The following is a 57,671-nucleotide window of genomic DNA, read 5'->3' on the forward strand; positions in this document are numbered from 1 at the left end:
AACCAAGTACACCATGGCAGACAATAACCATCCAAATAAAACGGTAAAAATCGTATCCCTTTGCAATTTGCCTTCCCCCTTCAACATCTTTTTCATGTTTAGGTTAGGCGGAACAAGGAGATAAGTCTCAGAGATGTTGATCCCTTTGGATATCATCCCTCAGCATTTCAATAAGTAACAGCAAAAATCCCTCTCGCATGCGCTGCGGAAGGGATTTTAACCGAATCCTTTTAGCTGTACGTAGAAGGATTAGGTGTGACTGGAATGCCGGACTCTGCCGGTTGGGCTGTATTACGATTGCGGAACATATCCTGGATTCTGTCCATCACATACGGTGTGGAATCGATCAATTTCTCGAACAGATGCGTGGAGTTGTCAAGCGGCACGATATGAACGCCCTGTTTGCCAACTACCAGGAACGCGATCGGACGAATGGATACGCCGCCCCCGCTTCCTCCGCCAAATGGTGAAGCAACCGATGCGGAGCTGGAATGTTCAGTAGTACTGTTTCCGTTGCTACCGCCGCTTCCACCTTTGCTGCTTCCATCATTTACATGAAAATCGCTGCCACCCGCAGCGAATCCGAATCCCACTTTACTGATCGGCAAAATCACGGTACCATCTGGTGTTTCAACCGCATCGCCCACGATTGTATTGACATCCACCATGGCCTTGATATTTTCCATTGCGGTTTCCATTAAGCCTTGAATTGGATGATCTGACATTTAAATTCCCTCCAGTTTCAATTTAAGCTAGGTTTGATCTAACCATATCATCCCCAAACATGAAGGGACTTATGTAAGCCAGCCATTTAACTAAACCTCAATACTTCAAACCACTGACTTGGCAAAATATAACCCGGCAGTTGCAATTAAACTGTTAGGAATTTTAGCATAATCGATTACTTCATAACTAACGAAATGATCTAGCCAAGGAGAATAGTTCCGTTCCACCCGCCACCCGCAGTCATCTTCATGAAGTCTATATACATATACTTATATTTGCGATTTACTGTGTTGTTTCTTGAGCTTCAGCTTGCGTCTTCGACGTTGTTCTTTTAAGAGTCTGAACCACATCCGCCATCCTCCCTCTACTTGAAGCACTCGGGTTAACAATGTAAGTCCTGCGATCATGACTGCTGTAATCCGGATCTTAAGCTTCCAATCCAGCTCGGTTTGAAACTCCATTTCGTCTTCCCACACAGGCACAACTTGTAACTTTGGCGTTTGTTCAAAACGGATTTGATAAGAGAGGTATCCAATGATGATCGACTTGATACTCCACACCCAACCTATGAGAACAGCCGTATATGCTGCATCGCCGACGCCAATACGAGTGGACCAGGACCAATGAGTCATATGTACACGGTTGAGCGTTTGCTTGATCCAGAGCTTTAATGCTTCCGTTGCCCTGAGCATGATCTTTACATCCTTAGCCCATTTTTTTACTTTACGTTTGTTAACACGCTCGCTGCTCTGGGCTTCTCCCCTTGAATGACTCATTCGCTGCTCCGTCTTCACTAGAAAACCTTCCTTCATATTCCGAAAGACAATACTAGGAATTTCATAGTTAATACGAACAATGCCATATAGCAGACGAACCGTAATCTTGGCATAATCATCGTGATTGTGTTTCTTGAATGTAAAATGCACATGAACATACGAGATGAGGACTGCGACAAGAAGCAGTGCGATCAACAAGCCGATTCCTCCAAGCCAAATCCACACAGGCCTTACCTCCAAGCCCTCAATTCTTTTCTCGTCTAGTATGACACTCTGAATAGGAAAAAATTCACGTCTGACCTGAAAATTCCATTTAATCTTCGAACGCTACCTGCAATCCTTTTCACATACCACGCCAAAAAACCGGCACCCCGAAAGGGCACCGGTTTTGGATAGATCCAGACTGCAAAGTTATGAATTCAAAGGATCATCTTCGTTATTAATTTCGTTTGCATTTGCATCATTTTCGAGAGTACTATCCAAGTCGAGATCCACATGCTGCACATCCAATTTTTCAAAAAGCAGCTGTGTCTCTTCCTCCAGGTTCTCGGAATCTTCAAACAACCCTGGCTCAGGCAGATCTTTGAGTGAAGCCAAACCAAAGTAATCCAGAAAAGATTTGGTAGTGCCATATAGAATTGGGCGTCCGATGGCCTCAGCCCGTCCCACTTCCTGAATGAGATCCTTGTTCACCAGTGTATGGATGGCACGTTCGGATTTCACGCCACGGATCTCCTCAATCTCCACCCGCGTGATAGGCTGACGATACGCCACAATAGCAAGCGTCTCCAACGCAGCCTGGGATAAAGAGGTACGTGCAGGTGAATAAGCCAATTTCTCAAAATAGGCCGCATGTTCCGGCAAAGTACCGAGTTGGACTACCCCTGCAATTTTAAGAATTTGTACGCCTCGTCCCTGCTTGGCAAATTCAGCGACCATTTCCTCAATCGCATCCGATACCAGTTCGGTTCGCTGATCCACGATCTCGGCGATTTGTTTGATGCTCAGACCTTCTTCTCCGGACAAAAACAGCAGGCCTTCAATAATCGATTTCAATTTCGGAAAATCCATGATTCTTTGTTTCCCCTCTCCACTCCATAACGATATCCTCAAACATCCGCTCCTGATAACAGACAATCTGCTTCATCTTCATCAGCTCCAGCACCGCCAGAAAAGTTACGACAATCTCGTGCCGATAAATTTGGTTATCCAGCAACTTGGAGAATAACAGCCTGCCTCCCGGTCCCATACTTTCCAACGCGCCGATAACATCGCGAATACGATCCTTAACCGAGATTTCATCCCGCTGGATCCGAGTTACGGTTGTCCGCTTCTCTGCCTTGCGCAGCGCCTTCTGGAAGGCCGCAATCAGATCCGAGGTATGCAAACCCTCGACCGGATTCGATTGTGCTTCTACAGGCATATACGGCCGCAAATCTTCGGGCTCTTTGGAGAAAATAAGGCTGCGTTCCCACTCCCGTTCGTGCAAGTGACGCGCAATTCCCTTGTATTTGCGATATTCAATCAGACGCGCAATCAGTTCTGCACGTGGATCATAATCTTCATCTTCCATATATGCATAATCCTCAAAGTCCTCGATTACCGGTGGTTTGGGCAGTAATAGTTTGCTCTTAATCGACAGAAGTGTAGCCGCCATTACCAGAAATTCACTCGTAATATCCAGCTCCAGCTCCTGCATCGAATGCAGATACGCCATATATTGATCGGTAATATCGCTGATGGGAATATCCTGGATATGAATCTCTGCCTTATCGATCAGATGAAGCAGCAGATCCAAAGGCCCTTCAAAAGTCTCCAGTTTGTATGTAACTACCGTCACTAGACGAATCCTCCCGCCAGAAAAATAAAAACCCCCGCTAAGCCGCCGAATCCGGTCTCCCGTTTTCGTCTGCGCAGAGCAGGGCACTATATTAAATAAGCACTATTTTAGCTGTTTCGTCAAGTTTGCCATTTCAATTGCGGCAGTAGCTGAATCCCAGCCTTTGTTTCCTGCCTTAGTTCCAGCACGCTCAATGGCCTGTTCAATATTCTCTGTTGTAACCAAGCCGAAGATTGTAGGTACACCTGTTTTCAGGTTAATTGCGGCTACACCCTTAGCCATCTCATTGCACACATAATCATAATGTGTTGTTGAACCGCGGATAACCGTCCCCAACGTAATGACTGCATCGTATTTTCCACTTTCAGCCATTTTTTGTGCAATCAACGGGATTTCAAAGGCTCCTGGAACCCACGCTACATCCACTTCATCATCTTGTACACCGTGGCGTTTGAACGCATCCAGTGCTCCGCTGAGCAATTTGCTTGTAATGAACTCGTTAAAACGTCCTACGACCACTCCATATTTTAATCCTTCTGATACCAAATGTCCTTCGAAAAAGTGTGGCATTCAAGTCATCTCCCTAATTGTATTATATGATGTACGCAGCTGATCTTTGGAAACTAGTTCACCCTTTTTAACCTCAGAAAAGCTACTCAGTTTTTTTCTTCATTCTGTTCGATATCATCGAAATTCAGCATATGACCGAGCTTCGCCTGCTTCGTGTGCAAGTAGACCGTATTATCCTCGTTCTCTTCCATCTGAATGGCAACTCGTTCCACCACTTCAAGTCCATACCCTTCAAGCCCTTTAATTTTGCGTGGATTGTTGGTTAACAACCGAATTTGGCGAACGCCTAGATCCTTGAGGATTTGGGCACCAATGCCGTAATCACGAAGATCGGCTGCAAATCCAAGCTTCAGATTGGCATCCACGGTGTCCAGACCTTCCTCTTGCAGTTTGTAGGCTTTGAGCTTGTTGATCAGTCCAATGCCTCGTCCTTCTTGTCTCATATAGAGCAGGACGCCATTGCCTTCGTCATGGATCTGTTTCAGGGCCGCATCGAATTGTGGACCACAGTCGCATCGATGAGAATGGAATACATCCCCCGTGAGACATTCGGAGTGTACGCGCACCAATACAGGTTTCGATCCATCAATTTCACCTTTAACCAAAGCGACATGCTCCTTGTTGTCCACCGCATTGGTGTATGCCACCGCCTGGAATTCACCAAAGTCCGTTGGCATGCGTACAGCTACTTCGCGTTGAACCAACTGCTCCTTCTCATTCCGGTACCGAATCATATCCTGAATGCTGATCAACTTCAGATCATGTTTGCGAGCGATCTCCTGCAGATCCGGAAGTCTGGCCATCGTGCCATCTTCCTTGATCACTTCACAGATTACACCTGCGGGATAGGAACCGCACATAATGGCGAGATCCACAGCCGCTTCCGTGTGGCCCGCGCGTCGTAGTACACCGCCATCTTTGGCGATAAGTGGGAACATGTGGCCCGGCTTGCGGAAATCTCCGCTTTTCGCTTCGGGGTCGATTAGACCCTTAACTGTAATGGAGCGTTCATGAGCCGAGATGCCCGTTGTGGTATCTTTATGATCTACAGAGACGGTAAAGGCCGTCCCATGAAAGTCCGTATTTTGCTGAACCATAGGTTTCAGGTTGAGTTCATCGGCACGTTGCTGCGTAATGGGAACACACACCAGACCTCTGCCTTCGGTAATCATGAAATTGATCACTTCAGGTGTAGCCTTTTCCGCCAAAGCGATAAAATCGCCTTCATTCTCCCGATCCTCATCATCCACCACAATGACCGGTTTACCCTGCATGAGATCGTAGATGGCTTCCTCAATAGAATTCAGAATGGATTTCTCTGACATAGGTCACCCTCCAGTTTCCATTTCAATTTATATTTGTAGTTAATTAATTATGATTTGTTAAGCAAATCCGTGATTAGCGAGGAAATCCTCACTGATACTTCGCGGCTTGCCCGCACCTGTCTCCTGATGTCCCTTACCATAGTGCAACAGATGATCCACGTATTTGCCCAAAATATCACACTCAATATTGATGGTATCACCCGTCTTTTTCACATTTAATACGGTCTCACCAATAGTGTGGGGAATAATGGATACAGTGAATGCGGTCTGTGAAGTATGCACAACAGTCAGACTAATTCCATCCAGGGTTACTGATCCTTTGGGTATCAGATATTTGAACAGCTGCGAATCATCAGGTTTGATCTCGAAAACAATTGCATTCTGGTCACGTGTAATGCTGCCAATCACCCCAGTACCATCGACATGGCCTTGAACGATATGCCCGCCAAAACGACCACCTGACAGCATGGCTCGCTCCAGATTAACTTTGCTGCCGGATTGCAACTGACTAAGATTGGTATGTCGATATGTCTCTGGCATTACATCGGCAGTAAACCCGCCACCCTCCAGAGTTGTCGCAGTTAAGCATACCCCGTTTACAGCTACACTATCGCCAATCTTCAGGTCGTTCATAATGGCGGAAGCTCCGATATTCAGGACCATCGCTTCGCCTTTCCGACCTATGCGCCGGATCTGACCAACTTCTTCCACCAAACCGGTAAACATGCTACCGCCTCCTTTATTTATTTCTTTATCGTTAATTCATTTATTCTGGCCAAACCGGAATTCCGCCAATACTAATATTATCTCCAACTTGCTCAATTTCCAGCTGATGCAATTGAATCGCTTGACTCATGCGCTCTACACCCTCGAAGCGGAAACTGCCTGGTGTTTCATATCCTCCGACGATTTTCGGAGCAATGAACATGAGCAGTCGATCTACCAACCGTGCTTCCAGCATGGCACCATTCAGTGTGCCCCCGCCTTCCAGCAGAATTGAACCAATCTCACGCTCACCGAGCTTGCTGAGTGCACTCAACAGATCAACTCGTGGTCCTGGACCACAACGTATAATCTCCACCCCATAGGCTTCCAGCCGCTCGGCCGCCTCAGAGCTCGCCTCATCCGTTGTAAGCACCCAAGTTGGTGCAAGGCCATCCTTGACCATTTTGGCTCCTACAGGTAGACGTAGCTTGGAATCGACCACAATTCGTACCGGGCTGATCCCTTCCACTTGCAAACGAGTCGTGAGTTCGGGGTTGTCTGCAATGACCGTTTCCACACCAACCATAATGCCTTGATGGCGATGACGAAGCGCGTGTACAATCTCGCGAGCTGACTCGTTAGAGATCCATTTGCTGTCACCGCTACGCGTAGCGATTTTGCCATCCAGAGTAGAGGCCGTCTTCAAAGTTACAAAGGGGAGACCTGTTGTAATGTATTTGATGAATTTCTCGTTCATCCGTCTTCCGCGCTCACGAAGCACGCCAACTTCAACTTCGATCCCTTGTTGACGCAGCATGCTGATCCCTCTGCCGGAGACTTGTGGATTCGGATCTTCGCAGCATACAACGACACGTTTCACTTTCTCGTGAATGAGACGTTCACTGCATGGTGGAGTCTTGCCATAATGGCTACAGGGTTCAAGCGTAACGTATACTGTACTGCCTTCAGCATCACTGCCCGCCATGTTCAGCGCATGAACCTCTGCATGACCCGTTCCCCGTTTGAGATGACTTCCGAGGCCCACGATACGTCCTTCTTTTACAACGACACAACCTACTACCGGATTGATTCCGGTCTGTCCTTGTGCCCGCTCTGCCATATCCAGTGCCAGCGCCATATAAAATTCATCATTAATCATTTCCAAGTCCGTTCACCCCACGGTTAAAATCTTAAGTTATAGACCTCCCTTCCAACAGAGAGGCATGTTCCATATCCAATAAAAAATCCCCGTCGAACAAACCGTTCGATGGGGATGATGAGAGACATGTGTCACCAGCAGTACTATTGATACATTGCCAACAACACATCGCCCAAAACTTCATTTCAGGCAAGTGAAAGCAGACACATACCTTAATGAACTTCAATTACAGGTAAAGAGCTTCTATGATGTGGCATATGTATGAAGATTGCCGGAAGTAACCGGATTTCTCCCTGCACAGGAAATGAATTCGTCAAAAACTGTACAGCAACACTCCTGCGGAATGCGGCCCCTAAGGACTGCACCCTCTCCTTCTCCCATCCAGACTATACTGTCGGTTCTGGAATTACACCAGATCAGCCATCTGCCACAGGCAGACGGGTCACGGACTTTGCATCAATGCTGGATAGATATCCTCACATACTGCATCACCGCCGGTAGGGAATTACACCCTGCCCTGAAGGATTCGTTGCGTTATTAATTGGATGTTAGCACTTTAACGTCAAAAAATCAATTGTTTTTTGTTCCTTTTTGTCACATACTAACTTTTAATAAGCTTAAGTGTAAACAAAAACCGCTTCGCTAATTGCGAAACGGTTTACATACGGTTATTGATTAAGCTTCTACTACTTCAACAGTCTCCATTTTGTCGCGACCTTCGAAAGCGTCTACGAACTCCATACCTTTGGTTACTTTACCAAATACAGTATGTTGTCCATCCAAATGTGGTTGCGGTTGGTAACAGATATAGAACTGGCTTCCGCCTGTGTTACGGCCTGCATGTGCCATAGCCAATGTTCCGCGCTCATGTTTGTTCGGGTTGATTTCACAGTTGATTGTGTAACCTGGGCCGCCTGCGCCGGAACCGTTAGGGCATCCGCCTTGAGCTACAAAGCCCGGAATAACACGGTGAAATACAAGACCGTTGTAGAAACCGGAGTTAGCCAGTTTCTCAAAGTTTGCTACTGTGTTTGGAGCTTCTTGATCGAACAAATCGATTACAACTTCTCCGCCGTTTGCCATTTTAATTTTCGCTTGTTTCGCCATATGTAAATGACTCCTTTCGTATTGACCATCGTTAATGGTGCCAGAACGCATGACCCTGGGCCAAGCTTTATAGCACTTTTCTTAGTGTACACCGAAAATGGATTGATCGCAAAATAATCAGCAAGTTTTTTTCAAATCCGGCCCTAAAGATGCAAAAGAAGACAAAAAAGGAGTGTCCTTTTTTGTCTTCTTGATATAGAGCTCCGCTATTTGAACTTAAATTAACGGGTAACTGGCTGTTTAGCAATACGCTCAGGTACCAGATCATTTTGGATGATGTCCTGATACGTCTCACGGCGTACGACAACATCCCCTTGACCGTCTTTGACAAACACAACTGCCGGACGACGAATCCGGTTATAGTTGCTTGCCATGGAGTAGTTGTATGCGCCTGTGCAAGCAACTGCGAGCAGATCGCCGCTTTGCACTTTAGGCAGGTCCAAATCCCAGATCAGCATATCGCCACTCTCACAGCATTTACCAGCAACAGATACTGTTTCCTGAGCTGCTTCATTTGCACGGTTTGCCAATACAGCTTCATATTTGGACTCATACAGCGCTGGACGTGGATTGTCTGTCATTCCACCATCCACAGCTACGTATTTACGAACCCCTGGAATATCTTTGCTTGTTCCAACGGTGTAGAGTGTTGTTCCCGCTTCACCTACGATGCTGCGGCCTGGTTCAACCCAGATCTCAGGCACGGCATAGCCGATTTGAGCAAAATGATTTTTTACCGCATCCGTGATGGCTTTCACGTATTGTGAAACTTCAAGCGGTGTATCCCCATCAATATAGCGAATACCGAAGCCACCACCCAGATTAACCACTTTGAATGCCACGTTAAGACGCTCATACACAGCTGCTGCAAACTCAGCAACGCGTTGAACTGCCATTTGGAAACCTTCAACTTCGAAAATTTGTGATCCGATGTGTGAATGCACACCGAGTAAAACTAAATTCGACTGTTTGGAAGCCAATTCAATGGCTTCAAATGCCGTTCCGTTTCCGATATCGAATCCAAATTTGGAATCCGTTTGTCCTGTCGAGATATATTCATGCGTATGCGCTTCAACACCAGGCGTCACACGCAGCAAAATGTTAACTTTGCGATTTTTGTCTGCGGCTACAGCTTGCAGCAAGTGCAGTTCATTGAAGTTATCCACAACGAAGCAGCCTATCTCTGCATCAAGCGCCATTTCGATCTCTTCCAATGTTTTGTTGTTGCCGTGGAAGTGAATACGTTCTGCCGGGAAACCGGCTTGCAGTGCCGTGAACAATTCACCATCGGATACTACATCCAGGGAAAGTCCTTCTTCCGCAGCAAGGGCACACATGGCCATTACACAGAATGCTTTACTTGCATAAGCAACCTGGAAACCCAGGCCTGAAGCACGGAACGCTTCCATGTACTCTCTGCAACGCTCACGAACTAATTGCTCGTCCACAACATACAGGGGAGTTCCAAATTGTTCTTTCAGGACGGTAGTATCGACTCCGCCAATTTCCAGATGTCCCTGTGCATTTATTTTACTTGTACCATGTAAATACATATCTGCATTCCTCACTTTTTATATACTGGAACAGCTGTTATTCCAATGATTTTACACCAGTATATCAAATTAGTGAATGAGAAGAATGGATTTTTCGGCAGATCATTTGTGTTTTTTACTTTTTTGCAGTTCCCCGTCCGGATCACTGTCCATTTTGGTATTGTCACGCGTTTTGTTGATCGAAGGACGTTTTTTATTCTCCAACAGTGGCAAACGGAATAAAAAGTTACCCAAAGCCTTTGCATTAAACGGTATGAATGGCCAGAGATAAGAAGAGTTGTAGGAGCGATGTAAGGTGAGCGCCACAATAATGAACGTCGTCCCGACAACGAATCCAGGAACCTTGAATATCGCTACTGCAACGAGCAAAAACAGCCTGACCAATCGATTCGCCAAACCAAGCTCATAACTAGGTGTTGCAAACATTCCTATGGCCGCAATCGCCATGTAAAGTACAACTTCATTCACAAAATAACCTGTTTTCACGGCGATATCACCGACCAAAATGGCCGCAATCAAACCCATGGCTGAAGCGAGTGGCGTCGGGGTATGGACGGCTGCCATCCGCAATAAATCCACCCCGAATTCAATAAGCAGGAACTGCAGAATCAGCGGAAGCTGTGCATTCTCGTGAGGGCCAATGAACTCCATTCCTGCTGGCTTAATGGCAGGGTCAATAACCATCAGCAACCACAGCGGCAACAGGAAAAGTGAAATCAGAATACCCCCAAACCGTACCCAGCGCAGATAAGTTCCCATAAAGGCGGTCTGTCTGTTCTCTTCCGCATGCTCACATAGGTCAAAAAAAGTGGTGGGCAGAATCATCACACTGGGTGAAGTATCTACAAAAACAACAACCCGTCCGTCCATCAGATGGGATGCTGTCACATCGGGTCGTTCCGAATACCGAACCAACGGATACGGGTGCCAGCCCTTGTTAATAATCGCTTCTTCAAGCTGCTTATCGGCAGCAGGGATACCGTCGATATTCACCCGTTTTATTTTTTCACGAACGGAATCTACCTGAACCTTGTCCACGATATCATCAATATACACAACACAGACATCCGTTTGCGACCTGCGTCCGACCTGCATAATTTCAAACTTTAAGCCAGGGTCCCGTATTCTTCGGCGTACTAACGCCACGTTGGTCAGAAGTGTCTCTGTAAATCCGTCTCTTGAACCACGGACCACTCTCTCCAGCGAAGGTTCCTCTGGTGAGCGTACCGGATAGCTGCGGGTATCCATAACAATAACGGAACGGTCCCCTTCGACGAACATGGCACTCATGCCTGTGAGGACCTTGTTAATGACGGCGCTCATCTTCTCCACTCGCTCAACTTGAATATGAGGAATGTAACATTCGAAATACGACTTCAGCGCATGTCCAGACACTTGCTCCGGTGTAAGATAGGTTAACCTTTTTAACACTTCAAGCAGAATCTCATCTTTCGCAAATCCAGTCAGCAGCAGCAATCCAACATGTTTGCCGCCCAAAACCATTTCCCTCATATTCACATCAAAGGACTCCCCAAGTCCCAACACTTGCTGAAGCGTATATCTGTTATCACTCATGCGAGGGGAAATATCGTCGTTTTCCTGCCAATATTTTACCGATTCCTCGATACTGTCAGACATTTCATTTTGTTTCTTTTTTTCGAAAGTCTTCTTTTCTTCTTCCTCCTGAATCTCATAAGGAGATTTATGCATCATCTCTTCGGATGTTGCTTCACTGGAGTTATGCCCGTCGTTGTCCGATCTTACGTCCATTTCCCATCCTCCTTAGGCCTAACGTTTCAACGCTGGTATACAAAAAAATCAAACAGGGAGCCTGTCATCTTCCCCAAAATCATGGCTAGCAGTAATCCAAATAAATACGATTTCATACCTAGTCTTTTCGCCAGCACTGGCAGTACATTCAATACTTCTGTGAGTGCCGCCGCAAGCAGACCGATGAACACACCGCAAAACAGTCCGATGATCGGGCTAAGCAAGAGCGCTCCATGCACCTTCCAATGCCAAAAATCCGCAACGGTACCGAGCAGCGAACCTCCGATCAAGGCCCCTTCATACCAATGGGTTTTGTCATAGGTTCGCGTAAGCTGAGCTAGTCTTGGAATCATATCAAGCACGAGAATAAGCGCAATCACACCACTTCCGACCGCGATTCCCCCCGCAATACCCAGCACAATGCTGATTGCTCCGTTAAGAACGCTCATCCGCATTCATCTCCCTGCGTTCCTCTTCATGCATACGTTCGGTTTCTTCAATCACCACATACTTGTCTACATTTTGCTGATATAGGAACATTTCCACTTCCAAAGGGGTAGGTTCTTCATTCCACTTTTTCTTGAATAAATGATTAAAGAACACGGCCATGCCAAACCCGATCCCGATGGAATATGCCACCTGAAACAGATATGGATGTTCATCCCGGCGACCTGTAATCATCTCTACAATTCGAATCTGAACTTCCTGCATGTTTACGTCCGCATGAAAATTCATAATGGTCAATGCTGATCCAAAGAAAAGCAGTAGCCACACAAGGATAAACAGAGATTTGGAAGGTTTGCCACTTCCCGCAACCACCTCAACAAGGGTATGACCCGATCCGATCAATTCAACGGTGACATCTGGTAAGGCCCGACGGATCTGGGGGATGATCTGCAATATATCAATGAGGATCAGATTGCCGTCCTCCGGTCCGGGGCGCAGCAATTCAAGCTCAAGCAGCCTTCTTTCCTGTTCTTCGGGAGAGGTGAGCAAGTGAGCTACATCTCCAAGCTTGACACTTCGGCCCCTTTGGATACGAATACGGCTGCGCAAACGAACATAGACCGTTGGAGTGGGTGTCAGGGACATCCGGAACACTCCTTTACTGCGTAATTTAGGTTAGTATTTGAAGAATGTGCAAATTTATTACATCTTGGTTGGAAAAAGGTTTTGTAGACTCTGAGGGCGCTTCGGGATGGATCGGCCATCGGTCGCTGTTATCCCCGGATTTCTTGAATCTCCTTTTTCAAGGAGGAAATCCGGTGCTAAAGGCGAACGCTTCGCTCCTTAGTACGATTCCATCCCTCCGCTGCACGTGTCTCCCTTTTTTCCCAAAGGACTGAAATAAATATGATGGGAGGCTGTAGTAAGAGAAATAATAGCTGGTGAATTTGGACTTTATTTTGTCATAATCCCTTTGTTACACAAACAAAAAAAGCCGCTCATATAGCGACTTAATGGGAGGAGAAAATCTTATGGAATGACTGGTAAGAAACTTGGGGATCAGGTATCTTTGGGGCATTTTTTTATTCACTGCTCAATACCCTCCTTATTCCTCAACTCCATTTCTCTTCTGAACTTTAACGGGGTGATTTGCATCGTTTTGCGAAATTGATTAATAAAATAGCTCGTGCTATTAAAGCCCACTTCATAAGCAATCTCGGTAATGCTGCGTTCTTGGAGTTGCAACAGCTCCACACTCTTTTGGATGCGATAATCGATTACATACTGCATGGGCGTTGTCTTCAACATTTGCTTGAAATAACGGCAGGTTTCCGAGCGGCTTAACTGACCGGCTCTTGCAATGTCCTCCAATTTGATTGGTTCAGCGGAGTGCAGGTGAATCCATTCAACCATACCCTTCATTCGTCTGTTTCTGATGATTTCGGATGGATCATATTCCAGTGCGTATCCGCTTGTAATTAGATGTTTCCATATCGTTAAAAGGCTTGAAGCCACATTCATTTCGTAAAATGGAGGCTGCTCATCCAGATTCTTTTTAACCTGCCGAATGGCGTTCAGGACTTGAGCTCCCCAAGAAATTTCCCTTTTGATATGAAGATAAGGTAAATTGGTTGCTGAGATATAAGGATGAACATACTTCAAATATAACTCGGGAGGCACAACAAAATGAGGAGAGACATTTAGACAAAGATAAATACAATTATCCTTCTTCCCCCGTTCCTCTGCCATGTGCATACAACCACTGTTGATAAACAGCCCATCGCCTTGCGTCACAATAATCTTTTGATTATTCACATGAAAAAGAGCTTCGCCCTGGACAACCAAAACAAACTGCAATTCATCATGCCAGTGCAATGGAATATGCCCGTGAACATTGCGTACAATTGTGGTTTCATAACACGCCAAAGGCAGTGTAACCGTACGATGCTCCGTCAGCTCCCTTCCGTTTTGATCAATCCTGAATTCTGTTTTAAGCATATTTTCTCATCTCAATATAATGATATTTATCTGTGCGATATTGATATTATTATAGCCTATTCCATTTTAATATAGCACTATTCTTATATTTAAGGTGAGGGAACTATTCATGAAAATATCTATTCAGAGATCTAGGAAGTCAGGCCTATTCTTCGTTCTTACAGGTGCGATATGCTGGGGCGTTGGCGGAACGGTTTCACAAAAGCTGTTTCAACAATACGGAATTGAAGTCAACTGGTTTGTAACGGTACGACTGCTGATTGCCGGCATACTGCTCCTGACGGTTCAATCCTTTACAACAAGACGCTCGCAAATTTTCGATATGTGGAAGCAGAAAAAAACAGCCTTGCAGCTAATCATTTTCGGATTATTCGGGATGCTCGCTGTTCAATATACGTACATGGCGTCCATTCAACATGGCAATTCCGCGGTGGCGACCCTACTTCAATATCTGTCACCAGTCATGATCATGGTCTATATGATCTGGCGAAAACAGGCTGCTCTAACCAGAAAGGATGTTGCATCAGCGATTCTGGCTCTGAGCGGGTGTTTTCTCCTGCTGACCAATGGTTCTCCCTCTCAATTGTCTGTACCGTTACCCGCTGTATTGTGGGGGCTGTTATCCGGAGTTGCTGCTGCCTTTTATACCCTCTACGCCGTAAAACTGATTGAAAAGTTTGATTCACTCGTTGTTGTAGGCTGGGCAATGATTATCGGAGGGGCTGCACTGAGTCTCATCCACCCACCATGGAAAATGGACTTTGCCAGCTTGCGTTTGGAAACTTACGGATATATGGCTTTTACCATTATTTTTGGGACGATGATTGCATTCTGGTTCTATATCGAAAGTTTAAAAAGCCTGACAGCCAAAGAAACAAGTCTTATGGGAAGCGCAGAACCTCTTGCTGCTGTTGGCACAACTGTTATCTGGTTGCATGAACCCTTCGGGTTATTTCAATGGCTGGGGACCGCATGTATCGTTGGATTGATATTATTGTTGCAGTCGAATCGCCCCAAACCCATCCAGGCTAACGACAAATAACCTTCTCCGCATATTGACGCGCGATAGAAGGTTGTTAGTTGTCGTAAATTGGTATTTCAACACCAATTTTGTTTTCTGCAATCCAAAATCACTGTGCGATCTGGTCGCGGATGGATTGAAGTATTTTTTTCTCCAGCCGTGACACCTGCACCTGGGATATACCCAGTCTACTGGCGACCTCGGACTGGGTCTGATCGCGATAATACCGGAGATATACAATCAGCCGTTCCCGTTCACTGAGACCGCCAATTGCTTCGTTTAGCGCCAGTTTGTCAAACCACCGTTCCTGAGACTCGTCGGCAATCTGGTCCATTAATGTAATCGGATCGCCGTCATTCTCAAACACCGTCTCATGTATGGAGGTAGGCGGTTTGTTCGCTTCCTGCGCAAAAACAACTTCCTCCGGGGTTACCCCCAGCTCTTCAGCCACTTCCTTGATCGTGGGCAGACGGTCCAGGTTTTTGGACAACTCATCCCTTTTCTTGCGGACTTTATTCGCCATCTCCTTCAGTGAACGACTGACCTTAAGGGTGCCGTCGTCCCGCAGGAAGCGCTGAATTTCTCCGATAATCATCGGGACAGCATAGGTGGAGAATTTGACATCATAACTGAGATCGAATTTATCCACCGATTTGAGCAGCCCGATACAACCAATCTGGAACAGATCCTCCGGCTCATATCCCCTGTTCATAAAACGTTGTACGACGGACCAGACGAGTCTGATGTTGCAGTTCACCAGCGTATCCCGTGCGACATGGTCACCCGACTGACTGAGCGCAATCAGCCGTTTGACCTCGGCATCGTCCAAATAGGTCTGTGAAGACTGTTTCACTTCAGCATCCATAAGACCACCAACCCCTAATTATACAATGCTTTCTTGGATTCAATCCTTTTCTTCATCTTGATGGAGGTGCCTCTGCCGGGCTCACTGCTGACTTCGAATTCATCCATGAAGTTTTCCATAATGGTGAAGCCCATCCCCGAGCGCTCAAGTTCGGGTTTGGACGTATACAACGGCTGTTTGGCCAGTTCAAGGTCTTCGATGCCTTCACCGCGGTCTTCCACAATGATAGTGATCATGTCATCGCGAATCTCGGCTTGAATGGACACGACACCTTCTGGATTGTTGTTATAACCGTGAATGATGCTGTTCGTTACGGCTTCCGAAATGACTGTCTTCAGATCGCTAAGCTCGTCCATCGTAGGATCAAGCTGGGAGATGAAGGCAGCAACCGTCACCCGTGCGAACGATTCGTTCTCCGACTTGGCCGCGAATTGCAGATTCATGAAATTTGTCCCCGTTCCTTCATTCATGAGACGACCTCCAGACCCGAGAGAGCAGTTCCCTCATTTTCGTAAATCGGCATAATCTTGAACAAACCCGACATTTCCAGCAAACGATACACTGGCGGATTGACATCACAGACAACCATCTTGCCGCCTTTATTCTTAATGAGCTTGTATCTTCCCAAAATGACACCCAGACCCGAACTGTCCATAAATTGCAGATCTTTCAGGCTGAGTACCAGATGCTCGCATTGTCTGCGCTGGATGGCTTCATCCATCTGCATCCGTACCATGTCAGCTGTATGGTGATCCAGCTCCCCGGATAATCGCACAATCAGAATCCCGCGGTGATGTTCCATTTCCACATGCAAGTTCACGTTTGCTCACTCTCCTCCCTGTCTTGAACAAGGATTTCTACGTTCTCGAAGGCTTTTCCTGCCCCCCGACAAAACTAGAAGAAAACCCCTATTTAATTACAAAATATGTTCAACGGATGTGCGCAACCTGCATAAATCGCCGTTTAATCAAACAGATTGGAGGTTGTGCGTTTGAATAGCTTCCACCAGCCAGCCTTGTCCACATCCTGTGGAGCCTGAATGTCGAATTCCTTGATGACTTCATTGCCCTGGTAGACGACAAGCTTACCTACACTCTGACCTTCTTTGACCGGAGCTTTTACTTCTTTGGCCATCAGCAATTCATGACGGATCTCATCCGATTTCGCACCTTTGCGCATCAGCACACTATAATTTTGCGTTGCATTCAGCGGCAATTCGGCAACTTCACCTTTTTCAATTTTCAGGCTGCCCAGCAGGTCCCCTGACTTGTACAGAGCTTTCATCGTGTACTGCCCAAAAGCATAGTCAAACATCGAGGACACCTCGCTGTTCCGTGTTTTGGTATTTGGTTCACCCAATACCACGGAAACGACACGCAGCCCATCTTTCATCGCTGTAGCCGAGAGACAAAACTTCGCTTCGGAAGTGTATCCTGTTTTCAACCCATCCGCACCGGAGTAGAAACGAACCAATTTGTTCGTATTCACCAGCCAGAATGGCTTCTCGCTATCTTTACGAAGGTAGTCCTGGTATGCACCGGTATATTTCGTAATCCCCGGATGCTTCAGCAGTTCACGGCTCATGACCGCAATATCATGCGCGGAAGAATAATGATTATCTACCGGAAGGCCGTTACAGTTGGCAAAATGAGTATCCTTCATGCCAAGCTCCTTCGCCCGCTCATTCATTAATTGAACAAAAGCTTCCTCGGAACCGGCAATTTTCTCAGCCATCGCCACAGAGGCATCATTACCGGAAGCCATAGCAATCCCTTTTAACATATCGTCTACCGTCATCTCTTCCCCAGGTTCCAGAAATATCTGTGATCCACCCATGGATGCGGCATATTCACTCGTTCTCACTTTATCCGTCAGCTTCAGCTTGCCAGAGTCGACCGCTTCAATGGTGAGCAGCATGGTCATAATCTTGGTAATGCTCGCCGGAGGCAGCTGATCATGACTGTTTTTTTCAAAAATGACCGTGCCCGTATCTGCATCCATCAAAATGGCGGAGCGTGCCGACGGGGCCAAATCTGTTCCCCCCGCTGCTTTGGGAGTTTCTTCAGCCAGCGCGGTTGATGCCATCAGGGGCAGCAGGATACAAAGGGTCATGAACGATGCCATTATTCGTTTCTTCACTAGGGTTACCTCCTCAAATAACTTGCTTACTGCATGTTCCATGCATGTACTGCTAATCATTGTCGGCCCGATTGAAGTAAATTATTCCATGTAAAGAATGATTTGCCGAACTTTTTATGTAATCTGTGTGAAACACCAAAAAACGAGCCTGAACTACTGGATGAGTGAACGGTCCGTTAAGGAAAATAAAAAAAGGCAACCTGCCCCAATGAATCACATTAGGGTAGATCGCCTTTTCTATATGATCAGTTACATTTGTGGAATAACAGCCAGGACAAGGGCCAGGAACGATTCACGAACACGTTCTGTTGTCTCCATAACTTCATCATGCGACAACGGCTGGTCCAGAATGCCGGCAGCCATGTTGCTGATACAAGAAATACCGAGCACTTCCAGGCCTGCGTGGCGTGCTACGATAACCTCAGAGACGGTAGACATGCCGACAGCATCCGCACCCAACGTACGCAGCATCACGATCTCAGCTGGTGTCTCGTAGTTTGGACCAAGCATACCTGCATATACACCTTCACGTACATCAAAACCTTGTGACGCGGCTGTATCCTTCGCCAGCGCACGCAGACGGCGGCTGTACGCTTCGGACAGATCCGGGAAGCGAACACCCAGTGCGGAGTCATTCGGTCCGATTAATGGATTCTTGCCTGTGAGATTGAGATGATCCGAGATCAGCATCAGGTCACCCGCCTCATAAGAGGTATTTACGCCACCTGCTGCGTTCGTTACGAGCAGAGAAGTTACGCCCAGCTCTTTCATAACACGTACCGGGAAGGCAGTCAGTTCAGGACCATAACCTTCATACATGTGGAAACGACCTTTCATCATAACAACCGGACGGCCTTTAATGGTCCCCACAAGCAATTCGCCTTCATGTCCCTCTACTGTGGACACCGGAAAATGCGGAATATCCTGATAAGCGATGCTTACACCATCTTCAATCAATTCTGCCAAAATGCCAAGCCCTGAACCTAAAATCAAACCGACTTCCGGTTTAATAGTACTTTTGCTTTGGATGTAAGATGCCGCTTCCAAAATCATCTGTTGGTTTAATGCTGTCATAAATGTTCCCCCTTGAGTTGAAACGATCCGTCTGTGTCCGCAAATGGTATCAATCAGAACTACGCGTTATCAACACGCTTGAATGATGCATTTGCTTATGTATAACGGCGTTTAAATGTGTTCAATTTATTTTATCCTAAATCGGACTATTGTTCCGCTTTTTTTTTGCAGATTTATATCCAAGTAGAATCTATTTTGCCCGCGGATGATGAGATTCATAAATCTCTTTCATCGTTTTGCGGCCATGATGTCCATACTGTTGCCCAGGCTGCTCCACATGACCGAGCATGTCCTGCACCGCACGGGTATCTGCCCCACTGGCAATCAGGTGAGCGGCAAAGGAATGACGCAGCGTATGTGGTGTAATTTCACCCGATATTCCCGCATCCATCGCTGCTTTTTTGAGCAACTTCCAGAATCCTTGACGGGTTAATCGTTTCCCGGATACGTTGACAAAGAGAGCATGCTCGTCCGTATCATTTTTAATTAGCAGGTTGCGGTACTCGTTCACATAAACACTTGCCCACTCTGCTGCAGGCGCACCTATTGGCAAAATCCGTTCTTTACCGGCACCTCCACAGCGGATAAAGCGCATGCCTGGCTGTACGTCCCGCACATCCAGTGCAATCAGTTCAGATACACGAATGCCTGTCGCATACAATAGCTCCAGCATGGCCCGGTCACGCACCCCTTGCGGTGAACGGGTATCGGGGGAGCTGAGCAGCAATTCGATCTCTTGGACGGTCAACACCTGCGGCGGTGTCTTGTCTGCTTTTGGAGCCTCCACATCAAACGTAGGGTCCTGTAATATGTCACCACGCCGCATCAAAAAATGAAAATAGGAGCGCAGGGATACGACGCTGCGGGCAATGGTTGCATTCGCACGTCCTGCCTGTTTCTGCTGACCTATAAACAGGATAACATGCGTCCGGCGCACCTGCTCCGCTTCCCGGATACCGTATTCTTTATCCGCAAATTCGATGAACTTGTCCACGTCCCGAAGATACGATTCCAGCGTGCTGCTCGACATCCCTTTATCCTCTTCCAAGTATAAGGCATAGGCGTGTATCGTCTGCTTCATGCACAACGCTCCTCATCTGACAGGACTGCCACATGGGCAACCTGCTTCCGTATTTGCATCCCTGGCTGTCCAGCTACTCTCCGTACCAATAAAATAAACGGAGACGCTCTGCCATTGTAGGACGTCCTTCCCCGTTACTTGGCCAAACCGTTTCCTGAAATACTTTAACCGCATTTCCTGTTGGCATCTGATATTGGTCCACAGGTGAGATCAATCCGTTGAACAAATCCAGGACATGATAGAACAGATAAACTAATGCAGCAAAAAATACGATAAATCGAATAAAACGGAGTCCTCTCCGCAGCGATATAATCATGGGTTGTACCCCTTTCTGGTTCGAATCCGACTCGTCTAGAATCAGGGTATGTTACCGAACACAGGAATATGACATTCAGGGTAAACCTCACATCACACGCTGGACCAAAAAAGCTCTCCCGTCAAAACCGCCGGTGAGAGCTTGAAGATATGCTATGTTATTCTTCGTCTTTGGGCTTCTGGTCATTTTTAGCTTTGCAACGGTAACAAATCCCATGGAAATCCAGTCGGTGATCTACTACCGAAAAGTTAAATTCCCGCTCCAGTCGCTCTTCAAGCGGTCCAAGCCAGTCTTCACGTATTTCATCCATACTTCCGCATTGAACACAGATTAAGTGATGATGGTGATGCTTGGATGTATCTCCGCGTAGATCATAACGCGCTACACCGTCGCCGAAGTTGATTTTCTCTACAACATGCAGCTCACTCAGCAGTTCGAGGGTACGGTACACGGTTGCGAGACCGATTTCGGGAGCCTTTTCTTTCACGAGCATGAATACGTCTTCTGCGCTCAGATGATCTTCTTCATTCTCAAGAAGTACTCTTACGGTGGCTTCCCGCTGGGGCGTTAATTTATATCCTTGGGACTGTAGTTGCTGCTTAATTTTATCGATCCGTGCTTCCATTTTCTCCCTCCCCCTAGGAAATCACTGCACACTGCAACTTAACCCACTTCTTTCATTATAGGGGGAGTACATAATTAAAGTCAACATTTTACACTATCACGCGCAAAGCTAAGCTGGTAGCAGCATCGGTGTGACCCAGCGCATCATCGCAGGTGTAACCCATGTTTCAAATGACGCAACCCCTAACAGCAGTGCTGCCATAACGAGAGTTAACACGATATATGAAGCAAAAGGTTTCTGACGACCTGGTGTCCGCTGCATCAGAACACGGTTCCGAATAATGTATAACGAAAAGGTCATAGCCGACACACTGCAAATGAGCAGCACCGGAATCACGAATAAATTATGAGGCGCAACGGAAACCAGGGCAAACAACAGCCCTTTCCATGAATACTGTCCAACAAGGTACCCCACGGTAAAACCAATGAGCACACCTTTCAGAAAATCCAGAACCAATATGCCCGGCAGACCGATGACCGATAAGCCCAGAATGAAGATCAGACCAACCCACTTTAAGTGAAGCATGGCAATGTCCCAATAGGTTCCGGTCTCAATCACTTGTCCGCTGTGCTGTACCGTCATGAAGAAGTTACCGAGGTATCCCTCCAGATCCTGGCGCTGTTCAAGGGATAGGGCATTAACCATCAGGGCGCCAAAAATGACACCCACCAGGAACAAGACAGCCACAAATACATATAAAGAGGTTTGGCCTTTGAATGTGAAGTAGGCAGAACGCATACAGGTACGGGTCCCCTTTCCGGTTATCATGCTGCAAGGATAACGAGTGAAATCCTCATAGTCATTCTTATGAACCGGAAAGCACACGTATGACTTCTTGTCCAGATTCCAATTCCTTCTCCATGACAAAATGCCATTCCCGCACCAAATGGTGCTTACTCACTTTACGAACCTGCCGTAAACTCCTTTACTCTACTCTTTCCTTGTTGGACACTTTTCCGTAAGTGCCTCCACCACCAGATGACAATTCCAGTTGGCCATTCCGCGCAGCAACGATAAGACCTGCAAGTACCTGTCCAACGACCTCTGCAAGTTCATCCTCGCTTGTACGATGTAATACGTTCATTTCGGTACCAAAACGATCCAGCAGCTGGTGCAATTTGGCTTTCCCCAAACCCGGGATGAATTCCAATGGTACCTGATAGTGATAAGCAGGTCGGTTTGCTGGAACATGCGGACTCTCCCGATCCGCGATTGCCAGTATGCGATCGAGCACACCTTGCACAAGTTTCACACTGCCACAGTATGGACAACGTTCTGCCGACATCGCTTGCTCATCCATAATGCTTCCACAAGATGCACAATAGGTACGGTGGTATTTGCCAAGTCTTGGATTCAAACCGTAATTGGCTGTAATGCTTCTGCCTGCCTTTCCTTTAAGTGCCATATTGAATTCGTCAAAGGAAGGCTTCTCGAGTTGTAACTGGTTGTATTCACGTCCAATCTTGCCCAGAGAATGAGCGTCCGAGTTAGTTAGAAAAGGAACTTGATCCAGTTCCCGAATATAGCTGGCCATGGATGAATCGGAGCTTAGCCCAAGCTCAACCGCATCGATCAGGCTAGTATCCAGCACATCGGCCATACGAGGGGCTGTGCTTCCGTATATGCCTTTATGCGGTGTGAACGCATGCGCTGGCACAATAAGCCCACCACGCGCCTTTATCTCGGCCTGCATCTCAAGTGCGGGTACATATACCCGCTGTGAGCTCAGGTTTACATTTTTCATATTACGTTTCATCCAGTCCGTGAAGGACTTCATGGTTTTCAGATCACGGAAGTAGGCCAGCATATGAAACTCCCGCATTCCTGGCTCACGCAGCTCCAATTCCGTACCCAGCAGGATGGTTGTATCCTGATACGCAATACCCCCTCCCTCCAGCTCGGACATCGTGCCGTTCTCAAGCAGCTGTTCGATGTCCAGCTGTACAACCGGAGAGTGACAATCAATGACACCGAGTAGATGAATTCCTTTGCGATCCGAGGCTTCTTTAGCAATGTTCTCGAATGTCAAATCACGGCTGCCACTGATTTTAACTGCTTCACCGCGCGAAGTTCGTCCAATGTGAATATGGAGATCTGCATAACAAGGCTCCCACCCTGCAGACGCTGCCTGCTGCTCATTCATCATTAAAACCGTCCTGTCGTTCTGTAAAGATCCCATGCATACACAGCCATCATCGTTTTGGCATCACTGATCCGATTCTGATCCATCAACTGATAAGCCTCTTCAATTGTAATCTCGGACACTTCAAGAAATTCATCTTCGTCCAAAGCCATGTCCCCTGCTTCGAGCTCCTCAGCGATGTACAGATGGATGATCTCATCCGCGAATCCCGGCGAAGTGTAAAACGAACGCAGATGCCGCAGTGATTTGGCTACATAACCGGTTTCTTCGCGCAATTCACGCGCTGCTGCCACTTCAGGTTCTTCTCCTGGGTCCAGTTTGCCTGCCGGAATCTCAACTTCGGTACGTCCCATGGCCTGACGATACTGATCAACGACCAGCATACGATCGCCATTCAGCGCGAGGACAGCTACTGCTCCAGGGTGACGGATGATCTCACGGGTAGCGGTCTGACCGTTAGGCAGCTTGACCGTGTCGACTTGAAGGGAAATAACTTTACCCTCGAAGATGGGCTTTGTCGATATCGTCTCTTCGTCAAGTTTTGGATTGGCAGGATGCTTATGATTGATTGAATTCATCTGTTCTTCAACTCCACTTCTTCGAATTTTGGTTCTCTTTATACGTATAAAGCTCTGTTTTTTGGCATATGGTGAGCTTATAGCGATTTCAAACAAATATAACAAATCAGGGGGACAACCAATGAACAGTTATTTAACACCGCAATCCGTACACGTGGTCGGACAAGCCAGACAAGTCCAGCTCATACTCAAACAATGGGTGCGTGAGTGGGGTCCAGATGCCAAATTAATCGATATGCTCGCTGGACGTAAATGATACTGTTCTTGGTCTGCAATACCCATGAAATATAACATGGTTTTGCCAAAAAGTCCGAACTCGGTTTGTACCGGATTCGGACTTTTCAGTTGAAGAACGGGGGAGTTTCACCCTCAGTCTCTTTGATTATTTTTTACTCGCAGCCGTTTCCTGAATAATAGCTACAACCACTTCAGATAGTTTCACAATATCCTCGGCTCGGATGCGTTCTTTCGTCGTATGGATGTCTTCATAGCCTACAGCCAGGTTGACCGTGGGTATGTTGAACCCATTAAAGATGTTGGCATCACTGCCACCACCGGATGCAAACGTGCTAGTCTCCAGCCCCAGGCTCCGAATGGCACGCTGTGCAAGCTGAACAACCTCATGTTCATCATGGAAGCCAAATGCAGGATACAGGATCTCACTGCGGAATTCAGCGGTTGCACCGTATTTGCGGCATGTCGTTTCCAATGCTTCACGCATCTGGGCCACTTGAAGTTCTACCTTCTCCTGCACAATACTGCGTGCCTCAGCCTCAATCTGCACAAAATCGCAGACGACGTTCAGTGCTGATCCGCCCTGGAATTTGCCGATGTTCGCCGTAGTCTCATCATCAATTCGTCCCAGCTTCATCGCTGCAATGGCTTTGGCCGCCACTTGGATGGCACTGATGCCGTCTTCCGGATTCACGCCCGCATGTGCGGATTTCCCATAGATCTTCATCTGAATTTCAGCTCTGGCTGGAGCAGCCACACAGATAGTACCCACGGCTCCGTTGGAATCCAGGGCATAACCGAACTCGGCTTCAATATCCTTCGGATTCATTGCACGTGCACCAACCAGACCCGACTCTTCACCTACGGTAATCACAAATTGAATTTTTCCATGTGGAAGGTTGTTCTCTTGAATAGCTCGAATCGCTTCAAACAAAGCGGCGATCCCCGCTTTGTCATCTGCACCCAGAATTGTCGTGCCGTCACTGCGAATCCAGCCATCTTCACCCAGCTCAGGTTTAATTCCTTGTCCAGGAGTTACGGTATCCATATGACATGTAAAAAAGATTGGTGATGCTTCTTCCGCACCCTCGGCTTCCCAGGTAATTACGAGATTACCCGCACCATGTCCGGTTTTCTCCATAGTGTCGTCCTCATATACGCTAAGGCCCAGCTGAGTAAACTGCTCTTTTAGCACTTTTGATATATTTTGTTCATGGGTTGTTTCACTATCAATCTGCACCAGTTCCATAAACTGATCAATAACACGTTGCTGTTTTATCATAGGACTTTCCTACCTTTCGTGGATACGGTACAATACAATTACTATGGTCTGTTTATTTATTTGTTGAAAGGAGTTCTCTTCATGCAAAAAAAGAAATGGTTCCGCATCATTATCTATCTCATGCTGCTCGCCATGATTGGGTCCACCCTTTTCATTGCGCTCGAACCTTTATTGTTCGGATAGAAACATGAAGCCTTTTGACTGTCTGATTTACAGACGGGGAAGGGCTTCTTTTTCTGTAATCCAGGTAATCTCATACGGAAAAATCCGATTAAAATATGGAACGATATCCTGCGCAACCTGCTCTACAGTGAAGGTCTTGCCTGTTATATCCTCCAACGAGGTCACACCATACTGCTCAATCCCGCAAGGAACAATCCCCTGAAAGCCTGCGTGCTGAATGCCAGAAGTGATATTAAAAGCAAATCCGTGACTCGTCACGAAGCCGCGCCGATGTTTACACCGATTGAACTTTACGCCGATGGCGGCAATTTTCAAATCTCCGATCCATACACCTGTGTAAGATTCTTTACGTCCCGCTTCAATACCCTGATCAGCCAGGTAATCAATAATCATCTGCTCCAGACAACGTAAATAGCCATGTAAATCCAAGGCTTCATCCCGCCCAAGAACAAGTAACGGGTAACCTACCAACTGGCCAGGGCCATGATAAGTAATATCACCGCCACGGTCAATTTGAAACAAGGAGATGCCTTGCTCCCGCAGCTCGTCTTCACTAAGAAGCAGATGCTCCGGGTGATTCTGTGAACCGATCGTATACGTCGGCGGATGCTGGAGCAACAGCATCTGTTCAGCGCCTTCTCCCTCATCCAGTTGCTGCACAATCGCTTTCTGGCGGTTCCAAGCCTCTTCATAATCAAGCATCGGTATGTACACAACATCCAGCGGCTTGCTCATGATTCCCCCACACCCTTCTGTTTCAATGTTCATTGTATAATGATGAGCATTCTAATGAAGAAAACGGGAAAAGTGCACGGCCATTGGCACATACACTTTCCCATTATCCATCTATTTAGCGCTTGGCATCATTAGTAACTCATTGAAATGATGCAATTGCTCTTTCTTAATACACGTTCGATTCCATGGTATATCCTTCAAGATTCTCTTTTACACGTTGCAGGAAACGTCCACTAATGACTCCATCCAGAATACGATGATCCAAGGATAGACAAAGGTTCGCCATGGAACGGACAGCAATCATGTCATTAATGACCACAGGTTTCTTGACGATCGACTCAAATGTAAGAATCGCCGCCTGCGGGTAGTTAATGATAGGTTGCGACAGAATCGACCCAAATGATCCGGTATTGTTAACCGTGAATGTACCGCCCTGCATATGATCCAGCTTCAATGTGCCTTCACGAGTTTTGCGTGCCAGCTCATCAATTTCACGAGCCAGGCCAGCGATGTTGCGCTGATCCGCATGTTTAATTACGGGTGTCAGTACAGAGTCTTCTGTACCTACTGCCATCGACAGGTTGATATCCCGTTTGACAATAATTTTGTCAACAGCCCAGACGGAGTTCATGATTGGGTAGTCTTTAATGGCATTGACGACACCCTTCATCATGAAGGACAGGTACGTCAGATTGATACCTTCTTTGCGCTTGAACTCATCCTTAAGTTTGTTGCGCAGCATCACCAGGTTCGTCACGTCTACTTCAATCATCGTCCACGCGTGAGGAATTTCCGATACACTTTGACGCATATTACGAGCAATGGCATTACGAACTGGAGTAACGTCGATGAAGTATTCGGATCTTCCTTGTCCGCCACCCTCTACTTCGATTTGCGGAATTTTCGGACTTTCGGTCAGATGTATGCCGGAATGTCTTACAGGAACGCCTGCGTCGGCTGCTGGAACTGTTTCTCCCGCCGATGCGCCCAAGTCTGCATTCCCCCGATTCAATCCGCTGAAAGGAGAACCTGAAGTTACTCCCGAAGAGGCATGCTGTCCTGCTACAGTAGAAGACTGTGCAGACGCTGCGCCCGTGTTTCCACCTTGTGCAATCACTGCCAGTACATCCTTACGTGTAATCCGTCCACCTGCTCCAGTGCCCTGAATGCTCTGCAAGTTCAGACCATGTTCCGCTGCAAGGGATTGAACCGCAGGAGAATAGCGGTTACGCATCGGCTGATTGGGATCATGACCTGTTGTACCCGCTGCACCAGCAGCAGGTACATAGTTCGCACTTTGTTGTGCATGAACATGATCACCTTTCTGTTGCTGCGAAGCTTGTGTTACTTGTTCTGCTGCTTCCGAATCAGAAGCAGCTACCTGCATGCGGCAGATGGCTTCGCCAACCGCAATGGTCGTACCTTCTTCGACCAACAGGTCACCCATAATTCCATCAACAGTTGATGGAATCTCAGCGTTGACTTTATCCGTAATCACTTCACAGATCGGTTCGTATTGTTCAACCCGGTCACCCGGTTTTTTCAACCATTTGGCAATGGTAGCCGAGACCAGCGATTCCGCCAGCTGCGGCATAATGACCTCGATCCATTTCATACTCATTGGTTATATCACTCCAAACTTTGCTTTTAAACTATCTCACTACACGACTTAATACTCGGCGAGTGTACGCATCGCTTCCTTGGCTTTGTCCTTGCTCAGCATATAGAATTTCTCCAATGTTGGGCTAATCGGCATTGCCGGTACATCCGGTCCGCAGAGACGCTGAATCGGAGCATCCAGTTCGAACAGACATTCTTCACTGATGATAGCTGCAACTTCCGCTCCTACACCACCGGTTTTATTATCTTCATGCACAATCAGCACTTTGCCTGTCAGACGAGCCGATGCAATGATGGCTTCGCGATCAAGTGGCTGCAAAGTACGCAGATCCAGTACATGGGCAGTAATACCTTCCTCACGCTCCAGCTCTTCGGCAGCCTGCATGACAAAATGAAGTGGCTGGCTATACCCGATAACCGTAATATCTGCTCCTTCGCGTAGCACGTTGGCTTTACCAATCGGAACGATGTAATCATCTTCTGGCACATCTTCCTTGATCAGCTTGTAGCATTTTTTATTTTCAAAAAAGAGAACCGGGTCCGGGTCACGAATGGCTGCTTTGAGCAATCCCTTCGCATCGTATGCCGAGTATGGAGCTATAATTTTCAGACCTGGTGTGCCAAAAAAAATCGATTCCGGACATTGGGAGTGATACAGGCCTCCAAAAATACCGCCGCCAATCGGCGCACGAATAACAATCGGACAACTCCAGTCATTGTTGGAGCGATAGCGAATTTTGGCCGCTTCACTAATAATCTGATTTGTTGCAGGCAGCATGAAATCCGAATATTGCATCTCGGCAATAGGTTTCATACCGTACATCGCAGCGCCAATGGCTACACCTGCAATGGCTGATTCGGACAAAGGTGTGTCCATGACACGCATTTCGCCGAACTGATCCTGCAACCCTTTGGTTGTAGTGAACACGCCACCTTTGACTCCGACATCTTCACCAAGGATAAAGACATTTTCATCCCGTTCCATCTCTTCTTTCATCGCGAGACGGATTGCATCAATATATTCCATAACCGCCATGATTACCGTCCCCCTTCTTCGCTGTCCGCATAAACGTGCGTCAAAGTGTCCTCAGGTTTCGGATATGGCGCGTTGTCTGCATATTCAGTCGCTTCTTTCATTTCCAGCGCAAGCTGGGAAGCCAGATCCGCATCCCGGGCTTCATCCCAGATGCCGCATTCGATCAAATAGTTCTTCATGCGAAGCACGCCGTCCTTCTTCCAATTCTCTTCAACCTCTTCCTTGGTCCGGTATGCCAGATCATTATCGGAAGTGGAGTGTGGAGACAAACGATACATCATCGCTTCAATAAGTGTAGGTCCTTCACCAGCGATTGCGCGGCGACGAGCTTCTTTGACTGCACCGTATACTTCCAGTGCATCATTTCCATCTACACGCAATCCGGGGAACCCGTAACCAAGTGCACGATCCGATATTTTACCACTCAGCTGCTTGTGAATTGGCACCGAAATGGCATACTGATTGTTCTCACACATAATGATCACAGGAAGTTTATGAACACCTGCAAAATTGGCACCTTCGTGGAAATCGCCCTGGTTGCTTGACCCTTCGCCAAAAGTTACAAAAGAAACGAATTCTTGCTTCTTCATCTTGGCAGCCAGTGCAAACCCGACAGCGTGCGGGACCTGTGTGGTAACCGGGCTGGAGCCCGTTACAATCCGCAGCTTTTTGTGACCGAAGTGACCCGGCATTTGCCGTCCGCCACTATTCGGATCTTCCGCCTTCGCAAAAGCAGACAGCATCAACTCACGTGGAGTCATGCCAACCGCCAGTACAAAACCATAATCGCGGTAATACGGTAAATAATAATCGTGATCCCGGTCCAGGCCGAATGCGGCGCCTACTTGCGCAGCTTCCTGTCCTACACCGGATACGTGAAAGTTAATTTTGCCGGCCCGCTGTAAGAGCAAGCAACGCTCGTCAAACTTGCGTGCGAGCAGCATGTATTTGTACATATCCAATACTTCACCATCGCTAAGTCCCAGCTGTTTATGCCGATGGACCGCGTCTGCAGTACCTTTTGAACTCATATGAGGTACCTCCTTTTAATCAGAGCCTATGCCCGTCTTACTACCCGATCTTATAACCTGGTACTAAGACTTGCCTTAACCTTATTATAATCCCATTTGCACAAAAAAGGAAAGGACCTTTCTCATAAGCCTGTCCGGATTACATTCCAATCGATTTTCCGTCTACTGCCAACATGGCTTCACCCATGATTTCCGATAAAGTAGGGTGAGGGTGGATCGTCTGTCCAACTTCCCAAGGTGTAGCATCCAGCATCTGAGCCAAAGAGGCCTCTGCGATCAGTTCCGTCACATGGGTACCGATCATATGTACTCCCAATATATCATTCGTCTTGGAATCCGCGATTACCTTCACAAATCCATCCCGACTTCCGTGAACCAATGATTTCCCAATCGCCTGGAATGGAAACTTGCCTGTCTTCACTTCATAACCACGCTCTTTGGCCTCATGCTCCGTGAATCCGATACTCGCTGCTTCCGGACGAGTATAGACACAGCGCGGAATTCGATGTGATTCGACGGCATGTACCGTTTCACCCGCCAGATGATTCACTGCCAAAATACCTTCATGGCTCGCTGCATGCGCCAGCTGTAATCCGCCGATGACATCGCCGATTGCATAAATATGTCCCTCACCCGTTTGCAAATGTTGATTCACAGCAATAAATCCGCGTTCGAGTTTGATATCCGTATTTTCGAGTCCGATATTTTCGACATTGGCCTGACGACCAACCGACACCAGCATCTTGTCTGCTTTCAGGGTCCCTTGCTTCTCATCCCCCAGCTTGACATCAATCCGAATACCGTCTTCCTGTATGCTATATGTCTCTGTCAGAACGCTGGCGCCTGTTAGGAAACGAACACCACGTTTCCCAAGCAATCTCTGCATTTCCTTGGCTACATCTTCATCCTCTGCCGGCAATACATGAGCAGCGGCTTCAACAACTGTAATTTCGACGCCAAAATCATTCAGCATGGAGGCCCATTCGAGGCCAATCACGCCACCACCCACAATGATCAGAGATGCCGGTAATTCGTCCATTCGCAAAGCCTCATCACTGCTCATGATGTATCGGCCGTCTGGCTCAAGACCTGGCAGTACCCGTGGGCGAGACCCGGTAGCAATAATGAGGTTGGTTGGCACAACCGTATCCATCTCGCCATCTTCAAACTCGACAGCCACTGCACCGCTCTGAGGGGAGAAAATGGAAGGTCCGATCACGCGCCCTTTGGCGTGTACGACCTGAATTTTATTTTTTTTCATTAAATACTGCACACCTTGATGAAGCTGCTCCACAATTGCATCCTTGCGCGCTTGAACCTTAGGAAATACAAGTGTTGCTCCAGTTGTTTCAATCCCATACATTTCGCTCTCTTGTATCTCAGCGTACACTTCTGCACTTCGCAGCAGAGCCTTGCTCGGAATACAACCACGATGCAGACAGGTGCCTCCCAGCTTATCCTTCTCAATAATAACAACCTGTTTTCCTAACTGTGCGGCACGGATGGCAGCAACGTACCCTCCCGTTCCTCCTCCAAGAATGGCAACATCACATGTAATTGGCATCTTTAATGTTCTCCTCTATCCATATAATTTCAATACAATTTCAATATATTTGTAAGATGATGATTCGAATGATTCTCTTTTTCATAGACGTTATCTATATTCCATTGTACTCCCCTTGAGCGGTCAACTCAAAATTTGACCCCGAAACGCATGGACAGCTTCTGAAAACCAAGCTATGATGGAATCAGGTATGACCTGTAAGCGCAACCTTTATTTTACGTCAACCTCAGGCAGAAGGAGTTTAATGGTGATGAATACTAGACTGATCTTTGCACGATTCGTGGCGATTATTGTTCTGGTCATTCCCGGGTTAATGGCAATGAAGGGTTTTCTAATGATGAAGGACGCCCTTTTCCTGTATTATGCCGAGCATGGGAACGAGCAGATCTCACCAGGATTTCAATGGCTCTCCTTTGGTGGAGGACTTGTCCTGTTCGCCGCAGGCATGAGTTTTCTGGGAGGTTGGATTCTGTTCCGTGACCGCAAGCGTAATTATGTAGGACCCCGTTTTCGTTCAAAAAGCGCACCCTCAGCCGACAAAGCAGAGACGCCCGGTACGACTTCCTGAGTCCGGGCTTTTTGTCATTTTTTCTGGCTCCGCAACATTTCAACATCCGAACCTTACATCTGCCTTTATATACGGTACTCAATCAGGTATAATGCTTATTTATTCAAACACGTATTTGCATAAATTCAGAGTTAGCATCTTGAATATGCACAATGCCCACTCTTCCATAGACAGGATGGTTCAACATGGTCTCGTTTATCATTACGCTAAAAAGATTGCTCAAAGGCATTTTCCATGCCTTCAAGGACCAGAAGTTCCTTGCTCTGTTTGTATTAACTGCGGCGACACTTCTCTCAGGCACGTTATTTTATACTCGCGTTGAAGGTCTGCACTGGATTGATGCCCTCTATTTCTGCGCAGTAACTCTAACCACGGTGGGACATCCGGATTTTGTACCATCGACCGGATTCGGCAAGGCATTTACGGTCATCTATATGTTTGCAGGCATCGGCCTCACCTTCGCCATGATTGCCAGAATTACCGCAGGTATTTTATTTCCCCGCAAATTGCAGACAGAAGAGAACCCGGAGTAGTCTCCGGGTTATTCGTATAATGCATCCCGCAGCTTGGTAGACATGCGCGACTCTTTGGAAGAGGACTTCAGAATCGTTCTGCGCAGCGTCAGATTACTGGTTTGCAGCCGCTCCGCTTCAGCGAACAAATCTGCAAATAACGCTAGTGCAGCTTCGTCAAGGTCTGACTGTCTTTTCAAACGTTCATATCGCTCATGTAACTCGGATAATGCTTCACTCATCGTTTACACCTCTTTTCAATCGCTCCTGACTTATGGACAGCACTGCCGTAACCAACAGCTTAACAATCCATATAGTAACACAAAGCTGCTCAGATTAGTTCTGGCTCTTACTAAAGATTTTGTGGTACTCTGTAATGGTCGCTTTTTTTTGTTGAATCCCGTATGTGAGAGGAGTAGCAGAACTGTGCAAACAGGACGAATTACCGTAATTACAGGACCTATGTTTAGTGAAAAATCCGGTGAACTCATTCGCCGTTGTCAAAAATTAATTCAATTTGGCCGTAAAAAGGTCGTTGCTTACAAACCTGCCGAAGATGATCGATTTGCACAAGACGAGATAGTTAGCCGTATCGGCTATCGTCTGCCTGCCCATTCCATTCCCCGGCAATTGACCCCGGAATCCGTAGAGATGATCCTGAATCAGACCAAAGATGCTGATGTTGTTGCGTTTGATGAAGTACAATTTTTCAGCAGTGCCATCATGGAACTGGTCTCGGAGCTTGCCTACTGTGGCAAACATGTCATTGTGGATGGCCTGAATATGGATTACCGTGGCAAGGAATTTGGATATGTAGGCGGTTTGCTCGCCATGGCGGATGACATTGAGAAATTGTCAGCATTCTGTGCCGTATGCGGAAGCCCGGATGCGGCTTTTACCCAGCGTATCGTTAATGGAGAGCCTGTGACGCTTGGACCTGTCGTCATGATTGGCGATTCAGAAGCTTATGAGCCGCGCTGTCGCTGCTGCTTCATTCCTCCTCACAAAGTTGAATGCTGAGCTGACTTAGCTTTTCCATAATCAATCTATAGGTTCTGATCGGCGGTATCTGCTGCTACAGGTTTCCTGAGATTTCAAAAAAAGCCCCTCAGGGCTTTTTTTATTAGTACTCCTTTACCAGCATACCCTTAACATACCTCTCCTTATCTCGGTTATTAGCTGTTTTTGTGCACACAAAAAAGCACCGCCTCACAGCGATGCTTCCCATTCGTCATCTCCCGCTAGTCCCGGGAAACAAAATATTTGTTGGTCATGTAGTAAGCGTCGCCACGCGACGTTTCTACCATTCCTTTTTTGGCATCCAAAAATACAATTTCTTTGCACTTGGTGCAGTACCATTTGGTGCGCTTATATGGGGATTCCGTAACATATGCCGTACCACATTTGCAATCAATCTTCATTAATAACTCGGTTGATTTATATGCGCTGGACAAGCGTTCCATGTTATCCTGCTGCTGTGTAGGCATAATTGTCTGCTGATAATCCGATAAATGATTCTGAACTTTAAAATCTGCTACCAATCCTGCATTCAATCCAAAAAACTCCTTGCCGATTTCGGTCACGAAGCGCTTCTCATTTCTGTAGCAATCCAGCCACTCAATAATCTGCTTATTTGACAGTGGAACCGTACCCTTGATACCGCTGTTTAAGGTGTAGGTCATGATGTATAAAGTATCGTCTTGTCTACCTGAGTACATTAGAATCCTCCTTCGAATACATTTGCTAATGTACTACAAAAACGCTCATAAATCAAAGCAATGTTATTTCCTGAGCGTATCTCTTCCTTATTAAATGGGTAACATTCCTCGATGTTCCGCCACGGATTTACAAGAACTGCATACACCTGCAACATTTCCCTGGGAAGTCGCATAATGCACGATGGACTTCACTTTTTTACTACAGATGGAACAATATTGCCTCCTTTCGCTTTTTGGAGTGTAATCGGATAGGTTTACTACGTTTGAGTTTGATTTGAACCTGCGCACAAAGTTCAGCCATTTCATCTCTTTCTCTCTCTTCCTGGTTTGCCTTCTAAGGGGTGAATTGCTTATGCTTGGGCAAAAATTGATCCTGCATTGGTTATGTATACGATTCCAAGTTGTGCATGACTATCTCATAATCTATTCGACGTTTTGAGCCTTTTTCCTGTTTTTGATCTCTACGCATACAAAAAAAACCGACAGAACCTTCCCTAACCTCTTGTAGAAGAAGGGAACTTCCGTCGGTTAACTAGCCTTATTTATAAAACGTTCCAAGTACCTCCAGCGCAGGTGAGCGCTCGATTCGAAACGGATAGATATATCCCTGATTCAGCTTCACAAATTTTCGACTCCACAGATCAAGTCCAGTTGTAAATTGGTACGCCTGATATATAAATTTGGAACAATAGTTTCGTTCAATGCTGCGCAGATTTGTCTGCAATCGGTAAAATTTCACCTGCTTGTAATGATCCTGCACCCACTGCGCTGCCTTTACACCAGCCTGATTCAAACGGGAACGAAACACAATGAAACGATCTCCCTCATAAAAGCGGGTGATGTACCAATCCAAGGAATCGGCAAACACAGGTCCATAAGGATGTACGTGATACACTTTACCGTCCAGTCCAATAATTCCCATATGCCCGGCGTAATAAGTCGATTCCGAACTTGGTGTATATAAAATATCTCCCGGCTCCAGCTTCATCTGGCCCAAAGCAGTAATAGGCAAATCCTGATGCAGTCTTTTGGCCGCTGAACGTGCGCGCCTTCCCTCCACCAATAGTCGGTGCATTTTTCCAGCAACAGCGAGATAGACTTCCGACCATTTGATCCGTTTTTTCTCAGTGCCTTTGAACCACCGATGAATGAATGTGGATATACGTTGAGATTCTTTTTTCATATTCTGCACTCCACTCTAATCTGTTTGACGTTTCTTGATGTTTTTCCCCACATATAAGGCTCATTATAGACAGTTGATGATTCATGTTCAATTCCGGTGCCTGTTCTATGTTGTGCAATTCGAGGAGGTTCATACCGAAAATGGAATCAAAAAAAGCAGTTCCGGCATTAGCCAGAACTACGTCATTTGATTTGAATTTGGAGTTGCAGTTATATGAAGAGATTCTATTCTTCCACAACCCCGAGTGCTTTATTTTTCTCCTTAAAACGGCTGTTATGGGAAGACACATAGGCAACTTTCTCCGCCTCAGGGTCCATATACAGTTTTGCACTGTTTACCGCAAGGGCTGCATCCGTAAATGTACCGGCAATCAGATACAATTTACTTCCATAATCGACAAAGTCTCCTGCAGCGAAGACGCCTGGAATATTCGTTTGCAGCTTCTCTGTTGTGGTCACATGCCATTCACCAAGATCAAGTCCCCAATCCCGGATCGGGCCAAAATCACTCTTCATGCCATGGTTGACGATAATCGCATCCACATCAAGAACTTCACTCTCACCTGTCTCCACATGGGATATTGTCACCTGCTCGATGATCTCCCCACTTTGACTATGTAGGGTATCAACGGCATATGGTGTACGAATATCCACTGAGGATTCTCTCATTCGCAGTACATTGCGCTCCAATCCGCCAAAGCGGTCACGACGATGCACCACCGTCACTTGCTCTGCCAAAGCTTCTAGCTCATTGGCCCAATCGACCGCGGAATCACCTCCACCTGAGATCAGTACCCGTTTGCCACGGAAAGGCTCCAGCTCCTGTACCGTATAGTGAAGATTGGTAACCTCATAACGGTCAGCGCCTTCAAGCTCCAGCTTCGCCATTTTATATATACCATACCCGATCGCCAATATGACGGTACGTGTCCAGTGTTGTTCTCCTGTATTCGATGTCAGCAGAATTGTGCCATCAGGCTGACGCTCAAATCCTTCAATTTGCTGTTCAAACACAATCGTTGGCTCAAACGTTCTCGCCTGTTCTTCCAGCTGTTTAATCAAATTTTCACACAGAATCGGGGTAACACCGCCAACGTCCCAGATCATTTTTTCTGGATAGAAGAGCATACGACCACCCAATTTATCCCGCGCCTCAATCAACTTGGTCTTCATATCACGCATGCCGCTGTAAAATGCAGAATACATGCCGGCAGGTCCTCCGCCGATAATTGTTACATCATATAATTCCAAATGCTGATCCATGTAGTTACCTCCATCAGTTCGATCCAAAACGCTCGACTATTTGATATCGATTCTCATTATCACTCTTTTCCTAGTCTAATGGGAAACTTATCAAATTACAATGGCTAAAATTCAAACATTTCTTATACAAAACTACCATCGTTTTTTTATTTATTGATTACTCAACTTTCGCACCTAGAATATTGAGTCAACCCCTTGTGGGCGTAAGAGAATTTAAACATTACTGTTTCTCTTGACAAAAAAAACACCTTGCTTGTTTAGTATCATGGAAGTGCGACCAACCATGAACAAGAAAGGTGTGTAACCCTATGTTACAACAACATTCCCTGTCTGACCAGTCTCGTTTTTCTAAACTTTTTGCTTCACTTCACATCGGGAAAGCTTTGCGGCATGCAGGGATTTCCAAATCGTTTGGTCTTTCGAGTTTAGCTATTTTTCGAATCGTGTTCTCCTTGGTTTTTGAAGGGAAGAACTGGTTTCGCCTGTTGGAGAGTAACCGCGGAGCCGATCTGCCAGGTAAAGATGTCATCTATCGATTCTTGAATCAATCTTCCTTTGCTTGGCGGCGATTTTTGCAGACATTAAGTCTCCAGATCGTACGCTATTTTGAAACGCTCATTTCCTCCAAACGCGTACGTGTATTTATTGTGGATGATTCGGTGCTCAGCCGAAACCGGAGTAAAAAAGCAGAACTGCTGGCACGTGTGTTTGACCATTCTGCAGGCAGGTACATCAAAGGCTACACGATGCTCACACTCGGCTGGTCGGACGGTTTTAGCTTTGCACCGCTCGATTTTGTCATGCTGTCTTCCGCCAAACTGGCCAATCGTTTTTGCGAAATGGCCTCCCATCTCTCGAAACGCAGCCATGGATACAAACGCCGAATAGAGTCTTTTTCTCGGAAGCCCGATGCCGTTGTGGGCTTGTTAGATCGGGCGTTAAAAGCCAGCTTCACGGCGGATTATGTTTTGATGGACAGCTGGTTTACGCAGGTTCCATTACTTCGCGAGCTCACAGCCAGAGGTCTGCCGGTGATTGGAATGATTAAAGAAATGAAGCAACGGTATCTCGTACAGGGACAGCGTATGACGCTAGGTGCTGTGTTTCAAAGCCTGCCTAAATCGAGTTCAAAAGACATCAAAGGCTCCGTGGTCGTACATACGTCGTGCGGTCTGCCCGTGAAGCTTGTTTTTGTGCGCAATCGGAATAAAAGACGGGAATGGCTTACCATTTTAAGTACAGACGTCACGCTGGATGCGGCAGAAATTGTACGAATTTACGGCATGCGTTGGAGTATTGAGACCTTTTTTAAAGTGACCAAAAGCTATTTAAAACTAGGAACCGAATTTCAGGGCCGTTCCTTCGACCAACTGATTAGCCACACGACGGTTGTATTCAGCCGTTATTTAGCGATGGAATACGAACGACGCGAAACCAATGATGACCGAACCCTGGGAGGACTCTTTTTCCTCTTTGCCGATGAGGTTCGGGATCTGGACTTTCAAACCGCGCTTCAGCAGCTGATGCGTTTATTTCTCGACATGTCTCAAGCGAAAACGAAAACGAACAAAATGGACGTTTTTTGTCAACTACAAGAATGGATCTCCGGTTTACCCAGCTATATCAAGGGTTTGTTTGGAGATTTAAGCTGCGAAAGTTGAGTTGATTACTTTACTTTGGGTGCTGCCAGTATATGCTCGACAACGAAATCAATCTGCTTGTTGATGGAATAGATATCCGAGTAATAGAAGAAATCAAAGTCAATTTCGATTAGACGGCCTTCTTTGATAGCGGGTATGCTATTCCAGATTGGGTTATCGTTAAGGTTATCTGCACCTTCATATACCGAACGAAATACGTAGTCTCCCATATATTCTGGAAGAACCTCCATGGACAAGGTCGAACCTGCCGCGTCGGAAACGACGTCAATTTTTTTCTGGACCGCTTCAGGTGCTTTCATTTCCAAGTACTCGTATATAGCCTGAGATCCTCGGCCGTATTGCTTACTTTCTACAATGACCATCTCTTTCAGCCCACCCTCGACGATGGAAGCTGTTTTGTCCAGTATGCCTGCATCAGCAAGTGTTTTCTTGCTCTCTTCGACTTTGCTGTTGAGATTGTCGATTAAAACGTCGGCTTCCTGCTCTTTGCCGAAAATGCTAGCTATACTATGAAGTCTTTCTTCCGTTGTCAATTTCTCATATGGGACATAAACAGTTGGTGCAATATCTTTCAATAGCGTGTAAGTCTCTTCTGAAGGAACAATGATCAAATCCGGGTCAAGATCAATAACCGCCTCAGGGTTTGGTTCAAACCAGGTGCCCAGTGAATTTACACCTTCAAGCTCATTCTTATATGCAGCCCCATCAAATACGTCAGAAGTCGCAATAGGCTTAATTCCAAGCGCTACAACATCTCCTTGAAGATAAAGTACAACAACCCGTTTAGGATTTGCCGGGACAACCACATCACCTTTAACCGTGGAGACCGTGCGTGTTCCATTTTCGTTGTTCGTTTGACTACCTGAATCTGATGATGAAGATGCGGCTGTGCTCGTAGAAGAGTTCGCATTCGTGCCTTCCCCCGTAGCTGTTGTTGTTGCTGAGCCAGCGGAGCATGCCGATAAAAGCATTGTGATGCTTAAAAGTGCAACCAAAATCATGCTTGAGCTTGTTTTTCTTCTTTTCATTGATGTAGACCCTCCGTCTATATATTGATAATGATTCTCATAATCAATATATCCTCGCATCCATCTCCAGCCAATGGACGATTCGGAGAATTGTAATGGACGATCCTCTGCAAGAGTCTGGTCTCTTATTTTCCGCTGATAGAGTGTGGGGGACAGGCCCACATGTTTTTTGAAAATACGGCTGAAATAATACACATCCGTGTATCCTACTTCTGCCGCGATTTCACGCAGGGTGGCATCAGATCGTACAAGCAGTTTCCGGGCCTTGTTCAGTCTCGTTTGAATGAGATAATCAATTGGACTGTGTCCTGTCTTTCGTTTAAATTGCATGGATAAATGACGGGAACTGTAGTTGAATTGTTCAGCCAGAAAATCCAGAGTTACCTGTTCCCTATAATGTTGCTGAATGTAGCGAAGTGTTTGCTCAATAGGGTCTGGAAGCACTGTTCTGACCTCCTGCTCTGCCAATTGAAACAACAGCTCATGAATAAATTGGTAGAACAAACTTTTCACTTGAAGCAAGTCCAGTCTGCTCGCCTGATCCCAAGCTTTCTCCAATTCACCAAAAAAGCGCAATATAACAAGAGGATTGCTCGGCGTAAATCCATATTGCAATGAGAACGGAGCAACCTGAGGAGGTTGTGGCAACCGCCATGTTTTACGATGAGTTGGGAACGCAAGGAATGCCCTGTAGAACAGCAAATAATATTCAAACTTTTCGCTCACCCGAATATCCAGTGATGATCCTTTACCACCATGCAGAATACAGAATCGCTGTACTTCGTGTGTTTTTCCATCCATTTTAAGTTGAGCTGCACCCCGAATACTGTATATAAAAGCGTTTGCCGGAAGTAAATAGGACTCTTGTATCTCCCCTGCCTCCATGACGATTCGGCGTATATCCAGAATTTTAACAGCCGCGTGGTTCCAGCATTGCATCTGTTCGTTTAATTGCATCGATTACTCTCCAATCCCAGTCTCACCAGGAACAAAGACCTTGTACAGGGTCTTTGTTCTGCAAACCACCCTCTAACCTAGCGTTAGTGGTTCACTATGATTTCTTTATTATAGGTGATAATAATTTTCATTATCAACTGTATTTTGACCGGGATTCAATTTTACCAACCAATGCACCGAAAGATTTATTTTTGATCCGCTTTCTTCGTAAACCAAGCTGCCAATTCCTCGGTCTGATCCAAGGTTGCAATCGGGTCAAAGTACCATGAACGATCCGGACTCCAGATAAACACACGATCATTCTTGACGGCATCAAGCGAATTCCATACCGGCTTAGACTTTAATTCCTCTACAGTCAGGTTGTCTGCCGTAAGAATAATGTAATCACCAGCAAAATCGGGTATGGATTCGGACGAAACTTCAACAAGCTGATCTTTCATTAATATCTCTTTTTTGCCTGCTGGAGGATTCAATCCGAGAGCACTATACACAGCCTGACCTCCACGCCCAAAATTATCACCAAAGGCTAACGGTGCTTTATCGTAAAATTGCATAACTGATACTTCTGCATCTGCATCGATTGCTTCACTTACACGCTTCTTGGCATCTGCAATTCGTCCATCGTAATCGGCCAACCATGACTCAGCCTCTTTTTCCTTGTTCAACGCTTTACCGAAATAAGCGATCTCTTCATGGGTATTTTTCAACTCTCCATAAGGAACAACAAGCGTAGGCGCAATTTTGCTAAAAGAATCAAACAAATCAGGATCACCTGTGACAATCAGGTCTGGTTGAAGTTCCAACACCTTTTCAAGAGAAATGGTTTCGTATTCACCAATATTCTCTACGCCCTCAAGTGATTTGATAAAATAGGGATTCTTTAAATTCATTTCCGGTGTACCGACTGGTTTGATTCCCAAAGCAATCAGGCTTCCCAAATATAAATCAACTACAATTCGTTTCGGTTCAGCCGGGACCATGATTTCTCCTTTAACCGTCGAGATAATCCGAGGCTCGGAAGTGCTCGATTGGCTGTCTGCCGTTACTGTGCTAGAGGCATTCGAAGTCCCTTTGCTTTCGGCTGTTACTCCCCCAGAATTACTTGCTGTCCCTGGCGAGCAGGCACTGAGCAGTAAAGTGAGGCTTAATAAAATACTAAGCAACATTCCCGTTCTTGTCTGTCTATTCATGTACAATGACCCTCCGCGTTTATATTGATAATGATTATCATCATCGTTATAAACATACCTTCCAGCTCTTTCGCTGGAAATGTCATTTCGCGCCAATGTTGATGTCAGATCAGGCCATTTTAAGGGTTCTGATGTTTGCTCCTTGAACTGAAGCGGAGAAACGCCTGTATGTTTTTTGAACATACGTCCCAGATAATATCCGTCCGGATAACCGATGCCTGCTGCAATCTCATCCAATGTAGCGTCGGTATGCAGCAGCATCTCCTTGGCCTTGAACAAACGGAACTGAATCAAATAGTCGATTGGACTATAACCCGTGGCCTGCTTGAACTTGCGGGACAGACTTCTGGGACTGCTGCCAATCTTCTCTGCCAGAACATGCAGCGTCAATGGCTCAGCATAAGAGGATTCCACAATTCCGATGACTTTGCTGACCTGATCTGTAACGGAATACCGAGCTGCAGCATAAGGAATTTGTGCCGATACTTGCTCTACAAAAGGATAAAACAGGCTTTTTGCCTGAAAATGATGTATGGGGTTCTTTTGATTCCATAATGTGTGTATCTGTTTAACTTGCTCATAAAGCACAACTGGTGAATTGGGGGGAAAACCATAGCTGAGCTGAAATGGATTCGTGCGCTCCAACATGTTTACTAAATCGGTTCTTCCTCCACTTGGCAAGCTTGATTTGTACATAAGGTAGAACAGGTTCAATCCGGATTGTCCAGCTTCAATATGCAGCACGCTTCCCTTTCCACCATGGAGAACATAAAAACGACTTACTTCATGCTTCTGATCGTTTATGGTCACATAGGCTTTACCCTGGATGGTGAACACAAACGTGCTCGCAGGGAATTTATATGTTAGCTCCTCAGCTGGCCCTAACTCCATATAACGTATATCCGCAATACTCACAGCAGCATAGTTCCAGAGTATGTAATAATTATTCCACATTTCACTAACCCAACTCCGTCTAAATATATTGACCAAACAGTCCTTACTCATTGATAACCATTATCAATTATTATCAGCAAGTAAGCAATACACAAGTGAAAGTCAACTTATTAGCGAGGAACCTTCATTTGCTTCTCGTAACATCCGATATACGTAAGTAGATCCACGATATAACGAAGAAGGGGAAAAGACCATGAATTCAATTTCACCTGCGTCCAAAAGCAGCATCACCCCCGGTAGCCAAGTCTCCAGCAGAGATAAGGAAATTCAGGGACTTATGAAACAAAAAATTAGGCTGAATGAGGAACTACAATCCGTCAAATCCAATGATCAGTTGGACTCCAAAATTAAGGCCGAGCGAATTAAATCTATAACGAGTTTCATCCAACAGGTCGATAATCAAATCGCTCAAATCAAAAGCGAGGAGATTCAAGAAAAAAATAAATTGAAGCAGTCTGAGCAACCTAAGCAACAACAGCCGCAACCGTCTGAGCTCTCTAGCGAAAATCAGGCTCCGGCAATGGGTCATCTAATCAAACATAGCCAGACTTATGATCAGTTAGGCAAACTGGTCGGTTTGCGTGATCGCATGCACGGGTCAATACAAACATTAGAAGGAGAAACTCGCTTCGACCGGATCGTTCTCGATAATGATGTAGGAAACGACATGGGTAAGTCGATGATGCTGGAGAACGCGGAACAAACCGTTTTTCAAATGAAGCGTGAGATGGTCCAAGAGATTGATTCTCAAATCCGCAAAGTTGATCAGTCCATCGGGGAAAAATTGAAAGAAATCAACCAACCTGTACCAACAGAAGCTGCCCATTCGACTCCACCATCTCATACAGATGGAGATCAGGAAGTGAGTAAAGAAAATAGGACCGAAAACAAATCGAAGAACTCCAATGGTGTGCAGGGTGATAAAGACACAGGAAAAATACAAGAGACGCAATCAAATTCATCCCCTGCCCCACCCTACACTACACTCGACATTCGGGTTTAATTAGATTACATAATGGATAACAATTCCGCAATTAAAAACCGTTATTTACAGGTCCCTTTTACCTGATGAATAACGGTTTTTTCCGCAGCTAATAAATCTCCCGACAGTTATGGTTATACAGCTTCCTCATTCCCACAAATAATGCTGCCATTCACCGATTTACATACTTTTTTTATCCGTGTCGCCTCACTCACAATTTGATCAATGTTTTGATATTGTTGTCTTTGATTCGTGACCACAGCGATCGACACCGATACAAGCGGTATAGGTCGGTTCAGTCCAGAACGCCCTTCTCCCAACACATACTGATTATCCAAGTCCTCCTGATTGTAAAACGTTCCCTTGATCTTCTCAAAACCTGTTATCACCTCTTCACAAACGTACCTAAAGTCATGATGATTTAATATCGCAATAAAATCGTCTCCACCGATATGGCCAAGAAAAGCTTCTGGAAAAACAAAAAGTTTACGGAGCAGATTAGCAGTAGCTTGAATAAGTTGATCCCCCATTTTGAACCCATAGCTATCATTGTAGGATTTAAAGTGATCCAAATCTATGTATAGAACACTAAAATCATCAAGCTGCAGTAACTGATACAATCGTTCATCTATAATTCTGTTACCTGGAAGACCTGTCAAGGGATTCATAAAAATCGCCATTTCGGCTCGAACATCCGCAACAGCAAGCAGCAAACGTCGAATACTAACTGCTCCATACAAAACGCCTTCGGCTGTTATAAGCACTAGATCGTATAACTCTTCTTCAGATCGATTCATAGCCAGTATGCTTACATCCGTAATCTGTTCAGCGTAATCGACGACCAGTGCCCGGGCATTCATAACCAGTTCCACAGGGCGTCCCATATACAAATTATAGCCATACTGTGTACCAATCTGCTGGAAGAACCGAGCTCGCATCATTAATGACACAGCTTGTTCTCCCATAACTGCTACACCTTCCAGATTTGGATTCGATTTGAAAAGATGATAGACAATATCACATTTTGTTTCAGGCGCTACTACAGGAATCGTTTCGGCTATCTCACCTATTTGCGTAAATATACCATTCGCCTCCTCTATACATAGCCATGCCATCTACTTTTTAAATCTCTAATTCCCCTATGGAAAAGATAAGGGAGACGGCCTTAATACTGTATCAGGCCTTCCAAGTGCATAACCCTGACCGTATTCGATACCTTCACGTCGCAAAAATTGAATTTCCTCGTAACGCTCAATACCTTCTGCAATGATACTCGTCCCCGAGTCGGCAGCAAATTGCTTAAGGATCCTTACTATGTGCTGCTGATCCGGATGTGTGTCCACTCGACTAATCAGTGCTCTGTCCAATTTGATAAAATCCGGCTTTAGACTTACAATCGCCTTAAGACTGCTATATCCGGAACCCGCATCATCAATGGCAATTCGAAAACCCTGTGAGCGATAATTCGATAGAATGCGTTCGAACTCTACATAGTCATGAACTGCCTGTTTTTCAGTTAGCTCAAAGACAACTTGCTCAGGAGATAAACCATAACTGTTTAATAGACTGATTGTTTCTCCACTGCGATATGTGGAATCGGCTAAAACCTGAGGATGTATATTTAAAAAAACGACGGTATTGTCAGGATATCGCTCTGTAGTTAAAGAGGCTCTGAATCGTTCAATCGAAATCTCACGACAGAAGCGCTCAAATGTGAACACCTGATCCGTATGACCAATAAATTGATAAAAAGCTTCTGCATTCGGAAAAAGATCAGATATGGGAGGACGGTTTAATATCTCGTAACCAAGACATTGACCGCTCTGCAGATCTAGGATTGGCTGAAAATATGTAGTAAGCATTCGATTACGCATAATTTTTTGCAGTCCTTTGAATTGCCTGTAACTAAGCATAGAATGTTGACATGATTTACTTGCATATTTCAAAGAATTGTATATTTCATTTATGTATGTACTGAAAAAAGTCGTTCTCTTCATATATTTCATCCTTTATACCTATAATGATTATCTTGTCAGTGGTCACATCGTACCACTTTCCTGCTGAGAAAGCGTTAACTGCAAGTAAAAGTTTGTAAAAAATTTCACCCTTCCAAATATATATCTGAGAAGCCACACTGAAGCCTCTTCTGTTTATCATAGGTTATTCGATTTCTTTAATGGAATTTTATAGTATTGAAAAAACACCACGTTTTTATTGGTCTTGATAGACTCAATAAAAACGTGGTGTTCCTTATGTGTAAATAAGTTTAATTTATTTGTTCAGATGATCACTATTCCTGATCCTTTCAGGACACCTTATGCTCAATTCTAAGCTTATCAGCAACCATCGCGATGAATTCCGAATTCGTCGGTTTCGACTTGCTGATATTGATCGTATAGCCAAACAGATGGCTGATGCTATCGATGTTGCCGCGTGTCCAAGCCACTTCAATGGCATGACGGATGGCACGTTCGACGCGAGACGGCGTTGTTTTGAATTTTTCGGCAATCGCCGGATACAGTGTTTTCGTGATAGCACCCAAAATTTCGATATTGTTATACACCATAGTGATGGCTTCGCGTAAATACTGATATCCTTTAATATGCGCAGGAACGCCGATTTCATGTATGATGGACGTAATACTTGCATCCAAATTTTTGTGTTTACCCATCGGCACCACGTTGGACTTGTTCATAAACATCGATGACCCGCCACCACCACCTGTGGAGATTGTAGTTTGCGTGCCAACCAGTTGACGTACACGATTCGCGAGCACTTCCATGTCAAACGGTTTCAGGATGTAATAAGAAGCTCCGAGTTGCACGGCACGCTGCGTGATATTCTCTTGTCCGAAAGCCGTAAGCATAATGACTTTGGGCTGTGGAGACAGATTCAGGTTGCGCAGACGCTCCAGTACACCCAGTCCATCCAGGTGAGGCATAATAATATCCAGAATGAGTACATCCGGTACATCGCGAGTCTGCTCCAGCAACTGCAGCACTTCTTCTCCATTGTAAGCAATTCCAGTTACTTCCATATCTTCCTGTTCTGATATATATTCGGCAAGCAAATTCGTAAATTCACGATTATCATCGGCCAGCAATACCTCAATTTTTTGCAAAACGGTATCCTCCTTTAATTTAAACATCGTTTCGTACATTTCCTTACAGGTTAAATTTTCGACACAGGGGAGGAAATTCCTTCTGTCGAAAATTATTTTTCTTTATTTTTTTTTCTCATTGCTATATAATAAATAATTTATTTCATTATCCGATATTATATGTTTACATTCGACAAAAAAACCTTAAGGAGGTTAACCCGCCTTAAGGTTTTTTGCATGTTCCTTTTTCATCATGACTCCTGCATCTTGTAACATCCACTCAATGAAGCAACCATAACCTGATTTCGGATCATTGACGAACACATGCGTCACGGCACCAATGAGTTTTCCGTTTTGCACAATGGGACTACCGCTCATGCCTTGTACAATGCCTCCGGTCTTATCGAGCAGCTTCGGATCTGTGATACGTAGCACCAGGCCTTTGGTGGCCGGTTCGGATTGATCTGCTACGTGTACAATATCAATTGAGAAACGCTCCACCTGCTGACCCTCAACAACTGTGAGAATTTCTGCAGGACCTTCTTTTACTTCATGGGAGAAAGCAACAGGAATGCCTTTAGAATACAAGCTATGTTCAGGATTACCGGACATTTTACCAAAGATACCAAAAGCAGTATTACGTTCAATATTGCCTAAAATTTTACTTTCTTTCAGGAAATGAGCTCGTTTTTCACCCGGATCACCGGATTCACTCTTAGAAATTGACGTTACATTGGACTGAACAATCTGACCACTGCCAACAACGATGGAGGTCTGAGTGTTCATATCCGTAATGACATGTCCCAGAGCGCCATATACGCCTTGATCCGGAGCGTAGAAGGTTAATGTTCCTACACCTGCGGCGGAGTCACGAATGTACAATCCAAGCCTCCAGGCTTTGTCTTCCGCATCATAGGCCGGTGTCAAACGGGTTTTAACCGTTTCTTTGCCGCGTTTTAATACAACATCAATACCTTTTTTGCTCTTGCCTGCGAGTTCAACCGCTTCAGCTACACCCGATACACCATCAAGGCGTTTACCGTCCATATGGGTAATCAGATCTCCAAGCTTGATGCCTGCTGATTCTCCAGGGGATACACGTTCATCTTGTCCAGAACGAACCAGATGGTGACCTACGACCAGAATACCTGCAGATTTTACTTTGACGCCAATCGTTTGACCCCCGGGTACAACACGCAAATCCGGGATCACGTTTACGTTAACCGTTTTTACCGGAATTTTGCCCCACAACTTCAACGTTAATTTGGCCTGCCCCGTTTGTTGGGGGTGAAGATGCAAAGGTTGTTGCTTCGTTACGTGGACCGCAGTTTCCTTTCCATCAAAACCAACGATGTCAGGACGATCTACAACAGCGCTTGAAGCAGCCGGTACAGCGAGATGAACGTCAGCCTGCCTGCCTGCAAATACCTGTAGTTCATCAGGCAATGAAGCATAACTTTGCACAGGCTGAATGGCCTGGCTGATCACACATAGAAAGAAGGCAAATAAAAGACCTAGCAATTTCTTCCTGAGGGGGGAATTCAATGGCTGTCACACTCCCTTTGCTTCTTTCGCTTGACGAAAGGTGGTCGCCAATTGCGTACCTATAAGATAACCTCGCCCCCAGGCTTTTATTACTGTCAATCATTACGCCAGCCGCTCGTTTCACCCTTTTTTGGCTTCCGCCAAATTCAGCATTTCCTGTGCATGATGCAGCGTTTTTTCTGTAATTTCCACACCGCCGAGCATACGTGCCAATTCCTTCACTCTGCCTTCGTCTGACAGCGATTCCACTTGTGTCATCGTACGCCCATCGTACACATGCTTTTCGATGAGATACTGATGATCCGCCATACAAGCGACCTGTGGCAAGTGAGTAATAGAGAAAACTTGGCAAGTAGAAGACAGACGATATAATTTTTCCGCAATGGATTGTGCCGCTCTTCCGCTCACACCTGTATCCACCTCGTCAAAGATCAACACCGGAATTCGGTCATGACGTGCGAAAATACTCTTCATCGCGAGCATCATTCGGGACAACTCACCACCGGAAGCAATCTTACCGAGTGGACGCAAAGGCTCACCAGGATTCGGAGAAATCAGGAATTCAGCATTATCTGCACCCTGACGCGTAAGGCGAATACGACGTCCATTCCATTCAATCCCTTTTGCATCTTCAAAAGGAGTAATCTGAACTCGTAACGTCGTTCTCTCCATCTGCAGATCCTTAAGCTCACTCTCCACCTGCGCTGCAAGTTCCTCGGCACATTGTTTACGAACACGGCTAAGTTCCTCCGCAGACTCCATGACTAATTTGAGCAATTTGTCACGTTCATTACGCAGCTTCTCCAGACGTTCATCCTTGTTCTCCAGCTGGTCGGTTTCATGGCTAATTTGTTCATAATAATTCAAAATAAGTTCCACACTGTCGCCGTATTTCCGTCTGAGGCCAGAAATCAGATTCAGTCGCTGTTCCACTTCTTCCAATCTACCCGGGTTAAATTCGATCTTCTCCCGATAATCCCGCAACTGAAACGTAGCGTCTTCCAGTTGATAAAATGCAGACTGGAGCTGTTCAACTATAGGCTGTAGCCCTTTACTGTCATATCCCGATATATCTTCAATTCGTGACAATGCGATACTTACAGCTTCTAACCCACGTTGACCGCTAAGCAGATCATATGCACCAGCAACACTGTCCATCATTTTCTCACTATGGGATAGTTTGACCCGTTCTTCTCCGAGTAATTCATCCTCTCCCTGCGTTAAAGCAGCAGCTGCAATCTCTTCAAGCTGAAAGCGATACATGTCCAGCAATTGATACGCACGTTGACTTGACTCCTGAAGTGCACGAAGTTCTTTTTCCGCAGTAATAAATTTACTGTAGCGTTCCTGATATTCCGTTTTGACTGGACCGATGATTGCTGCCCCGTATGTATCCAGAAGCCCGAGATGACTTTCTGCGCGCAACAAACTTTGATGTTCATGCTGACCGTGAATATTAATTAATTTTTCTCCGACTTCACGGAGCATCGTCAAATTGACCAATTGGCCATTGATACGAGATGTACTTTTCCCTTGAGTATTCAGTTCACGGCGAATCACCAGATGCTCCTCCGGCTCACAATGGATGCCAAGCTTCTCCAGCGTTTCCCATACCGGATGGCTTGGCTCCATTTCAAACAGAGCCTCCATCTCGGCTTTCTCACATCCATAGCGGATCAGATCGGCTGAGCTTCGTCCACCAGCAATCAGACCCAAGGCATCAATAATGATCGATTTACCCGCTCCCGTTTCACCAGACAAGACATGAAATCCCGGGTGGAAAACAACATCAACTTCTTCTACAACAGCCAGATTACGAATCGATAATGTAACTAACATCTGCAAAAACACCTCCGGATGACTCACTCAGAAATTATGTTTTTGAACCATTATATTCTAAGAAATATAACCCATAATCCGCTCGATTACGGTCACGCTGTTACTTTCCGTCCGGCAGATGATGAGTATGGTATCATCTCCACAGATGGTGCCCATCACTTCCGTCCACTCAATATTATCGAGCAAAGCTGCAATGGAGTTAGCTGTACCAGGCAAACACTTCATCACGACCAGATTGTTTGTATGATCGATGTGTAAGAAGTTGTCCACGAGGGCACGTTTCAGTTTCTGAATCGGATTGTATCGTTGGTCTGTAGGCAGTGAATATTTATATCGTCCATCGTCCATGGGGATCTTAATTAAAAGAAGCTCCTTAATATCCCGTGATACCGTAGCTTGAGTCACCTGAAATCCGGATTTACGCAAAGCTTCAACCAGATCATCCTGGGTTTCAATTTCGTTTTGACTAATGATTTCACGTATCTTAATGTGTCGTTGTCCTTTCATACATGCCTCCAGTTAAAAGTTCAATGTATTGCATAAAACGGCTAATTTCCCTTTGCCATTCTGCAATTCGTCATTCGTTATATAAACAACTTTCAGGTTTCATAAATACCCTTAGTCCAGATCATCTCCATCGTACACGTCTTCCTGATAATCCATAAGCCTTATAACCTTGATATCCGATTCCTCCATGTCCACATACAGCAACCCTTCACAGCCGGGATATAACAATAAATAGTACAGGAAGCGATCGCGCAGGGATGGCCCAGTTAGTTCAAGAGGTTGTCTGCGACGGGACGTCTTCACAAGATATCTCTCATCATCCCGCTCTGCTACATAATCAATGAAGAGCCTGCTGTAATAAACGGATTCATCCGCTTCAAAGGCTAAAGGAATTTTCATTTTACCCCCGATGACTTCATATCCTTCCGCTTCAAGCAGATCCACTGCCGGTGAATCCTGAATTTCCAAATTCAGTTGCATACCCGACAAGCTTACTGGAATCGGACGATTAACCCAATTCCGAAAGCCTAAGAACAGCCATAAAATCAAGCAGACAGCAAGTACACCAATAACAATTGTGTCATATTGCCCATCCATCATCGCTCACCTCGAAGACATATTCGAGATTCGACAACCGATTTCCTTTTAGAATGTCACCTTTCCAGCGAAAAGAAACTCATCCTATGATGAGTTTCCTGTAAAAGTATGGGCAGCTTCCATTGCAACTTGATCTGCAAGTGCATCAAGTGAAGCCTGAACGTTCTCTTGTTGTGTTGCCTCTGGTTCTTCCAGACGCCAGTGAGCGAGAAATTCAATATTTCCTTCTCCGCCTGTAATCGGCGAGAATGTTAAACCTTTTAGCTTTAACCCAAGCTCATTGGCGAAACGAAGCATCGTCTGCAAAACGTCCTTGTGAACCTTAGTATCACGAACGACGCCAGACTTGCCGACTTTCTCACGGCCTGCTTCGAACTGAGGTTTAATTAACGCCACAATATCTGCTGGTTGCTTTAGAAGTGCCAGCAACGGGGGCAAAATAATTCTCAGCGAAATAAAGGATACATCAATACTGGCAAAATTCGGCACAGGTCCTTGTAGATCTTCGGGGGTCACATAACGGAAATTGGTTCTTTCCATGACAGTGACCCGTTCATCATTACGGAGTGACCAATCCAGCTGGTTATAACCTACATCAATGGCATATACATGAGATGCACCATGTTGCAGGGCACAATCGGTAAATCCACCAGTGGATGAGCCAATATCGAGCATCACAAGTCCATTCATATCGAGATCGAAGTGACGGATCGCTTTTTCAAGCTTTAATCCGCCTCTACCGACATAGGGATGTACTGAACCTTTTACTTTAAGTTCGGCTTCCCGTGGAATCTTCATGCCCGCTTTTTCAATCCGCTCATTGTTGGCATATACCAGTCCAGCCATGATTGCAGCTTTTGCCTTCTCACGACTTTCGTAATATCCTTGCTCAACCAGCAGAACATCAATTCGTTCTTTCGGGAGTGACATGTCTTTCTCCTATCATGTAGTAATCCTGATTAATCAATAATGTGTTCCAGTTTCTCTGATTGTTCCAGTTATGAAGGGAACCGAGTTCTGGACATACCATACGAAGATTGGGCTGCCATGCTACGCAGCTCTGAGCTCACATTCTCAACTGTAAGTCCCACTTCAGCTCTTTGATCCTCAATACTGCCATGTTCAATGAATCGATCTGGAATGCCCATCAGTTGTACATGCACATCATGCAGCCCTTGTTCTGCGTAAAACTCCAGAACTGCACTGCCCATACTGCCTGCCTGTGATGCTTCTTCAAGCACAATTAACTTCGTGCCTCGAACTGCCAGATCACGCAGCATCTGCTCATCAAGAGGCTTAAGGAAGCGGGCGTTAATTACGCCAGCCGTAATGCCTTCTCTTTTAACCGTCTCTGCAGCTTCTTCAGCAAGCTGTACCATAGATCCCGAAGCGATGATAGCATAACCTTCAGACGGACGTAGCTGTTCCCATGTACCGATTGGAATCGGAATGAGTTCATCATCAAGAGGCACACCTACAACATTGTTTCGTGGATAACGATAAGCAATTGGACCTTCATTATATTCAAGCGCCGTCTTCATCATATGGCGCAGTTCATTCTCATCCTTAGGCATCATCAGAACGATATTCGGAATATGACGCATAAACGCCACATCGTACACACCTTGATGCGTTTCACCATCTGGACCGACAAATCCAGCACGGTCAATGGCGAACATGACATTGGCGTTATGACGACAAATATCATGTACAATCTGATCATACGCACGTTGCATAAACGTCGAATAGACGGCAAATACAGGTTTTAACCCTTCCATAGCCAGTGCTGCACACATGGTGGCCGCATGCTGTTCGGCAATACCCACGTCAATCATGCGATCAGGGAATTCCTTACTGAAAGGAATGAGACCTGAACCTGTTGGCATGGCTGGAGTTACCGCTACAATTCGTTTATCCTGCTTGGCAAGATCAATCAACGTTTTACCAAACACTTCCGTATACATCGGTTTGCCTACAGCTTTAAGCACTTGACCTGATTCGATCTTGTACGGAGAAATTCCGTGCCATTTGTGTGAATCGGCCTCAGCTGGCTGATAGCCTTTTCCTTTGGTTGTCAAGACATGAACCATTACAGGTCCATCCACGTTATCCGCCTGTTTGAACGTTTCAATCAATTTCGGAATGTCGTGTCCATCAATGGGTCCCAAATAAGTGAAGCCCAACTCTTCGAACAGAACTCCTGGAACCATCATGTATTTGACACTATCTTTAATCCAGCTCGCCGATTTGGCCAAACGATCCCCTATGGCAGGAATTTTCTTGAGCATTCCTTCCACGTCATCCTTGGCTTTTAAATAATGGCGATCCGAACGAATTTTGCTCAAATATTTATGCATAGCCCCGACATTCGGAGCAATGGACATTTCATTATCATTCAGGATAACCATCAGCTTTTTCTGCTCATGACCAATGTGATTGAGAGCTTCAAAGGCCATACCACCTGTAAGCGCTCCATCCCCAATCATCGCGATAACCTGATTGTCTTCCCCTTTGAGATCACGAGCAAGCGCCATACCCATCGCAGCAGATAATGATGTACTGCTGTGACCCGCTTCCCATACATCATGTTCACTCTCGTTACGTTTAACAAATCCACATAAGCCATTATGCTGACGCAGTGTATCAAAACGATCCATCCGCCCTGTTAGAACCTTGTGTACGTAAGCCTGATGCCCTACATCAAAGATCATTTTGTCCACTGGGCTGTTGTAGCAGTAATGCAGGGCTACCGTGAGCTCAACCACTCCTAAGTTGGGTGCGAGATGGCCCCCTGTAACGGACAGCTTCTCAATCAGAAACTGCCGGATCTCAGCCGACAAAAGAACGAGATCATCCTGAGACATCGACTTTAGATCACTGGGTTGTTTAATTTGTGGAAGCAGCACGAGAATCTCCCCGCTTTCCTAGATTGTTTGATTTGGTGTAAACCATATATACACAGTTTATTAAATGACATTAAAACATTATAACATAAAAGAACAAGAATCATAATTTACGGCACTATACTCCAGATAACGAGCATTTTCGCCAGCAAGGTTCGTATGATCTTCCTCAATATGTATTTCTATCTCCAGTTGGAACTGTCTCTCTTCATGAAGCCCAGAAAAAGAACATTAAATTGATTACACGATTCTGGGTGATTTGAAACAGGGACGCTCAACCAAAACTAATGATCTCGACTCATTAAATAATCTGCAATCTCCATCAGTCTGGAAGGGTCAGGTAACTCCGCTCTGCCGAGCGCATCTTTCGCAGATTGCGTCAGGGACTTCACTTCTTGAAGAGAGGCATCCATACCAATAAAATATGGGTATGTGACCTTTTGCTGATTCACATCACTTTGCGTCTTCTTGCCCATTTTCTGCTCGTCACCCGTCAAATCCAGAATATCATCCTGAATCTGGAAAGCCAGCCCCAGGTCTCTACCAAATACGCGTAGCGCCTCCAACTGTCCTTCTGTAGCACCACCAATTCGAGCGCCGGCAATGAGGGAAAACACAATCAAATCTCCGGTCTTGTGCAAATGAATGTATTGCAATTGAGCAAGATCTGTCATGCCCTGCTCGCCTTCCATATCAGCTACTTGTCCGCCAACCATACCTCTTGCTCCAGCCAGTTCGGACAACTCCTCCACAATGGACAACAATGCATCTGCAGACACACCGCTGCGACGACCTGACTGAACAATACTATAAAAAGCATGCGTTAACAGTGCATCGCCAGCCAATATTGCTGTCGCTTCGCCAAATACTTTGTGGTTCGTTAATTTTCCCCTGCGATAGTCGTCATTATCCATGGCGGGCAGGTCATCGTGGATCAACGAATACGTATGAACCATCTCCACGGCGCAGGCTACCGGCAATGCAGCTGTACGCTGTGCACCGAAGGCTTCCGCCGCAGCAACGACCAGAAGTGGACGAAGGCGTTTGCCCCCGGCCATAAGTGAATACTGCATAGCGTCAACCAGTGACTGAGGTACATCCCAATGAACAGGAAGAGTCTGCTTCAACTCTCCCGTCACTTCAGCTGTGACTTCCTCAAGATACGTTTCAAACGAAGGACGATTACTCATTGACTTCACCGCTTTCGTCGACGGCAGCGCCGAACGGTTTTTTGCGAAGTTCCCCATCCTCTTCTACGATCATCTCGATCTTACGTTCCACTTGTTCCAGCTTCAAACCACAAAGTTGGGAAAGTTTCATTCCGCGCTGAAACAAATCGATGGCTTGTTCCAGTGGAACATCACCATGCTCAAGCTGACCTACGATGTCCTCCAATGCCGCCATTGCCTCTTCAAAATTCAATTCCGGTTCATTCGCCATGGGTATTGTCGTCCTCCTTCATTCCCCAAACCTGACAGTCCAACTGTCCGTCTGTTAATTTAATCTTTATCGAATCTCCAGGCTGTACATCCTTCATCGATTTAATCAATCTCTGCTCCTGCTCGTCATATACAAGGCTGTATCCGCGTGACATGACTTTGAGCGGGCTAAGCGCATCCAAATGACGTACAGATGATTTCCACTGCTGCTGCTTCGCTCTCGTGATGGATCGGATTGCAACCTCCAGTTGACGCCGGGCTGATGCATTTTCACGTCTTGCTGCATTCACCTGTTCACGTGGATTGAATCGCTGCAGCGCTGCACGCAAACGCTCCTGTTTCTCAGTTGTCCATTTCATACGTGTATCTACAGTTCGTAGAAGACGCTGCTGCAGCATATCCAGTCGCTCCGTATGCTGCATTAAGGTACGCCTAGGATGCACAAGCACAGGTGAGCGTTGCAATCTGGCTAGTCGCTCCCGATTATGAACAGCACGCTGGCGTAAACTGTGCTGCAGCTGGCGCTGGCGCTGAGCGATCTGATCAAGCAGTTCAGCTCGATTGGGTACTGCCAGTTCGGCAGCAGCCGTAGGCGTTGCCGCACGCAGATCAGCAGCAAAATCGGCAATTGTAAAATCCGTTTCATGCCCAACCGCTGAAATCACAGGAATAGCCGAACCCACAATTGCTCTAGCCACGATCTCCTCATTGAAAGCCCATAACTCCTCCAGTGATCCACCGCCTCGTCCAACAATCAACACATCGGCTTCGCCCATTCGGTTCAAGTTGTTGATGGCCTTCACAATGGAAGGAGCCGCACCTTTACCTTGAACGAGTACAGGATATAGAATCACTTGGGCAGAAGGATATCTGCGTTGCAATGTAATCATGATATCCCTTACCGCTGCACCTGTAGGTGAGGTGACCACACCAATCGTCTGTGGAAAACGGGGAATCTGCCTTTTCCGCGATGTAGAGAACAGCCCCTCGTCCTCCAGCTTTTTTTTCAGCTGCTCATAGGCCAAATACAAACTTCCAATACCGTCCGGTTGCATCTGTGTAGCGTAGAACTGATATTGTCCATCCCGCTCATACACCGAGACATTACCACGAGCTATAACCCTTGCACCCTCCTTCGGTACAAAGGGCAATCGTTGATTATGGGAAGCAAACATAATGGACTTAATTCGGCTGTCCTTGTCCTTCAATGTAAAATACATATGACCGCTGGAGTGATGTGTAAAATTGGAGATCTCTCCGCGCAGCCATACATCCGACAGTACCTGATCCGATTCCAGTTTCATCCGGATGTATCGGTTCAGGTCTTTGATGGAGTAAATTTTTTGATCTGCCACAGACAGTTACCTAGGCCAATCCGTGAGCGCGTTTGGCCGCGATCAGTGTATTTTGCATTAACATAGTAATTGTCATTGGGCCAACGCCCCCAGGAACCGGAGTAATTGGGCCAGATACCGTCTTCACACTCTCGAAATCTACATCTCCTGCCAGTTTGCCGTTATCCAGACGATTCATCCCCACATCGATTACAACGGCACCCGGTTTGACGAAATCGGCATCCACAAAGTTTGCACGTCCGATAGCAACCACAAGAATGTCTGCCTGACGCGTAATCTCTTTCATGTTCGCTGTACGGGAATGACACATCGTTACCGTTGCGTTCTCACGTTGCAGCAGCAAGGATACTGGTTTACCAACAATGTTGCTGCGTCCGATAACTACGGCATGTTTGCCTGACATCTCGAGACCCGTACGCTTGATTAGCTCAATAACGCCCGCAGGGGTACATGGCAACAGACTATCGTCACCAATGACGAGGTTCCCCACATTAACTGGATGGAATCCATCCACATCCTTGTCCACGGCGATTGCATCGATAACTGCTTTCTCTTCGATATGCTTTGGTAATGGGAGCTGAACCAAGATGCCGTTAATGGATTCTTGTTTGTTCAACTTGTCCACCAGCGCGAGCAGATCCTCTTGGGAGGTGTTTGCATCTAGACGATGAACTTCGGAATAGAAACCGAGGTCATGACATGCTTTTTCTTTATTACGCACATATACCTGGGATGCGGGATCTTCCCCGACGAGCACAACAGCCAGACCAGGCACTACCCCCTGTTCGCTAAGCTGTTTCACTTCTGTTGTCATGCTTGCGCGCATTTCTTGGGATACTTCTTTTCCGTTAATAATAGATGCTGTCAC

Annotated in this window: 58 protein-coding genes, 1 pseudogene and 1 riboswitch (1 of these 60 running past the window's edge); of the genes and pseudogenes, 8 read left to right on the forward strand and 51 right to left on the reverse strand. The window is 46.0% G+C overall.

Annotation, left to right across the window (positions count from 1 at the left end; genetic code table 11):
• From RS891_RS31730 to RS891_RS20840, 15 genes and pseudogenes are all read right to left on the reverse strand, one after another.
• Positions 1-156: pseudogene (locus RS891_RS31730) on the reverse strand (phage holin family protein); it reaches 361 nt to the left of the window's first position.
• 74 nt (positions 157-230) lie between these two features.
• Entirely contained in the window at positions 231-725 is a 495-nt protein-coding gene (gene ytfJ, locus RS891_RS20775) for a GerW family sporulation protein (protein ID WP_315793067.1), read from the reverse strand.
• Positions 726-995: 270 nt separating this feature from the next.
• Complete coding sequence (locus tag RS891_RS20780) at positions 996-1,727, reverse strand: DUF2953 domain-containing protein (RefSeq protein WP_315793068.1); 732 nt, start codon at positions 1,725-1,727, stop codon at positions 996-998.
• 186 nt (positions 1,728-1,913) lie between these two features.
• The gene (gene scpB / locus RS891_RS20785; protein WP_113054034.1) at positions 1,914-2,573 is read right to left on the reverse strand and encodes an SMC-Scp complex subunit ScpB; all 660 of its coding nucleotides are present in this window, start codon (positions 2,571-2,573) and stop codon (positions 1,914-1,916) included.
• Entirely contained in the window at positions 2,542-3,342 is an 801-nt protein-coding gene (locus RS891_RS20790; protein WP_024630942.1) for a segregation and condensation protein A, read from the reverse strand. Before RS891_RS20790 ends, scpB begins: the two co-directional genes overlap by 32 nt.
• A gap of 102 nt (positions 3,343-3,444) precedes the next feature.
• On the reverse strand, positions 3,445-3,912 hold the full coding sequence (gene ribH / locus RS891_RS20795; protein WP_063565743.1) for a 6,7-dimethyl-8-ribityllumazine synthase: 468 nt from the start codon (positions 3,910-3,912) through the stop codon (positions 3,445-3,447).
• 86 nt (positions 3,913-3,998) lie between these two features.
• Positions 3,999-5,237, reverse strand: coding sequence for a bifunctional 3,4-dihydroxy-2-butanone-4-phosphate synthase/GTP cyclohydrolase II (locus RS891_RS20800; protein ID WP_113054033.1), 1,239 nt, complete (start codon positions 5,235-5,237; stop codon positions 3,999-4,001).
• Positions 5,238-5,294: 57 nt separating this feature from the next.
• Positions 5,295-5,963 carry a riboflavin synthase gene (gene ribE / locus RS891_RS20805; RefSeq protein ID WP_113054032.1) on the reverse strand — a complete coding sequence of 223 codons (669 nt, stop codon included), beginning with the start codon at positions 5,961-5,963 and terminating at the stop codon, positions 5,295-5,297.
• A gap of 40 nt (positions 5,964-6,003) precedes the next feature.
• Positions 6,004-7,107: a bifunctional diaminohydroxyphosphoribosylaminopyrimidine deaminase/5-amino-6-(5-phosphoribosylamino)uracil reductase RibD gene (ribD, locus tag RS891_RS20810; protein WP_181586613.1), complete on the reverse strand. Its 1,104-nt coding sequence runs from the start codon at positions 7,105-7,107 to the stop codon at positions 6,004-6,006.
• Between the two features lie 359 nt (positions 7,108-7,466).
• Positions 7,467-7,630: riboswitch (FMN riboswitch) on the reverse strand.
• A gap of 146 nt (positions 7,631-7,776) precedes the next feature.
• The gene (locus RS891_RS20815; protein ID WP_024630947.1) at positions 7,777-8,208 is read right to left on the reverse strand and encodes a peptidylprolyl isomerase; all 432 of its coding nucleotides are present in this window, start codon (positions 8,206-8,208) and stop codon (positions 7,777-7,779) included.
• 221 nt (positions 8,209-8,429) lie between these two features.
• Complete coding sequence (gene lysA / locus RS891_RS20820) at positions 8,430-9,761, reverse strand: diaminopimelate decarboxylase (protein WP_163761660.1); 1,332 nt, start codon at positions 9,759-9,761, stop codon at positions 8,430-8,432.
• Positions 9,762-9,863: 102 nt separating this feature from the next.
• Positions 9,864-11,474 carry a spore germination protein gene (locus tag RS891_RS20825; RefSeq protein ID WP_315796382.1) on the reverse strand — a complete coding sequence of 537 codons (1,611 nt, stop codon included), beginning with the start codon at positions 11,472-11,474 and terminating at the stop codon, positions 9,864-9,866.
• Positions 11,475-11,557: 83 nt separating this feature from the next.
• On the reverse strand, positions 11,558-11,980 hold the full coding sequence (locus tag RS891_RS20830) for a stage V sporulation protein AB (RefSeq protein WP_063565738.1): 423 nt from the start codon (positions 11,978-11,980) through the stop codon (positions 11,558-11,560).
• The gene (locus tag RS891_RS20835; RefSeq protein WP_315793069.1) at positions 11,967-12,623 is read right to left on the reverse strand and encodes a stage V sporulation protein AA; all 657 of its coding nucleotides are present in this window, start codon (positions 12,621-12,623) and stop codon (positions 11,967-11,969) included. Before RS891_RS20835 ends, RS891_RS20830 begins: the two co-directional genes overlap by 14 nt.
• 441 nt (positions 12,624-13,064) lie before the next feature.
• Positions 13,065-13,976 (reverse strand): AraC family transcriptional regulator, encoded by a 912-nt coding sequence (locus RS891_RS20840; protein WP_315793070.1) that lies wholly within the window; start codon positions 13,974-13,976, stop codon positions 13,065-13,067.
• Between the two features lie 109 nt (positions 13,977-14,085).
• On the opposite strand from RS891_RS20840, the gene RS891_RS20845 reads away from it, so the two are divergent.
• Entirely contained in the window at positions 14,086-15,018 is a 933-nt protein-coding gene (locus RS891_RS20845; RefSeq protein WP_315793071.1) for a DMT family transporter, read from the forward strand.
• A gap of 88 nt (positions 15,019-15,106) precedes the next feature.
• Here RS891_RS20845 and sigF read toward each other — a convergent pair whose 3' ends face one another.
• The 11 genes from sigF to RS891_RS20900 all read right to left on the reverse strand — a co-directional run bounded on the left by sigF (position 15,107) and on the right by RS891_RS20900 (position 23,818).
• Entirely contained in the window at positions 15,107-15,862 is a 756-nt protein-coding gene (sigF, locus tag RS891_RS20850; protein WP_076291907.1) for an RNA polymerase sporulation sigma factor SigF, read from the reverse strand.
• Between the two features lie 14 nt (positions 15,863-15,876).
• Positions 15,877-16,332 carry an anti-sigma F factor gene (gene spoIIAB, locus RS891_RS20855; protein ID WP_062324397.1) on the reverse strand — a complete coding sequence of 152 codons (456 nt, stop codon included), beginning with the start codon at positions 16,330-16,332 and terminating at the stop codon, positions 15,877-15,879.
• The gene (gene spoIIAA, locus RS891_RS20860) at positions 16,329-16,682 is read right to left on the reverse strand and encodes an anti-sigma F factor antagonist (RefSeq protein ID WP_036663380.1); all 354 of its coding nucleotides are present in this window, start codon (positions 16,680-16,682) and stop codon (positions 16,329-16,331) included. The genes spoIIAB and spoIIAA overlap by 4 nt, the downstream gene beginning before the upstream one ends.
• Positions 16,683-16,825: 143 nt before the next feature.
• Positions 16,826-17,947, reverse strand: a complete 1,122-nt coding sequence (locus tag RS891_RS20865) for a D-alanyl-D-alanine carboxypeptidase family protein (RefSeq protein WP_315796384.1) — start codon at positions 17,945-17,947, stop codon at positions 16,826-16,828.
• 303 nt (positions 17,948-18,250) lie between these two features.
• A complete protein-coding gene (locus RS891_RS20870; protein ID WP_090900713.1) occupies positions 18,251-19,075 on the reverse strand; it encodes a purine-nucleoside phosphorylase in 825 nt (274 codons plus the stop codon).
• A gap of 190 nt (positions 19,076-19,265) precedes the next feature.
• Positions 19,266-20,156 (reverse strand): tyrosine recombinase, encoded by an 891-nt coding sequence (locus RS891_RS20875; protein ID WP_315793072.1) that lies wholly within the window; start codon positions 20,154-20,156, stop codon positions 19,266-19,268.
• 73 nt (positions 20,157-20,229) lie between these two features.
• A complete protein-coding gene (locus RS891_RS20880) occupies positions 20,230-20,472 on the reverse strand; it encodes a DUF4227 family protein (RefSeq protein WP_315793073.1) in 243 nt (80 codons plus the stop codon).
• Between the two features lie 157 nt (positions 20,473-20,629).
• Positions 20,630-21,097 carry a ferric iron uptake transcriptional regulator gene (locus tag RS891_RS20885; RefSeq protein WP_024630961.1) on the reverse strand — a complete coding sequence of 156 codons (468 nt, stop codon included), beginning with the start codon at positions 21,095-21,097 and terminating at the stop codon, positions 20,630-20,632.
• Between the two features lie 108 nt (positions 21,098-21,205).
• Entirely contained in the window at positions 21,206-21,835 is a 630-nt protein-coding gene (gene spoIIM / locus RS891_RS20890) for a stage II sporulation protein M (RefSeq protein WP_113054026.1), read from the reverse strand.
• Between the two features lie 187 nt (positions 21,836-22,022).
• On the reverse strand, positions 22,023-23,243 hold the full coding sequence (locus RS891_RS20895) for an endonuclease Q family protein (RefSeq protein WP_315793074.1): 1,221 nt from the start codon (positions 23,241-23,243) through the stop codon (positions 22,023-22,025).
• A complete protein-coding gene (locus RS891_RS20900; protein WP_113054025.1) occupies positions 23,243-23,818 on the reverse strand; it encodes an NUDIX domain-containing protein in 576 nt (191 codons plus the stop codon). Before RS891_RS20900 ends, RS891_RS20895 begins: the two co-directional genes overlap by 1 nt.
• Before the next feature lie 121 nt (positions 23,819-23,939).
• On the opposite strand from RS891_RS20900, the gene RS891_RS20905 reads away from it, so the two are divergent.
• Complete coding sequence (locus RS891_RS20905) at positions 23,940-24,074, forward strand: Z-ring formation inhibitor MciZ (protein ID WP_090810664.1); 135 nt, start codon at positions 23,940-23,942, stop codon at positions 24,072-24,074.
• 126 nt (positions 24,075-24,200) lie between these two features.
• Here the strand turns inward: RS891_RS20905 and RS891_RS20910 are convergent, their stop codons facing one another.
• Complete coding sequence (locus tag RS891_RS20910; RefSeq protein WP_315793075.1) at positions 24,201-25,334, reverse strand: tripeptidase T; 1,134 nt, start codon at positions 25,332-25,334, stop codon at positions 24,201-24,203.
• A gap of 81 nt (positions 25,335-25,415) precedes the next feature.
• Between RS891_RS20910 and prli42 the strand changes: the two genes are divergently transcribed.
• Positions 25,416-25,517, forward strand: a complete 102-nt coding sequence (prli42, locus tag RS891_RS20915; RefSeq protein WP_090810668.1) for a stressosome-associated protein Prli42 — start codon at positions 25,416-25,418, stop codon at positions 25,515-25,517.
• Between the two features lie 27 nt (positions 25,518-25,544).
• Here prli42 and lipB read toward each other — a convergent pair whose 3' ends face one another.
• The 5 genes from lipB to lpdA all read right to left on the reverse strand — a co-directional run bounded on the left by lipB (position 25,545) and on the right by lpdA (position 31,503).
• Positions 25,545-26,252, reverse strand: a complete 708-nt coding sequence (gene lipB, locus RS891_RS20920) for a lipoyl(octanoyl) transferase LipB (protein ID WP_113054023.1) — start codon at positions 26,250-26,252, stop codon at positions 25,545-25,547.
• 166 nt (positions 26,253-26,418) lie between these two features.
• Positions 26,419-27,873 (reverse strand): dihydrolipoamide acetyltransferase family protein, encoded by a 1,455-nt coding sequence (locus RS891_RS20925; RefSeq protein ID WP_315793076.1) that lies wholly within the window; start codon positions 27,871-27,873, stop codon positions 26,419-26,421.
• A gap of 48 nt (positions 27,874-27,921) precedes the next feature.
• A complete protein-coding gene (locus RS891_RS20930) occupies positions 27,922-28,908 on the reverse strand; it encodes an alpha-ketoacid dehydrogenase subunit beta (RefSeq protein WP_024630968.1) in 987 nt (328 codons plus the stop codon).
• Between the two features lie 2 nt (positions 28,909-28,910).
• Complete coding sequence (locus tag RS891_RS20935) at positions 28,911-29,939, reverse strand: thiamine pyrophosphate-dependent dehydrogenase E1 component subunit alpha (RefSeq protein ID WP_315793077.1); 1,029 nt, start codon at positions 29,937-29,939, stop codon at positions 28,911-28,913.
• A gap of 139 nt (positions 29,940-30,078) precedes the next feature.
• Positions 30,079-31,503, reverse strand: a complete 1,425-nt coding sequence (lpdA, locus tag RS891_RS20940; RefSeq protein WP_315793078.1) for a dihydrolipoyl dehydrogenase — start codon at positions 31,501-31,503, stop codon at positions 30,079-30,081.
• 244 nt (positions 31,504-31,747) lie between these two features.
• Here lpdA and RS891_RS20945 point away from each other — a divergent pair, with 244 nt between their 5' ends.
• Together RS891_RS20945 and RS891_RS20950 are read left to right on the forward strand one after the other, a co-directional pair.
• The gene (locus tag RS891_RS20945; RefSeq protein ID WP_064636780.1) at positions 31,748-32,071 is read left to right on the forward strand and encodes a DUF2627 domain-containing protein; all 324 of its coding nucleotides are present in this window, start codon (positions 31,748-31,750) and stop codon (positions 32,069-32,071) included.
• 185 nt (positions 32,072-32,256) lie between these two features.
• Positions 32,257-32,604, forward strand: a complete 348-nt coding sequence (locus RS891_RS20950; RefSeq protein WP_024630972.1) for a potassium channel family protein — start codon at positions 32,257-32,259, stop codon at positions 32,602-32,604.
• An 8-nt stretch (positions 32,605-32,612) separates the two neighbouring features.
• Here the strand turns inward: RS891_RS20950 and RS891_RS20955 are convergent, their stop codons facing one another.
• Positions 32,613-32,825, reverse strand: a complete 213-nt coding sequence (locus RS891_RS20955) for a hypothetical protein (RefSeq protein ID WP_315793079.1) — start codon at positions 32,823-32,825, stop codon at positions 32,613-32,615.
• 184 nt (positions 32,826-33,009) lie between these two features.
• Here RS891_RS20955 and RS891_RS20960 point away from each other — a divergent pair, with 184 nt between their 5' ends.
• On the forward strand, positions 33,010-33,603 hold the full coding sequence (locus RS891_RS20960) for a thymidine kinase (protein ID WP_113054018.1): 594 nt from the start codon (positions 33,010-33,012) through the stop codon (positions 33,601-33,603).
• A gap of 221 nt (positions 33,604-33,824) precedes the next feature.
• Here RS891_RS20960 and RS891_RS20965 read toward each other — a convergent pair whose 3' ends face one another.
• From RS891_RS20965 to RS891_RS20975, 3 genes are all read right to left on the reverse strand, one after another.
• A complete protein-coding gene (locus RS891_RS20965) occupies positions 33,825-34,301 on the reverse strand; it encodes a hypothetical protein (protein ID WP_024630975.1) in 477 nt (158 codons plus the stop codon).
• Between the two features lie 538 nt (positions 34,302-34,839).
• Complete coding sequence (locus tag RS891_RS20970; protein WP_113054017.1) at positions 34,840-35,484, reverse strand: hypothetical protein; 645 nt, start codon at positions 35,482-35,484, stop codon at positions 34,840-34,842.
• Positions 35,485-35,708: 224 nt separating this feature from the next.
• A complete protein-coding gene (locus RS891_RS20975; RefSeq protein ID WP_113054016.1) occupies positions 35,709-36,746 on the reverse strand; it encodes an NAD(P)/FAD-dependent oxidoreductase in 1,038 nt (345 codons plus the stop codon).
• 308 nt (positions 36,747-37,054) lie between these two features.
• Between RS891_RS20975 and RS891_RS20980 the strand changes: the two genes are divergently transcribed.
• Positions 37,055-38,407 carry an IS4 family transposase gene (locus tag RS891_RS20980; protein ID WP_315793080.1) on the forward strand — a complete coding sequence of 451 codons (1,353 nt, stop codon included), beginning with the start codon at positions 37,055-37,057 and terminating at the stop codon, positions 38,405-38,407.
• Between the two features lie 5 nt (positions 38,408-38,412).
• Here the strand turns inward: RS891_RS20980 and RS891_RS20985 are convergent, their stop codons facing one another.
• Together RS891_RS20985 and RS891_RS20990 are read right to left on the reverse strand one after the other, a co-directional pair.
• Positions 38,413-40,392 (reverse strand): AraC family transcriptional regulator, encoded by a 1,980-nt coding sequence (locus tag RS891_RS20985; RefSeq protein ID WP_315793081.1) that lies wholly within the window; start codon positions 40,390-40,392, stop codon positions 38,413-38,415.
• Between the two features lie 185 nt (positions 40,393-40,577).
• Entirely contained in the window at positions 40,578-42,536 is a 1,959-nt protein-coding gene (locus RS891_RS20990; RefSeq protein WP_315793082.1) for an ABC transporter substrate-binding protein, read from the reverse strand.
• Positions 42,537-42,729: 193 nt separating this feature from the next.
• Here RS891_RS20990 and RS891_RS20995 point away from each other — a divergent pair, with 193 nt between their 5' ends.
• Positions 42,730-43,539 carry a FlxA-like family protein gene (locus RS891_RS20995; RefSeq protein ID WP_113054013.1) on the forward strand — a complete coding sequence of 270 codons (810 nt, stop codon included), beginning with the start codon at positions 42,730-42,732 and terminating at the stop codon, positions 43,537-43,539.
• A gap of 113 nt (positions 43,540-43,652) precedes the next feature.
• Here RS891_RS20995 and RS891_RS21000 read toward each other — a convergent pair whose 3' ends face one another.
• The 13 genes from RS891_RS21000 to folD form a co-directional block, all read right to left on the reverse strand.
• Positions 43,653-44,483 (reverse strand): GGDEF domain-containing protein, encoded by an 831-nt coding sequence (locus tag RS891_RS21000; RefSeq protein WP_258530694.1) that lies wholly within the window; start codon positions 44,481-44,483, stop codon positions 43,653-43,655.
• A 174-nt stretch (positions 44,484-44,657) separates the two neighbouring features.
• Positions 44,658-45,392, reverse strand: a complete 735-nt coding sequence (locus RS891_RS21005; protein WP_315793083.1) for an EAL domain-containing protein — start codon at positions 45,390-45,392, stop codon at positions 44,658-44,660.
• Positions 45,393-45,823: 431 nt separating this feature from the next.
• Positions 45,824-46,639, reverse strand: a complete 816-nt coding sequence (gene spo0A, locus RS891_RS21010; protein ID WP_076291888.1) for a sporulation transcription factor Spo0A — start codon at positions 46,637-46,639, stop codon at positions 45,824-45,826.
• Positions 46,640-46,831: 192 nt separating this feature from the next.
• Positions 46,832-48,163, reverse strand: coding sequence for a SpoIVB peptidase (spoIVB, locus tag RS891_RS21015; RefSeq protein WP_113054011.1), 1,332 nt, complete (start codon positions 48,161-48,163; stop codon positions 46,832-46,834).
• 120 nt (positions 48,164-48,283) lie between these two features.
• Positions 48,284-50,002 (reverse strand): DNA repair protein RecN, encoded by a 1,719-nt coding sequence (gene recN / locus RS891_RS21020; protein WP_315793084.1) that lies wholly within the window; start codon positions 50,000-50,002, stop codon positions 48,284-48,286.
• Positions 50,003-50,059: 57 nt separating this feature from the next.
• On the reverse strand, positions 50,060-50,509 hold the full coding sequence (gene ahrC / locus RS891_RS21025) for a transcriptional regulator AhrC/ArgR (RefSeq protein ID WP_063565708.1): 450 nt from the start codon (positions 50,507-50,509) through the stop codon (positions 50,060-50,062).
• Between the two features lie 111 nt (positions 50,510-50,620).
• Entirely contained in the window at positions 50,621-51,109 is a 489-nt protein-coding gene (locus tag RS891_RS21030; RefSeq protein ID WP_315793085.1) for a hypothetical protein, read from the reverse strand.
• 81 nt (positions 51,110-51,190) lie between these two features.
• On the reverse strand, positions 51,191-52,036 hold the full coding sequence (locus RS891_RS21035; RefSeq protein ID WP_315793086.1) for a TlyA family RNA methyltransferase: 846 nt from the start codon (positions 52,034-52,036) through the stop codon (positions 51,191-51,193).
• A gap of 68 nt (positions 52,037-52,104) precedes the next feature.
• The gene (gene dxs, locus RS891_RS21040) at positions 52,105-54,012 is read right to left on the reverse strand and encodes a 1-deoxy-D-xylulose-5-phosphate synthase (RefSeq protein ID WP_315793087.1); all 1,908 of its coding nucleotides are present in this window, start codon (positions 54,010-54,012) and stop codon (positions 52,105-52,107) included.
• A gap of 281 nt (positions 54,013-54,293) precedes the next feature.
• Complete coding sequence (locus RS891_RS21045; protein ID WP_076291882.1) at positions 54,294-55,199, reverse strand: polyprenyl synthetase family protein; 906 nt, start codon at positions 55,197-55,199, stop codon at positions 54,294-54,296.
• Complete coding sequence (gene xseB / locus RS891_RS21050) at positions 55,192-55,449, reverse strand: exodeoxyribonuclease VII small subunit (RefSeq protein ID WP_063565703.1); 258 nt, start codon at positions 55,447-55,449, stop codon at positions 55,192-55,194. Before xseB ends, RS891_RS21045 begins: the two co-directional genes overlap by 8 nt.
• On the reverse strand, positions 55,439-56,803 hold the full coding sequence (gene xseA / locus RS891_RS21055) for an exodeoxyribonuclease VII large subunit (protein ID WP_113054006.1): 1,365 nt from the start codon (positions 56,801-56,803) through the stop codon (positions 55,439-55,441). The genes xseB and xseA overlap by 11 nt, the downstream gene beginning before the upstream one ends.
• A 10-nt stretch (positions 56,804-56,813) precedes the next feature.
• Positions 56,814-57,671, reverse strand: coding sequence for a bifunctional methylenetetrahydrofolate dehydrogenase/methenyltetrahydrofolate cyclohydrolase FolD (gene folD / locus RS891_RS21060; RefSeq protein WP_315793088.1), 858 nt, complete (start codon positions 57,669-57,671; stop codon positions 56,814-56,816).

It is taken from the genome of Paenibacillus sp. BIC5C1, from assembly GCF_032399705.1.
GTDB classification, from domain to species: domain Bacteria; phylum Bacillota; class Bacilli; order Paenibacillales; family Paenibacillaceae; genus Paenibacillus; species Paenibacillus taichungensis_A.

Bases quoted from the DNA above. Each gene is read 5' to 3' on its own strand.
- xseB (WP_063565703.1), bottom strand. From the start codon at position 55,449: ATGGCGAATGAACCGGAATTGAATTTTGAAGAGGCAATGGCGGCATTG.
- lpdA (WP_315793078.1), bottom strand. From the start codon at position 31,503: ATGCCAATTACATGTGATGTTGCCATTCTTGGAGGAGGAACGGGAGGG.
- RS891_RS20965 (WP_024630975.1), bottom strand. From the start codon at position 34,301: ATGTACTCAGGTAGACAAGACGATACTTTATACATCATGACCTACACC.
- RS891_RS21000 (WP_258530694.1), bottom strand. From the start codon at position 44,483: ATGGGAGAACAAGCTGTGTCATTAATGATGCGAGCTCGGTTCTTCCAG.
- RS891_RS20880 (WP_315793073.1), bottom strand. From the start codon at position 20,472: ATGATTATATCGCTGCGGAGAGGACTCCGTTTTATTCGATTTATCGTA.
- ribH (WP_063565743.1), bottom strand. From the start codon at position 3,912: ATGCCACACTTTTTCGAAGGACATTTGGTATCAGAAGGATTAAAATAT.
- ytfJ (WP_315793067.1), bottom strand. From the start codon at position 725: ATGTCAGATCATCCAATTCAAGGCTTAATGGAAACCGCAATGGAAAAT.
- RS891_RS20815 (WP_024630947.1), bottom strand. From the start codon at position 8,208: ATGGCGAAACAAGCGAAAATTAAAATGGCAAACGGCGGAGAAGTTGTA.
- RS891_RS20895 (WP_315793074.1), bottom strand. From the start codon at position 23,243: ATGATGAATGAGCAGCAGGCAGCGTCTGCAGGGTGGGAGCCTTGTTAT.
- prli42 (WP_090810668.1), top strand. From the start codon at position 25,416: ATGCAAAAAAAGAAATGGTTCCGCATCATTATCTATCTCATGCTGCTC.
- recN (WP_315793084.1), bottom strand. From the start codon at position 50,002: ATGTTAGTTACATTATCGATTCGTAATCTGGCTGTTGTAGAAGAAGTT.
- RS891_RS20835 (WP_315793069.1), bottom strand. From the start codon at position 12,623: ATGTCCCTGACACCCACTCCAACGGTCTATGTTCGTTTGCGCAGCCGT.
- RS891_RS20990 (WP_315793082.1), bottom strand. From the start codon at position 42,536: ATGTGGAATAATTATTACATACTCTGGAACTATGCTGCTGTGAGTATT.
- RS891_RS21045 (WP_076291882.1), bottom strand. From the start codon at position 55,199: ATGAGTAATCGTCCTTCGTTTGAAACGTATCTTGAGGAAGTCACAGCT.
- RS891_RS20900 (WP_113054025.1), bottom strand. From the start codon at position 23,818: ATGAATTCAATCAATCATAAGCATCCTGCCAATCCAAAACTTGACGAA.
- lysA (WP_163761660.1), bottom strand. From the start codon at position 9,761: ATGTATTTACATGGTACAAGTAAAATAAATGCACAGGGACATCTGGAA.
- RS891_RS20980 (WP_315793080.1), top strand. From the start codon at position 37,055: ATGTTACAACAACATTCCCTGTCTGACCAGTCTCGTTTTTCTAAACTT.
- spoIIM (WP_113054026.1), bottom strand. From the start codon at position 21,835: ATGCGTTCTGCCTACTTCACATTCAAAGGCCAAACCTCTTTATATGTA.
- RS891_RS21005 (WP_315793083.1), bottom strand. From the start codon at position 45,392: ATGCGTAATCGAATGCTTACTACATATTTTCAGCCAATCCTAGATCTG.
- RS891_RS20910 (WP_315793075.1), bottom strand. From the start codon at position 25,334: ATGATAAAACAGCAACGTGTTATTGATCAGTTTATGGAACTGGTGCAG.
- RS891_RS20955 (WP_315793079.1), bottom strand. From the start codon at position 32,825: ATGAGTGAAGCATTATCCGAGTTACATGAGCGATATGAACGTTTGAAA.
- RS891_RS20945 (WP_064636780.1), top strand. From the start codon at position 31,748: ATGGTGATGAATACTAGACTGATCTTTGCACGATTCGTGGCGATTATT.
- RS891_RS20995 (WP_113054013.1), top strand. From the start codon at position 42,730: ATGAATTCAATTTCACCTGCGTCCAAAAGCAGCATCACCCCCGGTAGC.
- RS891_RS20985 (WP_315793081.1), bottom strand. From the start codon at position 40,392: ATGCAATTAAACGAACAGATGCAATGCTGGAACCACGCGGCTGTTAAA.
- RS891_RS20845 (WP_315793071.1), top strand. From the start codon at position 14,086: ATGAAAATATCTATTCAGAGATCTAGGAAGTCAGGCCTATTCTTCGTT.
- RS891_RS21030 (WP_315793085.1), bottom strand. From the start codon at position 51,109: ATGATGGATGGGCAATATGACACAATTGTTATTGGTGTACTTGCTGTC.
- RS891_RS20825 (WP_315796382.1), bottom strand. From the start codon at position 11,474: ATGATGCATAAATCTCCTTATGAGATTCAGGAGGAAGAAGAAAAGAAG.
- RS891_RS20925 (WP_315793076.1), bottom strand. From the start codon at position 27,873: ATGAGTATGAAATGGATCGAGGTCATTATGCCGCAGCTGGCGGAATCG.
- ahrC (WP_063565708.1), bottom strand. From the start codon at position 50,509: ATGAAAGGACAACGACACATTAAGATACGTGAAATCATTAGTCAAAAC.
- sigF (WP_076291907.1), bottom strand. From the start codon at position 15,862: ATGGATGCTGAAGTGAAACAGTCTTCACAGACCTATTTGGACGATGCC.
- RS891_RS21035 (WP_315793086.1), bottom strand. From the start codon at position 52,036: ATGTCACTCCCGAAAGAACGAATTGATGTTCTGCTGGTTGAGCAAGGA.
- lipB (WP_113054023.1), bottom strand. From the start codon at position 26,252: ATGAGCAAGCCGCTGGATGTTGTGTACATACCGATGCTTGATTATGAA.
- RS891_RS20870 (WP_090900713.1), bottom strand. From the start codon at position 19,075: ATGACAGCATTAAACCAACAGATGATTTTGGAAGCGGCATCTTACATC.
- RS891_RS20840 (WP_315793070.1), bottom strand. From the start codon at position 13,976: ATGCTTAAAACAGAATTCAGGATTGATCAAAACGGAAGGGAGCTGACG.
- RS891_RS20865 (WP_315796384.1), bottom strand. From the start codon at position 17,947: ATGGCATCAACCGCGCTGGCTGAAGAAACTCCCAAAGCAGCGGGGGGA.
- RS891_RS20875 (WP_315793072.1), bottom strand. From the start codon at position 20,156: ATGAAGCAGACGATACACGCCTATGCCTTATACTTGGAAGAGGATAAA.
- RS891_RS20885 (WP_024630961.1), bottom strand. From the start codon at position 21,097: ATGGAAGCACGGATCGATAAAATTAAGCAGCAACTACAGTCCCAAGGA.
- spoIIAB (WP_062324397.1), bottom strand. From the start codon at position 16,332: ATGAATGAAGGAACGGGGACAAATTTCATGAATCTGCAATTCGCGGCC.
- RS891_RS20970 (WP_113054017.1), bottom strand. From the start codon at position 35,484: ATGAAAAAAGAATCTCAACGTATATCCACATTCATTCATCGGTGGTTC.
- RS891_RS20935 (WP_315793077.1), bottom strand. From the start codon at position 29,939: ATGAGTTCAAAAGGTACTGCAGACGCGGTCCATCGGCATAAACAGCTG.
- RS891_RS20830 (WP_063565738.1), bottom strand. From the start codon at position 11,980: ATGAGCGTTCTTAACGGAGCAATCAGCATTGTGCTGGGTATTGCGGGG.
- RS891_RS20930 (WP_024630968.1), bottom strand. From the start codon at position 28,908: ATGGCGGTTATGGAATATATTGATGCAATCCGTCTCGCGATGAAAGAA.
- RS891_RS20800 (WP_113054033.1), bottom strand. From the start codon at position 5,237: ATGTCAGAGAAATCCATTCTGAATTCTATTGAGGAAGCCATCTACGAT.
- RS891_RS20950 (WP_024630972.1), top strand. From the start codon at position 32,257: ATGGTCTCGTTTATCATTACGCTAAAAAGATTGCTCAAAGGCATTTTC.
- scpB (WP_113054034.1), bottom strand. From the start codon at position 2,573: ATGGATTTTCCGAAATTGAAATCGATTATTGAAGGCCTGCTGTTTTTG.
- RS891_RS20905 (WP_090810664.1), top strand. From the start codon at position 23,940: ATGAACAGTTATTTAACACCGCAATCCGTACACGTGGTCGGACAAGCC.
- ribE (WP_113054032.1), bottom strand. From the start codon at position 5,963: ATGTTTACCGGTTTGGTGGAAGAAGTTGGTCAGATCCGGCGCATAGGT.
- RS891_RS20975 (WP_113054016.1), bottom strand. From the start codon at position 36,746: ATGGATCAGCATTTGGAATTATATGATGTAACAATTATCGGCGGAGGA.